The sequence below is a fragment of the Kitasatospora sp. NEAU-69 genome, assembly GCF_057158765.1.
Genome location: NZ_JBWXUE010000037.1, coordinates 1 through 57,671 on the forward strand (window position 1 = coordinate 1; position 57,671 = coordinate 57,671).

The 57,671-nt window shown below is 73.4% G+C and carries 46 protein-coding genes (1 of these 46 running past the window's edge); 21 read left to right on the forward strand and 25 right to left on the reverse strand.

From position 1 onward, the window contains the following. The 3 genes from AC060L_RS31065 to AC060L_RS31075 form a co-directional block, all read right to left on the reverse strand. Nucleotides 1–548 (reverse strand): AMP-binding enzyme (locus tag AC060L_RS31065; protein ID WP_483802296.1); only part of this gene is annotated, 548 nt, incomplete at its 3' end. Between the two features lie 106 nt (nt 549–654). After that, nucleotides 655–1,233, reverse strand: coding sequence for an N-acetyltransferase family protein (locus AC060L_RS31070; RefSeq protein ID WP_483802297.1), 579 nt, complete (start codon nt 1,231–1,233; stop codon nt 655–657). After that, on the reverse strand, nt 1,230–2,501 hold the full coding sequence (locus tag AC060L_RS31075) for an NsdA family TPR-like regulatory protein (RefSeq protein WP_483802298.1): 1,272 nt from the start codon (nt 2,499–2,501) through the stop codon (nt 1,230–1,232). Before AC060L_RS31075 ends, AC060L_RS31070 begins: the two co-directional genes overlap by 4 nt. Nucleotides 2,502–3,074: 573 nt before the next feature. Between AC060L_RS31075 and AC060L_RS31080 the strand changes: the two genes are divergently transcribed. Together AC060L_RS31080 and AC060L_RS31085 are read left to right on the forward strand one after the other, a co-directional pair. Further along, entirely contained in the window at nt 3,075–4,544 is a 1,470-nt protein-coding gene (locus tag AC060L_RS31080; RefSeq protein ID WP_483802299.1) for an MBL fold metallo-hydrolase, read from the forward strand. Then, nucleotides 4,541–5,425, forward strand: a complete 885-nt coding sequence (locus AC060L_RS31085; protein WP_483802300.1) for a hypothetical protein — start codon at nt 4,541–4,543, stop codon at nt 5,423–5,425. The genes AC060L_RS31080 and AC060L_RS31085 overlap by 4 nt, the downstream gene beginning before the upstream one ends. Before the next feature lie 80 nt (nt 5,426–5,505). Here AC060L_RS31085 and AC060L_RS31090 read toward each other — a convergent pair whose 3' ends face one another. Together AC060L_RS31090 and AC060L_RS31095 are read right to left on the reverse strand one after the other, a co-directional pair. Then, complete coding sequence (locus AC060L_RS31090) at nt 5,506–5,865, reverse strand: VOC family protein (protein WP_483802301.1); 360 nt, start codon at nt 5,863–5,865, stop codon at nt 5,506–5,508. A gap of 103 nt (nt 5,866–5,968) precedes the next feature. Further along, on the reverse strand, nt 5,969–15,739 hold the full coding sequence (locus AC060L_RS31095; protein ID WP_483802302.1) for a non-ribosomal peptide synthetase: 9,771 nt from the start codon (nt 15,737–15,739) through the stop codon (nt 5,969–5,971). Nucleotides 15,740–15,950: 211 nt separating this feature from the next. On the opposite strand from AC060L_RS31095, the gene AC060L_RS31100 reads away from it, so the two are divergent. The 3 genes from AC060L_RS31100 to sbnB are packed head-to-tail and all read left to right on the forward strand — an operon-like array spanning nt 15,951 to nt 18,352. After that, nucleotides 15,951–16,169, forward strand: coding sequence for an MbtH family protein (locus AC060L_RS31100; protein WP_483802303.1), 219 nt, complete (start codon nt 15,951–15,953; stop codon nt 16,167–16,169). A 6-nt stretch (nt 16,170–16,175) separates the two neighbouring features. Beyond that, entirely contained in the window at nt 16,176–17,321 is a 1,146-nt protein-coding gene (sbnA, locus tag AC060L_RS31105) for a 2,3-diaminopropionate biosynthesis protein SbnA (protein ID WP_483802304.1), read from the forward strand. Continuing rightward, a complete protein-coding gene (sbnB, locus tag AC060L_RS31110; RefSeq protein ID WP_483802305.1) occupies nt 17,315–18,352 on the forward strand; it encodes a 2,3-diaminopropionate biosynthesis protein SbnB in 1,038 nt (345 codons plus the stop codon). Before sbnA ends, sbnB begins: the two co-directional genes overlap by 7 nt. Before the next feature lie 7 nt (nt 18,353–18,359). Here sbnB and AC060L_RS31115 read toward each other — a convergent pair whose 3' ends face one another. Beyond that, nucleotides 18,360–18,806 carry an ArsR/SmtB family transcription factor gene (locus AC060L_RS31115; protein WP_483802306.1) on the reverse strand — a complete coding sequence of 149 codons (447 nt, stop codon included), beginning with the start codon at nt 18,804–18,806 and terminating at the stop codon, nt 18,360–18,362. 178 nt (nt 18,807–18,984) lie between these two features. On the opposite strand from AC060L_RS31115, the gene mutA reads away from it, so the two are divergent. The 5 genes from mutA (at nt 18,985) to AC060L_RS31140 (ending at nt 26,018) form a co-directional block, all read left to right on the forward strand. Further along, nucleotides 18,985–20,886, forward strand: coding sequence for a methylmalonyl-CoA mutase small subunit (gene mutA / locus AC060L_RS31120; protein ID WP_483802307.1), 1,902 nt, complete (start codon nt 18,985–18,987; stop codon nt 20,884–20,886). Further along, nucleotides 20,883–23,186 (forward strand): methylmalonyl-CoA mutase, encoded by a 2,304-nt coding sequence (scpA, locus tag AC060L_RS31125; RefSeq protein WP_483802308.1) that lies wholly within the window; start codon nt 20,883–20,885, stop codon nt 23,184–23,186. The genes mutA and scpA overlap by 4 nt, the downstream gene beginning before the upstream one ends. Nucleotides 23,187–23,198: 12 nt before the next feature. Continuing rightward, nucleotides 23,199–24,197 carry a methylmalonyl Co-A mutase-associated GTPase MeaB gene (meaB, locus tag AC060L_RS31130; RefSeq protein WP_483802309.1) on the forward strand — a complete coding sequence of 333 codons (999 nt, stop codon included), beginning with the start codon at nt 23,199–23,201 and terminating at the stop codon, nt 24,195–24,197. A 153-nt stretch (nt 24,198–24,350) separates the two neighbouring features. Next, nucleotides 24,351–25,175 (forward strand): hypothetical protein, encoded by an 825-nt coding sequence (locus AC060L_RS31135; protein ID WP_483802310.1) that lies wholly within the window; start codon nt 24,351–24,353, stop codon nt 25,173–25,175. A 93-nt stretch (nt 25,176–25,268) separates the two neighbouring features. Next, entirely contained in the window at nt 25,269–26,018 is a 750-nt protein-coding gene (locus tag AC060L_RS31140) for a YcnI family copper-binding membrane protein (RefSeq protein ID WP_483802311.1), read from the forward strand. Between the two features lie 142 nt (nt 26,019–26,160). Here AC060L_RS31140 and AC060L_RS31145 read toward each other — a convergent pair whose 3' ends face one another. Further along, nucleotides 26,161–26,667: a hypothetical protein gene (locus tag AC060L_RS31145; protein ID WP_483802312.1), complete on the reverse strand. Its 507-nt coding sequence runs from the start codon at nt 26,665–26,667 to the stop codon at nt 26,161–26,163. Nucleotides 26,668–26,807: 140 nt separating this feature from the next. Here AC060L_RS31145 and AC060L_RS31150 point away from each other — a divergent pair, with 140 nt between their 5' ends. Then, nucleotides 26,808–27,584: a PIG-L family deacetylase gene (locus AC060L_RS31150; RefSeq protein ID WP_483802313.1), complete on the forward strand. Its 777-nt coding sequence runs from the start codon at nt 26,808–26,810 to the stop codon at nt 27,582–27,584. A gap of 12 nt (nt 27,585–27,596) precedes the next feature. Here the strand turns inward: AC060L_RS31150 and AC060L_RS31155 are convergent, their stop codons facing one another. The 5 genes from AC060L_RS31155 to AC060L_RS31175 all read right to left on the reverse strand — a co-directional run bounded on the left by AC060L_RS31155 (nt 27,597) and on the right by AC060L_RS31175 (nt 31,649). Beyond that, nucleotides 27,597–27,836 (reverse strand): hypothetical protein, encoded by a 240-nt coding sequence (locus AC060L_RS31155; protein ID WP_483802314.1) that lies wholly within the window; start codon nt 27,834–27,836, stop codon nt 27,597–27,599. Between the two features lie 100 nt (nt 27,837–27,936). Next, complete coding sequence (locus tag AC060L_RS31160; RefSeq protein WP_483802315.1) at nt 27,937–28,800, reverse strand: metal ABC transporter permease; 864 nt, start codon at nt 28,798–28,800, stop codon at nt 27,937–27,939. Beyond that, complete coding sequence (locus tag AC060L_RS31165; protein WP_483802316.1) at nt 28,797–29,747, reverse strand: metal ABC transporter permease; 951 nt, start codon at nt 29,745–29,747, stop codon at nt 28,797–28,799. Before AC060L_RS31165 ends, AC060L_RS31160 begins: the two co-directional genes overlap by 4 nt. Further along, nucleotides 29,731–30,645, reverse strand: a complete 915-nt coding sequence (locus AC060L_RS31170) for a metal ABC transporter ATP-binding protein (protein WP_483802317.1) — start codon at nt 30,643–30,645, stop codon at nt 29,731–29,733. The genes AC060L_RS31165 and AC060L_RS31170 overlap by 17 nt, the downstream gene beginning before the upstream one ends. A 77-nt stretch (nt 30,646–30,722) precedes the next feature. After that, nucleotides 30,723–31,649: a metal ABC transporter solute-binding protein, Zn/Mn family gene (locus tag AC060L_RS31175; protein ID WP_483802318.1), complete on the reverse strand. Its 927-nt coding sequence runs from the start codon at nt 31,647–31,649 to the stop codon at nt 30,723–30,725. Nucleotides 31,650–32,052: 403 nt separating this feature from the next. Here AC060L_RS31175 and AC060L_RS31180 point away from each other — a divergent pair, with 403 nt between their 5' ends. Then, entirely contained in the window at nt 32,053–33,132 is a 1,080-nt protein-coding gene (locus tag AC060L_RS31180) for a sugar ABC transporter substrate-binding protein (RefSeq protein WP_483802319.1), read from the forward strand. Between the two features lie 61 nt (nt 33,133–33,193). Here the strand turns inward: AC060L_RS31180 and AC060L_RS31185 are convergent, their stop codons facing one another. The 4 genes from AC060L_RS31185 to AC060L_RS31200 all read right to left on the reverse strand — a co-directional run bounded on the left by AC060L_RS31185 (nt 33,194) and on the right by AC060L_RS31200 (nt 39,235). Then, the gene (locus AC060L_RS31185; RefSeq protein WP_483802320.1) at nt 33,194–34,480 is read right to left on the reverse strand and encodes a sensor histidine kinase; all 1,287 of its coding nucleotides are present in this window, start codon (nt 34,478–34,480) and stop codon (nt 33,194–33,196) included. A gap of 50 nt (nt 34,481–34,530) precedes the next feature. After that, a complete protein-coding gene (locus AC060L_RS31190) occupies nt 34,531–35,205 on the reverse strand; it encodes a winged helix-turn-helix domain-containing protein (protein ID WP_483802321.1) in 675 nt (224 codons plus the stop codon). A 71-nt stretch (nt 35,206–35,276) separates the two neighbouring features. Further along, nucleotides 35,277–37,856: a bifunctional lysylphosphatidylglycerol flippase/synthetase MprF gene (locus AC060L_RS31195; RefSeq protein ID WP_483802322.1), complete on the reverse strand. Its 2,580-nt coding sequence runs from the start codon at nt 37,854–37,856 to the stop codon at nt 35,277–35,279. Between the two features lie 8 nt (nt 37,857–37,864). Further along, nucleotides 37,865–39,235 (reverse strand): alpha/beta hydrolase, encoded by a 1,371-nt coding sequence (locus tag AC060L_RS31200; RefSeq protein ID WP_483802323.1) that lies wholly within the window; start codon nt 39,233–39,235, stop codon nt 37,865–37,867. A gap of 221 nt (nt 39,236–39,456) precedes the next feature. On the opposite strand from AC060L_RS31200, the gene AC060L_RS31205 reads away from it, so the two are divergent. The 5 genes from AC060L_RS31205 to AC060L_RS31225 all read left to right on the forward strand — a co-directional run bounded on the left by AC060L_RS31205 (nt 39,457) and on the right by AC060L_RS31225 (nt 44,135). Beyond that, a complete protein-coding gene (locus AC060L_RS31205; RefSeq protein ID WP_483802324.1) occupies nt 39,457–40,512 on the forward strand; it encodes a G1 family glutamic endopeptidase in 1,056 nt (351 codons plus the stop codon). 76 nt (nt 40,513–40,588) lie between these two features. Then, the gene (bla, locus tag AC060L_RS31210; RefSeq protein WP_483802325.1) at nt 40,589–41,515 is read left to right on the forward strand and encodes a class A beta-lactamase; all 927 of its coding nucleotides are present in this window, start codon (nt 40,589–40,591) and stop codon (nt 41,513–41,515) included. Between the two features lie 230 nt (nt 41,516–41,745). Beyond that, nucleotides 41,746–42,708, forward strand: coding sequence for a hypothetical protein (locus AC060L_RS31215; protein WP_483802326.1), 963 nt, complete (start codon nt 41,746–41,748; stop codon nt 42,706–42,708). Between the two features lie 165 nt (nt 42,709–42,873). Further along, the gene (locus tag AC060L_RS31220) at nt 42,874–43,800 is read left to right on the forward strand and encodes a YhjD/YihY/BrkB family envelope integrity protein (RefSeq protein ID WP_483802327.1); all 927 of its coding nucleotides are present in this window, start codon (nt 42,874–42,876) and stop codon (nt 43,798–43,800) included. A gap of 11 nt (nt 43,801–43,811) precedes the next feature. Beyond that, a complete protein-coding gene (locus AC060L_RS31225) occupies nt 43,812–44,135 on the forward strand; it encodes a hypothetical protein (RefSeq protein WP_483802328.1) in 324 nt (107 codons plus the stop codon). A 34-nt stretch (nt 44,136–44,169) separates the two neighbouring features. Here AC060L_RS31225 and AC060L_RS31230 read toward each other — a convergent pair whose 3' ends face one another. From AC060L_RS31230 to AC060L_RS31245, 4 genes are all read right to left on the reverse strand, one after another. After that, complete coding sequence (locus AC060L_RS31230) at nt 44,170–45,003, reverse strand: hypothetical protein (protein ID WP_483802329.1); 834 nt, start codon at nt 45,001–45,003, stop codon at nt 44,170–44,172. 62 nt (nt 45,004–45,065) lie between these two features. Continuing rightward, nucleotides 45,066–45,812, reverse strand: a complete 747-nt coding sequence (locus AC060L_RS31235; RefSeq protein WP_483802354.1) for a YoaK family protein — start codon at nt 45,810–45,812, stop codon at nt 45,066–45,068. A 132-nt stretch (nt 45,813–45,944) separates the two neighbouring features. After that, nucleotides 45,945–46,895: a LysR family transcriptional regulator gene (locus AC060L_RS31240; protein ID WP_483802330.1), complete on the reverse strand. Its 951-nt coding sequence runs from the start codon at nt 46,893–46,895 to the stop codon at nt 45,945–45,947. 85 nt (nt 46,896–46,980) lie between these two features. After that, nucleotides 46,981–47,463, reverse strand: coding sequence for an NADAR family protein (locus AC060L_RS31245; protein ID WP_483802331.1), 483 nt, complete (start codon nt 47,461–47,463; stop codon nt 46,981–46,983). A 241-nt stretch (nt 47,464–47,704) separates the two neighbouring features. On the opposite strand from AC060L_RS31245, the gene AC060L_RS31250 reads away from it, so the two are divergent. Continuing rightward, the gene (locus tag AC060L_RS31250) at nt 47,705–49,000 is read left to right on the forward strand and encodes a protein kinase domain-containing protein (RefSeq protein ID WP_483802332.1); all 1,296 of its coding nucleotides are present in this window, start codon (nt 47,705–47,707) and stop codon (nt 48,998–49,000) included. 38 nt (nt 49,001–49,038) lie between these two features. Here the strand turns inward: AC060L_RS31250 and AC060L_RS31255 are convergent, their stop codons facing one another. The 4 genes from AC060L_RS31255 to AC060L_RS31270 all read right to left on the reverse strand — a co-directional run bounded on the left by AC060L_RS31255 (nt 49,039) and on the right by AC060L_RS31270 (nt 53,757). After that, nucleotides 49,039–49,944 (reverse strand): hypothetical protein, encoded by a 906-nt coding sequence (locus AC060L_RS31255; protein WP_483802333.1) that lies wholly within the window; start codon nt 49,942–49,944, stop codon nt 49,039–49,041. A 183-nt stretch (nt 49,945–50,127) separates the two neighbouring features. After that, nucleotides 50,128–51,168 (reverse strand): non-homologous end-joining DNA ligase, encoded by a 1,041-nt coding sequence (gene ligD, locus AC060L_RS31260; RefSeq protein WP_483802334.1) that lies wholly within the window; start codon nt 51,166–51,168, stop codon nt 50,128–50,130. Continuing rightward, entirely contained in the window at nt 51,165–52,307 is a 1,143-nt protein-coding gene (locus AC060L_RS31265) for an AI-2E family transporter (protein WP_483802335.1), read from the reverse strand. Before AC060L_RS31265 ends, ligD begins: the two co-directional genes overlap by 4 nt. Before the next feature lie 304 nt (nt 52,308–52,611). Continuing rightward, entirely contained in the window at nt 52,612–53,757 is a 1,146-nt protein-coding gene (locus AC060L_RS31270; RefSeq protein ID WP_483802336.1) for a YeiH family protein, read from the reverse strand. 70 nt (nt 53,758–53,827) lie between these two features. On the opposite strand from AC060L_RS31270, the gene AC060L_RS31275 reads away from it, so the two are divergent. Next, complete coding sequence (locus tag AC060L_RS31275; protein WP_483802337.1) at nt 53,828–54,763, forward strand: LysR substrate-binding domain-containing protein; 936 nt, start codon at nt 53,828–53,830, stop codon at nt 54,761–54,763. Here the strand turns inward: AC060L_RS31275 and AC060L_RS31280 are convergent. Continuing rightward, nucleotides 54,757–56,181: an FAD-dependent oxidoreductase gene (locus tag AC060L_RS31280; protein ID WP_483802338.1), complete on the reverse strand. Its 1,425-nt coding sequence runs from the start codon at nt 56,179–56,181 to the stop codon at nt 54,757–54,759. The two genes, AC060L_RS31275 and AC060L_RS31280, sit on opposite strands and share 7 nt — an antisense overlap. A 91-nt stretch (nt 56,182–56,272) precedes the next feature. On the opposite strand from AC060L_RS31280, the gene AC060L_RS31285 reads away from it, so the two are divergent. Both AC060L_RS31285 and AC060L_RS31290 read left to right on the forward strand, forming a co-directional pair. After that, the gene (locus AC060L_RS31285) at nt 56,273–57,247 is read left to right on the forward strand and encodes a magnesium transporter CorA family protein (RefSeq protein WP_483802339.1); all 975 of its coding nucleotides are present in this window, start codon (nt 56,273–56,275) and stop codon (nt 57,245–57,247) included. A 134-nt stretch (nt 57,248–57,381) separates the two neighbouring features. Beyond that, nucleotides 57,382–57,671 carry the 5' end (the start) of a YhgE/Pip domain-containing protein gene (locus tag AC060L_RS31290; RefSeq protein WP_483802340.1) on the forward strand. Its footprint extends 1,078 nt past the window's final position, so only the first 290 of its 1,368 coding nucleotides appear in the window; its start codon is at nt 57,382–57,384; the stop codon falls past the right edge of the window.

Sequence of the window (57,671 nt, forward strand, 5' to 3'; positions counted from 1 at the left end):
GCGACCAGGCGGGCCAGCACCCGGGTGACCAGCAGCGAGTGCGCGCCGAGCAGGAAGACGTCGTCGTGCACGCCGATCCGCGCGATGCCCAGGATCTCGGCCCAGGCCTCGGCGATGAGTTGCTCGGTCGGATCGCTCGGCGCGGCGTACGGGGTCTCGTCGGCGAGGCGGTCGGCGACCGGGGCGGGCAGGGCCTTGCGGTCCACCTTCTTACTTGAGGTGAGCGGCAGTTCGGGGAGCGTGGACCAGAGCGATGGCACCATGTACTCGGGCAGCCGCGCGCCCGCGTACGCCCGCAGTTCGGCGACGTCCGGCGCCGCGTCGCCGTTCGGGACCAGGTAGGCGACCAGCCGGCGGTCCCCCGGCTGCACGTCCCGGGCCACCACCGCGACCGCGCGGATCCCCGGGTGCTGGGCCAACACCGCTTCGATCTCGCCGAGTTCGATCCGGAAGCCGCGCAGCTTGACCTGGTGGTCGATCCGGCCGAGGGCTTGGTGGAGCTGGCCAAGGCCGCGCGCCACCGGGTACGCCGTCGCAATGCTCTCCAACTTCTTCGGCCTGGACTCGTACGACCCCGATGCGGCGGGTACCGGGCATCGGCCTCGCGAACCTGCGCCGCGTGGGACGTTCACTGCTTGCGGCAGTGATAGGTGGTCAGCTGACGGCGCAGAGCAGCAGGTCGAGGACCGGCCCGGTGCTGGCCTGGTAGGGCCCGACGTAGGTGTAGCCGAGGCGGTCGTAAAGCCGCCGCGCCGCCTGATTGCCGGGCATGACGAGCAGCGAGACCCAATCGGGGGCGAGGACCCGCAGGAGCTCGGCGTGTAGGGCGGTGCCGATTCCGTGACCTTGCCAAGCGGGGCGGACGGCCAGCTCGCACACCCCGATCAACCTGGTGGTGGTACGAGCAGGTTCGGGAATGGAGGGGAGCAACTGCTCGCCATACCAGTAGGTCGGGGTAGCGGGGAAGGCGTAGCCGAACCCGACCAGCTCACCGTCACGGTAGCCGGCTATGAGGGTGAAGCCGTCGCGCTTGGCGTGGCCGGCGATCTGCCGGCGGAGGCTATCGGCGTCGAACCCGGCCTCGGCGGTCTCGCGGTTGCCCTGGTGCGCGTCGGTCCAGACCTCGGCGAGCGTGTCGAGGAGAGGTGGGATATCGCCCGGACCGTAGCGGCGCATGGTGGTCTCCAGGCGGGTCGGCTGCTCAGTCATGTTCTTCTCCTCGGTCGTGGTCATCCGGCGGTGGCGTCTTGGTAAGCGTCGAGCCAGTCGGCGCTTGCTCGGGTTCGGTGCGGGGTGATGGCGCTGACGAGGTCGCGCAGGGCTCGCTCCAGGCGCTGGGACTGGACATTGGGCAGGTAGGCGAGAGCGCGGTGGCCGGCGTCGGCTGCGGCCTCCGGATCGGGTCGCGTGCTGTTCAGGTGGTGCAGCGCGATGTCCACGGTGTAGAGGGACCGGTTGCGGGCGTGGCCGTCGCCGGTGAGGAGAACGGCCTGTTCGGCGCCTGCGGCAGCGCGGTCGTGCTGGCCGAGGTCGGCGCGGCAAAGCGATTCGAGGCCGGCCAGTTCGCCGGGTGAGTAGAAATCGATCCAGGCCGGGTCGCCTTCAGCCGGGCCCTCGGCATAGAGGTGGTGGGCACGGACCACGGCCCGATCAGTGGCGGCGCTGTCGCCCTGGCGGGCCCAGCCACGGGCCTCCCTCATATGCAGCAGAGACAGCCAGCGCGGGGAGCCGAGCGGACCGGTGGCTTGCTGGGCGGCTTGGGCGGCGGCGACGGCTTCGCGGGGATGGCCGGTGGCATGGGCGAGCAGGGACATGCAGCCAAAGGAGTGCGCCTCCAGGCCGAGATCGCGGGCCATACGGGCGCTGGCCAGCGCCTCGGTGTAAAACGAGCGGGCCTTGCCTGGCAAGCCGGAATCGTGAGCGAGCCAGCCTACCGCCACGCTCAGCTCGCCAGTGGCGATGTGGAGCTGACGACCGATCTCCTCGGTATAGCTGCCCGTCTGCAGCCAGGCGTGCGCGGCGTTCAGGGCGTGGGCGGCCTGGCTGCGCAGCTGCGCCGAACCGTGGCGCAGGTCGGCGTCGTAGAGCGTCTGCTCGGCGTCGTGGAGGCTGCGGACGTGGTCCGGGGTGATCCGGCCGGCTGGCAGGACGGTGGTGGCGAGCGCGCCAGCGCCGAGTAGGAGGAGGCTGCGGCGGTTCACGTCGTCCTCCTGTTCCTGGTGCGGTGGGTCCGGACGCCGCCTGGTGTCGGGCCGAACGAACCCGAGCTCCGTCAAGTCGATGCCGCCAAAGATGCTGCTCAAAACCCGTCTCGCGTCGCGGCGGGGCCAGCCGGGGCGGTCGGACTCCCAGCGCCGCACCTGGCGCACCGAGATGTCCGCAGCCTCGCTGATCGCCAGGGCGTGGGATCGGTAGGCGGCGGCGAAGTCCTCCTGGGTGTGCCAGCCGTGCCGGATCCGCGCGGTGACGAACAGCGTGTTCCCTGGCGTGGGCTCATCCATGCGGCACCTCCGGTCCGAGGGAGACGGTAGCGGTTCGGGAACACGTTGAGCGATGGCAATGTACCGCCGAGTGACAGATGACCGCTGACATGTCCTCAGATCTGACCTCGACTCAGTGGCGCTCTGGCGCTGAACTGGTGTGGCGGCTCGGCCCATATGCCGTGCCCGAGCTGTCCCCCGCGACGAGAAGGACGGAGTTCCGGTATGCCCGCTGGCTGCACCTGCCAGTGCGGCCCGGGCGGCTCACCGAGGCGGGCCTGCTCGCGGCGACGCTGGGACGGCCATCGTCCTGACCAACCGTCACCCGCGTCGCTCGACGCCCCTGAACGTCGGCAGCCCTGCCGACTGCACCACAACAAACACTCCCGTGAAGGAGGAGTTCGTCATGAAGAAGAACACCGTTGTGAAGCTCGACCCGAAGAAGCTGGTCGCCCTGCAGGCCAAGGTGACCCGACTGGTGGGCACCGGCGCGCTGACCGCCGCCCCACACACCTACCACCACTGAGCACCACCCGGGCGGGCCGGCCGCGATGGCCGGCCTGCCCGGGCCCACCCACAAAGGAGACAAGTGCCGTGAACACCGACACCCGCCTGGAGCTGACATTCCTGGGCCACCAGACCTGGCTTGTCCAGGGCGGCGGCCACCGCGTGCTGATCGACCCCGTCCTCAAGACGCACTTCGGGCTGCCCGGCCGGGCCGAGTGCCGGGTCTGGCCACCACGCGAGATCGACACCGGCCTCATGCCGACCCCGGACGCCATCGTGTTGACCCACGAGCATCTGGACCACTTCCACCTGCCCTCGCTCGACTTGCTGCCGCGCACTGTGCCTGTCTACAGCGGCCCGCTGCTGCCCGCAGCCGTCGAAGAGGTCATCACCCGGCTCGGGTTCACCGTGCACCGGATCGACCACACTGCCGCAGTCCTGCTCGGCCAGCTCCGCCTCACGCTATATCCGGCCGGCGCCAAGACCCTTTGGTGGGAGGACCGCGTCGTCCAGCCGTGCATGCAGGTCGCCGACGGCCCCTCGGTGTTCATCGCGGTCGACGCCGACCCCTCCGACCTGTACCTGCAGGCCATCGCCGAGGGCACCGAACCCACCCCGCGCATGGCGGTGGTCTCCAACAACTCCCAGATCGTGCCCCCCGGTATGCCCGCCAGCTCGGTGAACCTGCTGCCTGGCCTGGACGGCACCCGACACAAGACCGGCCTGGCCGTCCTGAACCAGTTGCTCCTGGAGGTCCTCGCCCCGCTGCCCGGCACAGCCGACGTCACGCTGTGCGGCAACGGGTTCCTGCCGCCCGGCAGCCCGCACGGCCCGTTCCTCTACTCCGACCACCCCGCCATGGCCGCGGCCGCCAACAGCCTGCAGCCGCTCTTCGACGTTCACGGACCGCGCCCGGGCGACCGTCTGACCGTTCCAGCATCGGCAGACGAGAAGGTCACCCGAGGTCAGGTCGGATGGCTGCGCATCGACGAGGACTTCGAGTACGAGGCCCTGGTCGCGCACGCCAGATTTCTCACGGACCCCGGCACGGCCGAGCTCGCGCCGCTGGCCGAGCCGCCCGCCGACTGGGACCGGGCGCTGGCCCTGGTCGAGGCCGAACTGCCCCGGCTTGGCAGAGAGCTGCTGGCAACCGGCACCGGCGCCGTGGCCACCAGCATCCACGAGTACCTGACCGGCCCGCTGGGTGCACACCGCATGGTCCTACGCCTCAAGGACGGCCCCGGCGGCGAACTCCTGCAGTTCGCCTGGGACCTGACCACCGCGAGCTTCGTGCGGGTCGAGGCCACCGACCGCGAGGACGCCATGACCGTCTACCCGTTCGGCGCCGAGGTGTTCTTCCAGGACTACACGGCGCTGCTCCAGGGCCGCCTGCAGGTCTGGGACGTGGCCGGCGGCGCGATGGAGTGCTGGAGCATCGGAGCCCCGCTGGACAGCCCCGTCTACGCTTTCTTCCGCATCTACGGCGAGCACCAGCGCCCCGACCTGGCCGCCCTGTCCTACCGCCACATCCTCCCGGCGCCGGCCGGTACCCGGTGACGGCAGCGCCGGCCACCGCCGCCGAGGCCCTGACGGGCCTGGCCCGCATCCGCCCCACCGGGTGGCTGGCCACCCCGATGCCCACCGACGAAGTGAGCCTGCTGGGCCGCGCCCAGCAGGCCCTGGACGCCGACCACCCCGGCATCGCGGGGACGCTACGCCTGGTGGCCGCCCGGTACACCGCCGCCGTGTTCACCGTGCACACCCCCACCGGCCCGCAGATCCTCAAGCTGCACGCCGACCCAGGCGCGTTCGCCGGCGAGAGCCTCGCCTACGACCTGCTCACCGGCACCGCCCCGGTCGCCCGCCTTCACGCAGAAGGCGAGGACACCCGGTCCCTGCTGCTGGAGTACCTCCCACAGGCAGCCGACTGGACCAGACCGGACACCGTCACCGCGCTCGCCGAGTGCGTCGCCGCAGTGCACACCGCCTCGCTGCGCCTGGGCGCGGTCGCCGCCGAGGCGATGGCTCCCTTCGGTGTCGGCCGCCAGCTCCTCGCCCCGGCTCCGTACTGGATCACCGACACCGCCGCGTGGAGCGAGGTCCTGGCGATGCAGCAGGACGCCTACGGGCCCGGCCTGGTGCCACTCGGACACCTCGACCTCAAGCCCGAGCACCTGCGCCGGCGCGATACCGGCGAACTGGTGCTGCTGGATGTGGAGACCGTCCGACCGGACGTAACCGGGCTGATCGACCTGGTCACCTTGCCCGCCGTCTACCGTCAGGCCGGGCACTCGATCCCCGCCAGCCGGGTCCGGGACCTCTACCTGGAGGCGGTCGCCGCGCATGGCGCGAGCTGGACCACCAGCAGCTTGAAGGAAGCGCTGCGCGCGTTCGCAACGGCCACCGGACTGCGCGGCCTGCACGGCCTGGACGAGTGATACCCCCAACACCGAGCGCCCCCGCCCGAACCCAAGACCAGACGGTTCGCAGCGGGGGCGCTCGGTCGTGCGGTCACGCCCTACGGGCCGTCGATCCCGATCACCGTGCCGAACGGGTCGCGCAGCTGGGCGATGCGCCGCCCCGGCTCGATCTCCAGCGGGCCGCGATGGTGCTCACAGCCGGCCGCCAGCAGCCACTCCCGCGCGCGGTCCACGTTATCCACCGACCAGTACACGACCGGGCTGCCACCCCTGGCGTTGCGCTCGTCGTCCACCGGGTGGAAGCCCAGCTCGACCCTGTCGTGCTCAACCCAGGCGTAGACCGCGCCCGACTCGCTGACCTCCGTCTTGACCGGCACGTCCAGCAGGTCGCCCCACCATCGGGCGGACGCCCCCGGATCCAGCGCGAACACCATCACCGTGCGGATGTTCTTGAACAACGCAGCCTCCCGCTCGTCATCGTAAGCGCGCTGGCCCCTTCGCGTGGGGCCGACACAGGAGCACTGGGCAACGGCCACACACAACGCATCCGGTGAGCGCAGGCTATCCCTCCTGGGCCAGGAGTTCGGCGACCTCCTCGTCGGTCAGCTCCGCGATGTCGGCCTCGACCGCCTCGCGGACCACCTCCGCCAGGGTCGCCACGGTGGTCGCCTCGAAGAGGCGGCGCAGCGGGATCGTCACGCCGAAGACGGCGACCAGGCGGGCCAGCACCCGGGTGACCAGCAGCGAGTGCGCGCCGAGCAGGAAGACGTCGTCGTGCACGCCGATCCGCGCGATGCCCAGGATCTCGGCCCAGGCCTCGGCGATGAGTTGCTCGGTCGGATCGCTCGGCGCGGCGTACGGGGTCTCGTCGGCGAGGCGGTCGGCGACCGGGGCGGGCAGGGCCTTGCGGTCCACCTTCTTACTTGAGGTGAGCGGCAGTTCGGGGAGCGTGGACCAGAGCGATGGCACCATGTACTCGGGCAGCCGCGCGCCCGCGTACGCCCGCAGTTCGGCGACGTCCGGCGCCGCGTCGCCGTTCGGGACCAGGTAGGCGACCAGCCGGCGGTCCCCCGGCTGCACGTCCCGGGCCACCACCGCGACCGCGCGGATCCCCGGGTGCTGGGCCAGCACGGCCTCGATCTCGCCGAGTTCGATCCGGAAGCCGCGCAGCTTGACCTGGTGGTCGATCCGGCCGAGGAACTCGATCGTGCCGTCCGGCAGGTAGCGGACCAGGTCGCCGGTGCGGTACAGCCGGCCCCCGGGCACGTCGCCGAACGGGTCCGGGATGAACTTCTCGGCCGTCAGCGCGCCCCTGCGGTGGTAGCCGCGGGCCAACCGGACGCCGGCCAGGTGCAGTTCACCGGCGACGCCGACCGGCACCGGGTCACCGTCCCGGTCCAGGACGTACGCGCGGGTGCCGGGCACCGGGCGGCCGATCGGCAGAGCCGCCTCGCCGCGGCCCGCCGGGGCGCCGGGGACGGGGTGCAGCACGCAGGTGACGGTCGCCTCGGTCGGCCCGTAGTTGCACAGGAACCGGCCGGGCAGCCCGGTCGCCGCCCAGCCGCGCGCGTCATCGACCGTGACGACGTCGCTGCCGACGTTCATCAGGCGCAGGCCGAGCAGCCGCGGGTCGCCGGGCTCGATGTGGCGCAGCACCTCGCGGTAGTAGGCGGGCGTGATCTCCATGATGGTGATCCGGTGCTCGGCGACCCGCTCGGGCAGCTCGGCCGGGCTCCAGAACAGCGGGTCGGCGACCACCACGGTCGCGCCGGCCAGCAGCGTCGCCGCGATCTGGTCCATCGCCACGTCGAAGGTGAGGGCCGAGAGCAGCACCACCCGGTCGTCCGGGCGGATGCCGTACGCCTCGGCGATCACCCGGCAGTGGTGGGCGTAGGAGCCGTGCTCGATCAGCACGCCCTTGGGCCGGCCGGTCGAGCCGGAGGTGAAGATCATGTACGCGAGCTCGTCCGGACCGGCCTGCGCCGGCGGGTTGTCGGCGGGGCACGAGGCGATCCGCGCCGCCTCGTCCGCGCCGTCGAGCAGGACCAGCGGGCAGCCGGCCCCGGCGAGCCGCTCGGCGTACCGCTCGGCCGTCAGGACCACCTTCGCCCCGGCGTCGGCGAGCATGAACGCGAGCCGCTCCGAGGGGTGTTCGGGATCGACGGGCACGTACACGCCGCCCGCCTTGAGCACCGCGAGCAGCGCGACGACCACCTCGGTGCCGCGCTCCAGGCAGACCGCGACCAGGCTCTCGGCACCCACGCCGAGCGCCATCAGGTGGTGGGCCAAGCGGTTCGCGCGCTCGTTGAGCTCGCGGTAGCTCAGGCCGTCCGCCCCGAACGCGACCGCCTCGGCGGTCGGCTGCGCGGCCGCTCGGCGCTCGAAGAGCGCGGGCACGCAGCCGACCGGATCGGGCTCGGCGGCAGCCTTCCAGGTATCGATCTGCCAGGTGTCCAGCAGCAGTTCGCGCTCGGGCTCGGTGAGCATCGCGAGCCGGCCGATCGGCGCCTCGGGGCTCTCGGTCGCGGCGCGCAGCAGCCGCAGGTAGTGCCCGGCCATCCGCTCCACGGTGGCCCGGTCGAAGAGCGCCGTGGCGTACTCGAAGAGACCGGTCAGGCTGCCGTCGGCGCGGTGGCCGAGCGAGAGCGTCAGGTCGAACTTCGCGGTCCGCCACGGCGACGGGACGCGTTCCACCGCGATCCCGTCCAGCCGCAGCGGCGTGCGCTGCGCGTGCTGGAGCTCGAACATCACCTGGAAGAGCGGGTTGCGGGAGAGGTCCCGCTCGGGCTGCAGCTCGTCCACCAGGCGTTCGAACGGCAGGTCCTGGTGGCTGTAGGCGCCGACCACGTCCTGGCGCACCTGGTCGAGCAGCGCGGTGAAGCTCGGGTCGCCGCCGAGGTCGGCGCGGAGCACCACGGTGTTGATGAAGGTCCCGACGACCTCCTCGACCTCCGGACGGGTGCGCCCGGCGACCGGCGTGCCGACCGAGATGTCGCTCTCCCCCGTGTACCGGGCGAGCAGCACGTCGAACGCGGCCAGCAGCACGACGAACGGCGTCACCGCGTGCCGCCGGGCCAGCGCGGTGACCGCCTCGGCGGTCTGCGCCGGCACGTCCACGCTCAGCAGCTCGCCGCGCGGGTCGCGCACGGCAGGTCGCGGCCGGTCGGTCGGCAGCTCGAGCGGGGTCAGGCCGGCCAGCCGCTCGCGCCAGTGCGCCAAGTGCCGCTCGGGCTCCGGGCTCTGCTCCCAGCGCTCCTGCCAGGCCGCGAAGTCGGCGTACTGCACGGGTGGTTCGGGCAGCGCCGGACCGCCGGTCAGCCGGGCGCGGTAGAGCTGCCCGAGGTCGCGGGTGAGCACGTCGATCGACCAGCCGTCCACCGCGATGTGGTGCGCGGTGAGCGCCAGCAGGTGCTCCTCGGGATCGACCCGGAGCAGCAGCACGTGCAGCGGCGCCTCCCGGTCCAGCGCGAACGGCCGGGCGGTCTCGGCCCGCAGCAGCTGCTCGGCGCGCTCGGCGGCCTGCCCGTGCGGCAGGCCGGAGAGGTCCACCGGGACGACGGCGAGCGGGGCCGGCGGGTCGATCAGCTGGACCGGGAAGCCGTCGGGCGCCGCGTACCGGGTGCGCAGCACCTCGTGACGGGCCACCAGGTCGTCCAGTGCGCCGGTGAGCGCGCCGGTGTCCAGCGGGCCGCGCAGGCGCAGCACGAGCGGCACCAGGTACTCGGCGCTGCCGGGTTCGAGCTGGTCGAGGAACCACATCCGGCGCTGCGCGGCGGACGGCGCCGGCGCGGCGCCGGTCCTGGGCACCGCCACGACCGGGCCGACGGTGTCGGCCGCGAGCGCGCCGGGTGTGGCGAGCAGCGCCGCCAGGCCCGCCACGGTGCGCCGGGCGAACACCTCGGCGACCGGCAGTTCGGCGCCGAGCGCCGCCCGCAGCCGGAAGACCAGCCGGGTGGCGAGCAGCGAGTGGCCGCCGAGCGCGAAGAAGTCGTCGTGCGCGCCGACCCGGTCCAGCGCCAGCACGTCGGCGAAGACCGCCGCGACCGTGCTCTCGACCGGTCCGCGCGGCGGCACGTACGCGTCGGCGACCAGGCCGTCGAGGCCGGGCAGCGCGTCCCGGTCGACCTTGCCGCTGGCGGTCAGCGGCAGCGCGTCGAGGATCCGCAGCACGGCGGGGACCATCGCCTCCGGCAGCCGTTCGGTCAGGTGGGCGCGCAGCTGGGCGGTGAACTCCGGCTCGGAGGAAACGAGTTCGCCGGCCGGCACCAGGTGCGCGACCAGCTGCTGGTCGCCGTAGACGCCGACGGCCGCGGCCGCAACCCCGGGGTGCTCGCAGAGGACCGCCTCGATCTCGCTCGGCTCGATCCGGATGCCGCGCAGCTTGACCTGCCGGTCCACCCGGCCGAGGTACTCCAGGCAGCCGTCCGCCCGGCGCCGGACCAGGTCACCGGTGCGGTAGAGCCGCTCGCCGGGCACCGCCGGGTACGGGTTCGGGGTGAACCGCTCGGCGGTCAGATCGCCCCGCCCGACGTAGCCACGCGCCAAGCCGACGCCCGCGACGCAGAGTTCGCCGCGCACGCCGACCGGCACGAGGCCGCCGTCGGCGTCCAGCACCAGGATCCTGGTGTTGTCCAGCGGCTCCCCGATCGGCGCCAACTCGCCCGGCTCGCCCGCGACGCAGCGCCAGGAGGTGACGTCGATCGCGCACTCGGTCGGGCCGTAGGTGTTGACCAGCGTGACCGGCAGCAGGCCGAAGAGCCGGTCGCAGAGCTCGGCGGGCAGCGGCTCACCGGCGCAGAAGACCAGCCGCAGGGTGGCGCAGTCGCGCAACTCGGGCTGCTGCACCAGCATCCGCAGCACCGAGGGGACGAGCTGCAGCACGGTGACCCGGTGCTCGATGACGGCCCGGACCATCGCGGCCGGGTCGCGCGGCACGCCGTCCTCGGCGACCACCACCGTGCCTCCGCCGACCAGCGGCGCGAGGAACTCCCAGACCGAGGCGTCGAAGCCGACGGTGGTCTTCTGCAGCACCCGGTCGCCGGCGCCCAGGCCGTGTTCGCGGACCGTCCACAACACCCGGTTGCGGATCGCCTCGTGGCTCACCGCGACGCCCTTGGGACGGCCGGTGGAGCCCGAGGTGTAGATGACGTACGCGGCGGCGGCCGGATCGGTGGCGGGCAGCGGCTCGGTGCCGCGGCGGGCGATGACCGCCGCGTCCTCGTCCAGCAGCACCAGCCGGACGCCGTCCAGCGCGTTGGTGCCCAGATCGTCGGTGCCCAGGCCGTCGGCGCCGAAGGGCCGCAGCGCTTCGTCGCGGATCCAGGACTGGCTGATCAGCACCTTCGCGCCGCTGTCGCGCAGCACGTACGCGCGGCGCTGGGCCGGGTGGCTCGGGTCGATCGGCACGTAGGTGCCGCCGGCCCGGTGCACCGCGAGCAGCGCGGTGACCAGGTCGGCGTCCCGCCGCAGCGACACCGCGACGGGCGTCTCCGCGCGGACCCCGAGCGCGTCCAGGTGCCGGGCCAACCTGGCTGCCCTGGCGTCGAGTTCGGCGTAGCTCAGGGTCTCGTCGCCGAACACGACCGCGGTGGCGTCCGGCGTCCGGGCGGCCTGCTCGGCGATCAGCTCGGGCAGGCACCGATCGGGCCGGGCGACGGCGGTGTCCCGCCGGCCGGCGACCAGCTCGTGGCGCTCGGCCGGGTCCAGCATGTCGACCCGGTCCAGTGGCAGCGCGGGGTCGCCGAGCACGGCGGCGAGCAGCCGGCCGTAGTGCCCGGCCAGCCGCTGCACGGTGGCCCGGTCGAAGAGCGCGGTCGCGTACTCGAAGCCGCAGCGCAGCACGCCGTCGGGCTGCCGCTGCACCGAGAGCATCAGGTCGAACTTCGCGATCGGCCAGGAGAGTCCGAGCTGCTCGACGTCGAGGCCGGCCAACTCGAAGCCGCCGTCCCGGACCTGGCCGAGCTCGAACATCACCTGGAAGAGCGGGTTGCGGGACGGGTCGCGCTCGGGCGCCAGCTGCTCGACGATCCGCTCGAACGGCACGTCGGCGTGCGAGTACGCGTCCAGTGCCATCGCCCGGACCCGGTCCAGCAGTTGTTCGAACGTCGGCTGCCCGGACAGATCGCCGCGCAGCACCAGCGTGTTCGCGAAGAACCCGAGCAGGCCCTCGGTCTCGGGCCGGGTCCGGCCGGAGACCGCGGTGCCGACCGCGAGGTCCTGCTGCCCGGTGTACCGGCCGAGCAGCGCGTAGAACCCGGCGAGCAGCACCATGAACGGCGTCGCGCCGTGCCGGCGGGCCAATTCGTCCACCCTCGAGCCGAGTTCGGCGGGCAGCTCGACCGCGAGCCGGTCGCCGCGCCAGTCCCGCACCCGGGGGCGGCGGCGGTCGGTCGGCAGCTCCAGCGGGGTCAGCCCGGCCAGCCGGGCGCACCAGTGGTCCAGCCGCTCGGCGAACGCCTCGGTCTCGGCCGCCGCGCGCTGCCACACCGCGTAGTCGGCGTACTGCACGGGCAGCGGCTCGACCGGCAGCCCGGCGTAGTGCCGGGTCAGCTCCTCGGCGAGCACCTCGACCGACCAGCCGTCCGAGGTGATGTGATGCAGCGTCAGCAGTAGGAGATGATCATGCCCGTGCTCGCCCAGCCGGACCAGCATCGCGCGGGCCGGGGTCTCGGTGGCGAGGTCGAACGGGCGCCGCAGATCGTCCTGGAGCAGCCGCAGCGCGGCCTCCTCGTCCGCCGCCTCGACGAGCTCGACCGGGATCCGTGCGGCCGGGTCGATCAACTGGTGCGGCACGCCGTCCTGTTCGACGAAGCGGGTGCGCAGCACCGCGTGCCGCTCGGTGAGCCGGTCCAGCGCCGCCAGCAGCGCGGGCCGATCGAGCGGGCCGCGCAGCCGCAGCGCGAACGGCACCAGGTAGTCGGTCGCACCGGGTGCCAACCGGTCCAGGAACCAGAGCCGTTGCTGGGCGAACGAGAGCGGCAGCGGGCGGTCGTGCGGCACGCTCGGGATCGGCTCGCCGTCCGAGGCACCCTCGGGCGCACCGCCGTCCGCCGCCGTGATCGCCTCGGCGAGCCGGGCCACCGTGCCGGCGCCGAAGACCGTGGCCAGCGGCACCTCGACGGCCAGTAGCTCGCGCAGCCGGAACGCGAGCCGGATCGCCAGCAGCGAGTTGCCGCCGAGTGCGAAGAAGTCGTCGTGCACGCCGACTTCGGGCAGTCGCAGTCCGAGCAGCTCGGCCCAGAGCTCCGCCACGGCCTGCTCGGTCGGCGTCCGCGGCGCCACCCTGGCGCCGTCCGCGCCGAGCCGGTGGACGGCCGGGTCGGGCAGCGCCCGGTGGTCCACCTTGCCGCTGGTGGTGTGCGGGATCGCGGGCAGCGCGACGTACTGCGCGGGCACCATGTGCGCGGGCAGCACCCGGCGCAGCCGGGCCCGCAGCTCCTCCGGGTCCGGCGCGGCGTCACCGGCCGGCACCAGGTAGGCGACCAGCCGGGCCGCGGCGCCGGTCCCGTGCGCCAGCACGGCCGCCTCGCGGACCGCCGGGTGCGCGAGCAGCGCCGCCTCCACCTCGGCCGGCTCGATCCGGAACCCGTGGATCTTGATCTGGGTGTCCACCCGGGCAACGAACTCCACACTCCCGTCGGCCCGGTGGCGCACCAGGTCGCCGCTGCGGTAGAGCCGCTCACCGGGCACCGTGGCGAACGGGTCGGGCACGAAGCGCTCGGCGGTCAGGTCGCTGCGCCCGTGGTAGCCACGGGCCAGCTGGGCGCCGCCGATGTACAGCTCGCCGACCGTGCCGGGCAGCACCGGGCGCAACTCGCCGTCCAGCACGTACATCCGGGTGTTGGCGATCGGGTCGCCGATTGCCAGCGGGCCCGGCGGCAACTCCGCCGCCCGGCGTACCAGCACCGAGCAGCCGACGGTCGTCTCGGTCGGCCCGTACTCGTTGAAGACCACGGTCTCGGGCGCGTGCTGCTGCCAGGGCGCGAGCATCGCTCCGGTCAGCAGCTCGCCGCCGACCACCAGGTGCGGCGCGGCGGTGCGCAGCGCCGAAGCGGGCAACTCGCGGCCCAGCACGCCGAGGTGGGTCGGGGTGAGCTTGAGCAGGTCGAAGCTCTCCCGGGAGAGCGCATCGACGAGCGCGTCGAGTCCGGGCGCGCCGTCGTCGGGCGTCAGCGTGACGGCCGCGCCGGTGAGCAGCGCGGGGAAGAGCGAGGTGACCGGCAGGTCGAAGGCGACCGGCGAGTACAGCGGCGTGCCGTTGCCCGCCGACAGGTACGTCCGGGCCGCCCAGAGCACGTAGTTGACCAGGTTGCGGTGCGTCACCATGACGCCCTTGGGTTGCCCGGTGGAGCCGGACGTGAAGATCACGTAGGCGAGATTGTCGGGCGCTACAGTCTCCGGCACGGCGCCCGGCTCCGGGGCCTGCGCCACCGGTTCGGATCCGACCGTGACCAAGTGGCCCCGCCAGTCGGCCGGCCGCAGGTCCTCGCTGGTCACCAGCACCCCGACGCCGGCCGAGGCGAGCAGCGCGGAGCGGCGCAGCTCCGGGTGCTCCGGCACCAGCGGCAGGTATGCGCCGCCCGCCTTGAGCACCGCGAGCAGCGCCACCACCAGCTCGGGCCGGCGCCGCAGGCAGACGCCGACCAGCGTCTCGGGACCGACGCCGGCCGCGCGCAGCCGGTGCGCGAGCGCGTTCGCCCGGCCGTCCAGCTCGCGGTACGTCAGCTGCGCCGCCGGTTCGCCGGACCCACCGCCCGGCATGCCGTCGGACACACCGCCGGAGACACTGCGCACGGCGATCGCGTCCGGCGTGCGCGCGGCCTGCGCCGCGAACAGCTCGTGCAGGCAGCTCTCCGGCATCGGCTCGGCGGTGTCGTTGTACTTCTCCAGCAGCGTGTGCCGGTCGTCGTCCGCGAGCAGCTCGATCCGGTGCACCGGCAGGTCCGGCTCGGCCAGCGCGCCGGCCAGCAGTCGGCGCAGCCCGTCCGCCAGGCGCTGGACGGTCGGCCGGTCGAAGAGCGCGGTCGCGTACTGGAGCCGGGCGTTCAGGCTGCCGTCGGGCATCACGTCCGCGTCGAGCGCGAGGTCGAACGGGGAGCCGACCAGCGGGGTCCGGACCAGCTCGGTCTCCAGGCCGGGCAGCGTGATCGGCGCGGTGGGCGCGTTGTTCAGCGAGAAGGAGACCTGGAACAGCGGGTTGCGCGACAGGTCGCGCTCGGGCGCGAGCTCGTCCACGATCAGCTCGAACGGCGCCTCGGCGTGCGTCAGCGCGCCGAGCGTATCCGCGCGGGCCCGGTCCAGCAGCGCGCCGAAGGTCGGCTGCCCCGAGAGGTCGCCGCGCAGCACGACGGTGTTGACGAAGAGCCCGATCAGGCCCTCGGCCTCGGTCCGGGTGCGGCCCGCGACCGGGGTGCCCACCGCGATGTCCTGCTGTCCGCTCCAGCGGCCCAGCAGCGCCTGGAACGCCGCGAGCAGCACCATGAAGCGGGTCGCCCGGCGGCCCCGGGCGAACCGGTCCACCTCGGCGACCACCTCGGCGGGCAGCTCGAACCGGATCACGTCACCGGCGCCGTCCCAGACCGGCGGCCGGGGGCGGTCGGTCGGCAGCGCGGGCGCCGCGAGGTCGGCCAACCGGGTGCGCCAGTAGTCGAGTTGGCGGTCCAGCCGGGCGCCGGTCAGCCGCTCGCGCTGCCACTGGGCGAAGTCGGCGTACTGGATCGGCAGCGGCGCCGGGGCTGCCGAGGCCGCCAGGGCCGCCGGTGTGGCAGCGCCGTCAGCGGTGCGTGCGCGGTAGCCGGCGGCCAGCTCGGCGCCGAAGACGCTCCAGGAGAGCCCGTCGAACGCGATGTGGTGCACCACCACGAGCAGCAGGTGGTCGTCCTCGGCCAGCCGCGCCAGCAGCAGCCGCAGCGGCGGCTCCTCGGCGAGGTCCAGCGGGCGGCGCAGCTCCCGCTCGACCAGCTCGGCCACCCGCGCGTCGCGCGCCGCGGCGCCGTCGGTACTCGCACCACCCCCGAGCTCGCGCCGCTCCAGCGCGACCCCCGCGTGGTCGGCGAGCTGGCGCACGGTGCCGTCGCCGGCCGGCAGGTACCGGGTCCGCAGCACCTCGTGCCGCTCGACGATCGCGGCGAGCGCGCCGGCCAGCGCCTCGCCGTCGAGGCCGCCGCGGATCCGCAGCGCGAGCGGGAGCAGGTAGTCCGGCGAGCCGGGCCGCAGCCGGTCCAGGAACCAGAGCCGCTGCTGCGCGAACGACGCCGCCCTGCCGCTCGCCCCGGTCACGCGCGTCACACCGGTCACGCGCGCCGCACCCCCGAGGCTGTCGTCGCTCTCCACCCGGCCACCTCCATGGATTCCACGAACACGAAACGGACGCACAGCGCGTCCGCTGCGAAGCCTGCTGCCCGGCGCCGACCGGCACCAGGGACGGAGCGGCAGCGGTCGGTTGCCGGTCCTGCTGCACGTTTGTCTCTGGTCGGCGCGCCGGCGGACGGGCACGCTCACCCCGTACCGATTCGCCCCCGTCTTCCGTCGAGGAGAGCCGTTCATGGCCGAGGAACACGCCGACACACGCCCCTACCTCGTCGTGGTCAACGACGAGGAGCAGTACTCGATCTGGCTCGCGGACCGGGAGCTGCCGCTCGGCTGGCACGCCGAGGGCACCCGGGGCAGCCGCGAGGAGTGCCTCGCCCACATCGGCACGGTCTGGACCGACATGCGCCCGCTGAGCCTGCGGCAGCGCATGGAGCAGCCGGCGCTCGGATAGCCGGCGATGACCACACTTGCCGTGCCGTCCGAACCGGACGTGCAGCACTCACCCCTGCCCTCGGCACCACCGACCACCGCGCACACGTCCGGGCACACGTCCGGGCACACGTCCGGGCACACGTCCGGGCACACAGCCGGGCACCCCACCCTGCACCGCGGCGTGCTCGGCACCATCGGGGCGACGCCACTCGTCGAGCTGACCAGGCTCGACCCGGCGAGCCACTTCCGCAGCTACGCGAAGCTGGAGGCCCACAACCCCGGCGGCAGCATCAAGGACCGCTCCGCGCTGGAGATGCTGCGCGCCGCGATCCGCGCCGGGCAGGTCGTCCCCGGCCGCTCGACCGTCGTCGAGTCGAGCTCGGGCAACCTCGGCATCGGCCTCGCGCAGGTCTGCGGCTACTACGGGATCCGCTTCATCTGCGTGGTGGACCCGCGGACGAACCGGCAGAACCTCGCGATCATGCGGGCGCTGGGCGCCGAGGTCGAGGTCGTCACGACCACCGACCCGGCGACCGGCGAGTACCTGCCGGTGCGGATCCGGCGGGTGCGGGAGCTGGTCGCGGGCATGGAGCACGCGTACTGCCCCGACCAGTACTCCAACGTGCTCAACCCGCAGGCGCACCACACCACCATGCGGGAGATCTGGGAGGCGGTGCCCGGCGGGCTCGACTACCTGTTCTGCGCGACCAGCTCGTGCGGCACGCTGCGCGGCTGCGCGGAGTACGTGCGGGCCAACCGGCTACCGGTCACCATCGTGGCGGTGGACGCCGAAGGAAGCGTCATCTTCGGCAACGCGCCGGGCCCCCGGCTGATCCCCGGTCACGGTGCGGCCGTGCGGCCGAAGCTGTACCAGGACCGGCTGGCGGACGAGGTGGTGCACGTGGCCGATCTCGACTGCGTCGTGCACTGCCGCCGGCTCGCCGCGCGGGAGTCGATCCTGGCCGGCGGCTCGGCCGGGGCCGTGCTCGCCGCGATGCACGGCATGCGCGAGCGGATCCCCGCGGGTGCGAGCTGCGCGGTGATCCTGCCCGACCGCGGCGAGCGCTACCTCGACACGATCTACGACGACGACTGGGTCACCGGGCACTTCGGTGACGTCTCGCACCTCTGGAAGGACAAGAACAGCGTGACGGGAGTGGCAGCATGCTGATCCTCGGGGCCGGTGACGTCCGGCAGGTTCTCGACGGCGCGGAGCAGGAGGTGGTCGGCGCGGTGAGCCGGGCGTACCGGCTGCACGCGCGCGGGCGCACGGCCGTCCCGCACTCGGTGTTCCTGCGCTTCCCGCAGGACGCCCGCAACCGGATCATCGGACTGCCCGCGTACCTGGGCGACGACGCTGACGCGGACTCAGGCGACGGCAACGAAGACGCGGGCGCGGCGGTGGCCGGGATGAAGTGGATCTCGTCCTTCCCGGGCAACGTCGCCGCCGGGCTGGAGCGGGCCTCCGCCGCGCTGATCCTCAACTCGATGAGCACCGGGCACCCCGAGGCGTTCCTGGAGGGCTCGCTGATCTCCGCCCGGCGCACCGCCGCGAGCGCCGCGCTGGCGGCCGCCACCCTGGCGCCCCGGGAGCCGCAGACCGGTGTCACGCTGGTCGGCTGCGGGGTGATCAACTTCCAGGTGCTGGTCTTCCTGCGGACGCTGCTGCCCGAGCTGGACACCGTCACGCTGTTCGACCTCGCCCAGAACCGGGCGCAGGAGTTCGCGCAGCGCTGCACGGCGCGCTGGCCGGAGCTGAAGGTCACCGTCGCCGACGGGATCGACGACGCGCTCGCCGCGCACCGGCTCGTCGCGCTGGCGACCACGGCGTCCGTCCCGCACCTGGACGTCACGGCCTGCCGCCCCGGCACGCTGCTGCTTCACCTCTCGCTGCGCGACCTGACGCCGCAGACCATCCTGTCCAGCGTCAACATCGTCGATGACGCCGACCACGTCTGCCGCGAGGCCACCTCGCTGCACCTGGCGGAGCAGCAGGTCGGCCACCGCGACTTCATCACCGGCTCGCTGGGCGAGCTGCTGGAGCGCGGCGAGCCGTTCGAGCGGGACGAGGCCGCGCTGACCGTCTTCTCCCCGTTCGGCCTGGGCATCCTGGACCTGGCCGTGGCCGACCTCGTGCACCGCACGGCGGACCGGCTGGGCCTCGGCACCCGGCTGACGGGATTCCTGCCCGGCGCCGAGTGACCTCGGCTCAGCCCGCGGAAGGGGCGCCCTCGGCGGTGGGCGCCCCTTCCGCTTTCGCGTCCACTTCCGCACGATCCGGACAAACCGTCAGATGTCCGGACTCGCCACCCGGAACGGAGTCGAGCAGCGCCGCCGTCTCGGTGTCGAGCAGCCGGTACCGGACCACCCGGCCGTCCTTCGTGGCGGCAACCGTGCCGGAGACCCGCAGCAGGCGCAGCGTCTGGGAGACCGCGGTCTCGCTGATCCCGGTCGCCAGCGCGAGGTCGGAGACCGCGATCGGGCCGGCCCGGTGGATCGCGAGCAGCAGCGCGAGGCGGCCCGGTTCGGCGAGCAGCGAGAAGCGCGCGGCCCAGCCGCGCACCGTCTCCAGGTCGCCGATGCCGGCGATCGCGTCGCAGACGGTGTGCTCGTCGATCGCGCGCCGGTGCGCGCGGTCCTCCGGAACCAGATGCATGGGGGCCATTCTCCACCACGTCCCGGCACCGCCCGGCACCGCTCCGCGGCCGGTCACCGGCGGGCCCAGCCCCTCGTGCCCCGCGCCGCGGCACTCTGAGCAACGTCGGGTGCAGCGAGGTCAAGGTCACACCCCGGGGACCTGCTGCGACGCTGCTGACGGGCATTAACCTTCCGTTATGACGGTCCTGCCCGAAGGGCTCCCTCTGGCCGCCGAGTTCCCGGATCCAACCCGTGAGCAGTGGCAGCATCTGGTCGAAGCAGTCCTGCGCAAGTCCGGCGCGCAGGACATCTCTGGTGTCCAGGCCGAGGACGCGCTCTCCACCGAACTCCAGGACGGACTGCGCGTCCGTCCGCTGTACACCGCCGAGGACAGCTCGGCCGAGGCCGGCTACCCGGGCTTCCCCCCGTTCGTCCGGGGTGGCAAGCCGCAGGGCTCCGCGCCGTCCGGCTGGGACGTACGCCAGCGCCACGCCGATCCGGACCCCCGGCGGGCGAACGAGGCCGTGCTCGCCGACCTGGAGCACGGGGTGACCTCGCTCTGGCTGGAGCTCGGCGGCACCGGCCTCGCGCCGGACGCGCTGCCGGACGTGCTCCAGGGCGTCTACCTCGACCTGGCCGCCGTCGCGCTCGACGCGGGCGCCGAGTTCGGCCCGGCGGCCGAGCGGCTGCTGCGGCTGTACGAGGAGCGCGGTGTGTCCGCCGAGGCCGCCACCGGCAACCTCGGCGCGGACCCGCTCGGCCTGCTCGCCCGGACCGGCCGGGCCGCCGAGACCGACGCGCTGCTGCGCGAGGCCGCCGCGCTCGCCGCCCGCTGCGCCGACGGCTACCCGGGCCTGCGCGCGCTGACCGTGGACGCGCTCGCCTACCACGACGCGGGCGCCTCGCCGGCCCAGGAGCTCGGCTGCTCGCTCGCCACCGGCGTCGCCTACCTGCGCGAGCTCACCGCCGCCGGGCTGACGGTCGATGCCGCCTGCGCGCAGCTGGAGTTCCGCTACGCCGCCGACGGCGACCAGTTCCTGACGATCGCGAAGTTCCGCGCCGCCCGCCGCCTGTGGGCCCGGGTGGCACAGGTCTCCGGTGCCTCGCCGCAGGCCGCCGCGCAGCGCCAGCACGCCGTCACGTCCAGCGTGATGATGACCGAGCGCGACCCGTGGGTGAACATGCTGCGCACCACGGTCGCCTGCCTGGCCGCCGGGGTCGGCGGCGCCGACGCGGTGAGCGTGCTGCCGTTCGACAGCGCGGCCGGGCTCCCCGACGCGTTCGCCCGCCGGGTCGCCCGCAACACCCAGTCGATCCTGCTGGAGGAGTCGAACCTGGCCCGGGTGATCGACCCGGCCGGCGGCTCCTGGTACGTCGAGCAGCTGACCGACACCCTGGCGCACGCCGCCTGGGCCTGGTTCCAGGAGATCGAGCGGACCGGCGGTCAGCGCGCGGCGCTCGACTCCGGGCTGGTCGGCGAGCGGATCGCGGCCACCTGGGCGAAGCGCGCCGGCGCGCTCGCCCGCCGGCGCGAACCGGTCACCGGCGTCAGCGAGTTCCCGAACCTGGACGAGCAGCCGCTGGTCCGCCCGGCGGCGCCCGCGCCGCTCGGCGGCGGACTGCCGCGGGTGCGGCGGTCCGGCGCGTTCGAGGCGCTGCGCTCCCGCTCGGACGCGCGGCTCGCCGCGACCGGCGCCCGGCCGCGGCTGTTCTTGGCCGCGCTCGGCCCGGCCGCCGCGCACACCGCGCGCTCCTCCTTCGCCGCCAACCTGTTCCAGGCCGGCGGCATCGCGACCGCCATCGCCGAGGGCACCGAACCCGCCGCGCTGGCCGAGGCGTTCGCCGCCAGTGGCGCGAGCGTGGCCTGCCTGTGCTCCAGCGACAAGCTGTACGCGGCGCACGCCGAGGCGGTCGCGGCCGCCCTCAAGGCCGCCGGCGCCCGACGGGTGCTGCTGGCGGGTCGCCCGGGTGAGCTGGGCGAGGCGTTCCAGCGCGCCGGAGTGGACGAGTTCGTCTTCGCGGGCGGCGACGCCGTCGCGCTGCTGACCTCGCTCCTCGACGAGATCGATGAGATCGACGAGATCGGAGTGGCCCAGTGATTCCCGACTTCTCGGAGATCGGACTCGACCCGGCGGGCGAGCAGCCCGCAGCCGCCGCGACCGCCGACACGGCGACCGGCGAGCACTGGCAGGCCGCCTGGCAGCAGGCCGTCGGCAAGGACGTCCAGGAGCTGGTCTGGGAGACCCCGGAGGGCATCGGCGTCAAGCCGCTGTACACCGCCGAGGACCTGGCCGGCCTGGACTTCCTCGGCACCTACCCGGGTGTCGCGCCGTTCCTGCGCGGCCCGTACCCGACCATGTACGTCAACCAGCCGTGGACGGTCCGTCAGTACGCCGGCTTCTCCACCGCTGAGGAGTCCAACGCGTTCTACCGCCGCAACCTGGCGGCCGGCCAGAAGGGCCTGTCGGTCGCCTTCGACCTGCCGACCCACCGCGGCTACGACAGCGACCACCCCCGGGTGACCGGCGACGTCGGCATGGCGGGCGTGGCGATCGACTCCATCTACGACATGCGCCAGCTCTTCGACGGCATCCCGCTGGACAAGATGTCGGTGTCGATGACCATGAACGGCGCGGTGCTGCCGATCCTGGCGCTGTACATCGTCGCGGCCGAGGAGCAGGGGGTGGCGCCGGAGCAGCTGGCCGGGACCATCCAGAACGACATCCTCAAGGAGTTCATGGTCCGCAACACGTACATCTACCCGCCGCAGCCGTCGATGCGGATCATCTCGGACATCTTCGCGTACACCTCGCAGAAGATGCCGCGCTACAACTCGATCTCCATCTCCGGCTACCACATCCAGGAGGCCGGTGCGACGGCCGACCTGGAGCTCGCCTACACGCTGGCCGACGGTGTGGAGTACCTGCGGGCGGGCCTCGCGGCCGGGCTCGACGTGGACGCGTTCGCGCCCCGGCTGTCGTTCTTCTGGGCGATCGGCATGAACTTCTTCATGGAGATCGCCAAGCTGCGCGCGGCCCGGCTGCTCTGGGCCAAGCTGGTCAAGCAGTTCGACCCGAAGAGCCCCAAGTCGCTCTCGCTGCGCACGCATTCGCAGACCTCCGGCTGGTCGCTGACCGCCCAGGACGTCTTCAACAACGTCACCCGCACCTGCGTGGAGGCGATGGCCGCGACCCAGGGCCACACCCAGTCGCTGCACACCAACGCGCTGGACGAGGCGCTCGCGCTGCCCACCGACTTCTCGGCCCGGATCGCCCGCAACACCCAGCTGATGCTCCAGCAGGAGTCGGGCACCTGCCGGGTGATCGACCCGTGGGGCGGCAGCGCGTACGTCGAGCGGCTCACCCACGACCTCGCCGAGCGCGCCTGGCAGCACATCCAGGAGGTCGAGGCGGCCGGCGGGATGGCCAAGGCGATCGACGCGGGCATCCCGAAGCTGCGCGTCGAGGAGGCCGCGGCCCGCACCCAGGCCCGGATCGACTCCGGCCGCCAGCCGGTGATCGGCGTCAACAAGTACCGGGTCGCCAACGACGAGCAGATCGACGTGCTCAAGGTCGACAACTCCTCGGTGCGCACCCAGCAGATCGAGAAGCTGCGCCGGCTGCGCGCCGAGCGCGACGAGGCGGCCTGCCAGGCCGCGCTGCGCGCGCTGACCGCCTCCGCCGAGGCGGGCGCGAAGGGCGGCGGCTCGCTGGAGGGCAACCTGCTGGCGCTCGCCGTGGACGCGGCCCGCGCGAAGGCGACGGTCGGCGAGATCTCCGACGCGCTGGAGAAGGTCTACGGCCGGCACTCGGGCCAGATCCGTACCATCTCCGGTGTGTACCGCGAGGAGGCCGGCCCGTCCACCGCCGTCCGGCGCACCCGCGACCTGGTCGAGCGCTTCGCGCAGGCGGAGGGCCGCCGGCCGCGCATCCTGGTCGCCAAGATGGGCCAGGACGGGCACGACCGCGGCCAGAAGGTGATCGCCACCGCCTTCGCCGACCTCGGCTTCACGGTGGACGTCGGCCCGCTCTTCCAGACCCCGGCCGAGGTGGCCCGGCAGGCGGTCGAGGCGGACGTGCACATCGTCGGCGTCTCCTCGCTCGCCGCCGGGCACCTGACGCTGGTTCCGGCGCTGCGCGCCGAGCTCGCCGCGGCCGGTCGCGAGGACATCACGATCGTGGTCGGCGGGGTGATCCCGCCGCAGGACTTCGACGCGCTGTACGAGGCCGGCGCCGCCGCGGTCTTCCCGCCCGGCACGGTGATCCCGGACGCCGCGTTCGACCTGCTGACGGCGCTGGCCGCCGACCTCGGTCTCGAACTCCCCGACGCCGAGCCGGCCGGCTCCGAGCTCAGCGCGTCCGAGCTCAGCGCCTCCGAGCTCATCGACCGCGAGCTGTGAGCCGCTGAACCGATGGCCCGCACGATCGATCTCGACCAGTACGTCACCGGCGTGCTCGACGGCTCGCGCGCGTACATCGCGCGGGCCATCACGCTGGTGGAGTCCACCCGCCCCGACCACCGCCCGCTCGCCCAGCAGCTGCTCACCCGGCTGCTGCCGCACACCGGGAAGGCGGTCCGGGTCGGCATCACCGGCGTGCCCGGCGTGGGCAAGTCCACGTTCATCGAGGCGCTGGGCACCATGCTCACCGCGCTCGGCCACCGTGTCGCGGTGCTCGCGGTGGATCCGACGTCCAGCCTGACCGGCGGCTCCATCCTGGGCGACAAGACCAGGATGGAGAAGCTCGCGGTCGACCCGAACGCGTTCGTCCGCCCGTCCCCCACCTCGGGCACGCTCGGTGGCGTCGCCCGTGCCACCCGCGAGTCGATGGTCGTGATGGAGGCCGCCGGCTACGACGTCGTGCTGATCGAGACGGTCGGCGTCGGGCAGTCGGAGACCACCGTCGCCGACATGGTGGACTCGTTCCTGCTGCTGACGCTGGCCCGCACCGGCGACCAGCTGCAGGGCATCAAGAAGGGCGTGCTCGAACTCGCCGACGTGGTCGCGGTCAACAAGGCCGACGGCCCGCACGAGACCGACGCCCGTGCGGCCGCCCGTGAACTGGCCGGCGCGCTGCGACTGCTGCAGAGCGCCGACGCCGCCTGGACGCCGCCGGTGCTGACCTGCAGCGGCCGGGACGGCAGCGGGCTCGACACGCTCTGGGACCGCCTCCAGCAGCACCGCCGGACCCTCGAGGCGACCGGCGCACTGGCCGCCAAACGCCGCGCCCAGCAGGTCGACTGGACCTGGGCGATGGTGCACGACCAGCTGCTCACCCAGCTCCACGAGCACCCGGAGGTGCGGCGGCTCACCCCGGAGCTGGAACGGCGGGTCCGGGACGGGACGCTGACGGCGACGACGGCGGCCGACCTGATCCTGGCGGGCTTCCGCACGCCCGTCGCCGGGCGCTGACGGCAACAGCGCGGACCGTAGCGGCAACCGGCCGGGGGCGGGCACAGGAGGAGGTACTCCTTCTTTGCCCGCCCTCTGCTCTTTACCCGCCCTCTGCTTCTTTGCCCGCCCTCTGGCCGTGCACCGGGGTAGGGGTGCAATGATGAGCCCGCCATGCCTGCCCCCGGACCCCGAGCCGTGCCCGCACCGGCACGCGCCGCCGCCGCACTCGACCTTCGCGTCGTACGGGCCCTCCCGTTCGCGACGGTCTGCGTCGTGCTGGCCGCCGCCGGGCACACCCTGGCCTCGGGCGGAGCGGTGCCGCTGCCCGCGCTGCTGCTCGGCTGGCTGCTCGGCTGCGCCGCCGCGACCGCCGGGGCCCGCCGGGAGCGCTCGCTACCGACCATCACCGGCGCGCTGGGCGCCGGCCAGCTGGGGCTCCACGTCCTCTTCCACGCGGCGCAGTCCGGCATGCGATCACCGACCGCGAGCGGCATGAGCGGCATGCCGGGGATGCCCGGGATGTCGAACATGCCGGGCATGACTGACATGCCCGGCATGCCCGGCATGCCCGGCATGCCCGGCATGCCGTCAGCCGCCCCGCCCACCAGGCTCTCCGCCCCCGGCGCCGCTCACCACCTGCTCTTCTGGTCCCACCTCTGGCTGCACGCGGCCTTCCTCGGCCTGAGCCCGGCGATGCTGGCCGGGCACCTCACCGCGACCCTCCTGGCCGGCTGGTGGCTACGCCGGGGCGAGCGGGCCGTGTGGCGGCTCGTGCGGGTCGCCGCCGCGACCGCACACGCCTGCGCCACGCCGCTGCACACCTGCCTCGCGCTCTTCACCGCGCTGCGGGACGGCCTGCAGGCCGCGCGCGCCCGCATACCCGGGCGCCGGACGCACCCGGACGACTCCCCGCCCCTCCCGTCCTCCACACTGCTGCGGCACTGCGTGATCAGACGCGGACCACCGGCGATCGCGGCCGCCGGGCCCCGCCCCTGATCATCCGCACGCCCCCGCCGTGCCCGCGTACAGCCGTACGCCGGGGCACCCGCGCGGCGTGCCCACTCACGCCTCCTCGGAGAACACACAGCCATGACAAGCACCCTGAAGACCCGTTCACGCCGCGCCCTGGCCGCCTCCGCGCTCGCCGCGGCCACCCTGCTGGCGGTCGCCGGCCCCGCCTCGGCGCACGTCACCATCAAGCCGTCCAGCGTGCCCAAGGACGCGACCGACCAGACCTTCGCGTTCCGCGTGCCGAACGAGGAGGACAACGCGAGCACGGTGAAGGTCGAGGTCGACTTCCCCACCGACCACCCGATCCCGTCCGCCCTGGTCGCCCCGATCCCGGGCTGGACCGACCAGATCCAGACCACCAAGCTCGCCACCCCGATCCACACCGACGACGGCGACATCACCGACGTCGTCTCGCAGATCGTCTGGACCGGCGGCCAGATCGCGCCGAACCACTTCCAGGACTTCACCGTCGACTTCGGCGCGCTGCCCGACGGTACCGACCAGGTCGTCTTCAAGGCACTGCAGACCTACAGCGACGGCACCATCGTCCGCTGGATCGACGAGCAGAAGACCGGCCAGCCCGAGCCCGCCCACCCGGCCCCGGTCCTCACCCTGACCGCCGCCGCCGGCACCGACCAGGACGCCACCGCGGCCACCGGCAAGAGCGCCACCGGCACCACCAGCACCACCGCCGCCGCGAAGTCCGGCAGCGACAGCGACTCCACGGCCCGCGCCCTCGGCATCGCCGGCCTCGTCGTCGGCGCCGCCGGCATCGCCGTCGGCCTGCTCGGCTGGCGCCGCCGCACTCCGGACAACTCGGCCCGCTGACCCACCCCTGGTGTGGGGGGACACCAGGCGTTTCCCCCCAAGAGTGACCACCGTCAGCGAGCCTCTACCGGGAAACCTCGTCCCGCTAACCCCCTTTTTTGGGGGGACTCCCCTGGGCCCCCCACACCAGGGGTACCAATCGTCAGCGACCGTCAGCGGCGTCGAGCGCGCGGAGCACGGTCAGGCACTGCAGCAAGTAGTAGACGCAGAGCGCGCCGTGCTCGTTGTCCTGCCAGAGCTCGGCGATCTCCGCGGCGCGCGGGGTCTCGTCCTCACCGGCAGCGAGCCGTTCCAGGATCCGGCGGATCAGTTCCTGCCCCTCAAGGGTGGCCTTGAGAGCCTTGGCCACGGCAGTGCCGGCCACCTGCGGTCCGCGGTTGTCCAGCTGGGAGACGACCAGCCCCCGGTTCGCGCAGCCCTCGGCCACCCGCAGCGAGACGTACACGGTGAGCAGGGTCGCTCCCGGCATCACCGTCTCCTGCACCCAGTTGGCGAGCAGGGCAACGGCTTTGGCGTGTTTCTCCTTCGCCAGCAGTCCGCACAGGCGGTCGGCGAGCTCTTCGACCTCCCCGAACGAGACGGGCTGCCCGATGAGTTCGCCGCGCACGCTGCCCGCCACCAGGCCCGACCGCTTTCTGCCCCACCTCATGACCTACCCCTCCCGGATCTCCCTGCCCCCGCGTCCTTCGATCATTGCACTCCGGCTCCCACGCCGCGGCATCCGAGGCTCCAACTGCGCCCCGCCCTATGATCGGGGCCGGAGCATCCGCACCGGAAGGTGAGCCGACCATGACCCTGCCGAACCTGCTCGCGGTGTTCGCGCACCCGGACGACGAGTCCCTCGCCTCGGGCGGCGTGCTCGCCCGGCACGCGGCCGCGGGTGCCCGGACCGCCGTCGTCACGGCGACCTGGGCCCCCGGTACCCACCGCGCCGCCGAACTGGCCGAGGCGCTGCGGGCTCTCGGCGCCGGCGCGCCGCGCCTGCTCGGCTACGCCGACGCGAAGGTGCCCGAGTCGGCCCCCGGGCGGGAGCGGTTCTGCGATGCGCCGATCGACCGGCCGGTGCGGGAACTGGTGCGACACATCAGGGAGTTCCGGCCGGATGTGGTGGTCACCCATGACGCGTACGGCGGACTGACCGGCCATCCGGACCATCGGCACACCCACCGGGTGACCGTGCTCGCCGTCCAGGCCGCCGGGCTGGAACGGCTCTACCCGGAGGCCGGCGACCCCTGGCAGCCGAGCGCGCTCTACCTGGCCACCCACCCGCACTCGGCGGCACGGGAGTTGGGCGGGCAGCTGCTCCGGGCCGACCGCCCCGCCGACCGTCCGATGTTCAGCGTGCCGGACGCCTGGGTCACCGCGACGGTCGACGTCAAACCGTGGTTCGAGCAGAAGTGGGCCGCCGTCTCGGCACACCGCAGCGAAGTCGAGCGCGGCGCGCTGCCGGGCCGGCTGGCGGCCCAGCCGCCGGCCGTCCGCGAGCGGCTGCTGGGCACCGAGTGGTACGTCCGGCACGGCGTCGGCCCCGATGTCACCGGCACACAGCAGCAGTTGACGGCCTGACCCCTGCGGCCGTCAGGGACGGCGCGGCCTGATCATGCTGCCGACCAACAGCACGACGGCGGCCACGGCCATACCGATCGCGATCCCGGTATGGCGGACGTACATCACATCCGGACAGATCTGAACGGGTTGCCCCGGCCCGGTCTCGATCCTTGCGAGGCAGTGCATGCCCGGGACCGGCTCGGGCAGATGGACGAGCGCGACCACGGCCGCGCCCAGGAGGAGAAGGATCCCCAGACCGAAGAGGAACACACGGAGGACTCTCATGCGGCTTGGACGGCCGATACGCGCCAACCGTTCCCGCCCCCGCTCCCCCACCCCACCCGCCCGGTCCGGGGGCGTCCCCCTTCGATCAGGTCGGCAGCGGGACCGCTGCCGACCGGCGTGCCGGGCGGATCACGAACGTCAGTGCGTACACCGCGCTCGCGGTGGCCATGATGGTGAAGCTCGGTGGCAGCTTCGGCAGTTCGGCGCTGAGCGCGAGGCCCACCCACATCTCGCCCACCGCGAGGCCGGCGGAGAGCGCCAGCGCCCGGAACGGACGGTCGGTGAGCCGGATCGCCGCCCCCGCGGGCGCCGCCAGCAGGCCGAGCAGCAGCAGCGAGCCGACCGCCTGGGTGGCCTCCCCCGCGCACGCGCCGACCAGTGCCAGGAAGCCGAAGCCGAGCAGCCGCACCGGCACCCCGCGCGCCGCGGCGACCGCCTCGTCCAGCGTCGCGAAGAGCAGCGGCCGGGCGATCAGCAGCAGCAACACGCAGATCGCTCCCGCGATGGCAACGGCGACCGTCGTCTCACTGCCGTGCAGGCCGAAGATGGAGCCGAACAGCACGGTGGTGCCGGCGCCGCCCTGGTCCGAGCCGCTGCGCGAGGTGGTGTAGAGCGTGAGGAAGAACGCGCCCAGGCCCAGGATCCAGGCGAAGACGCTGCCGATCACGACGTCGTCGGGACGGCCCCGGCGGCCAAGCCCGCCGAGCAGCAGGCCGACCCCGATGGTCGCGGCGAACAGGCCGAGCCGCAGGTCGTAGCCGCCGGCCAGGGCCGCCATCGCGCCGGTGAACGCGACGTGGCTCAGCGCGTCGCCGGTGAAGATCTGCGCGCGCAGCACCAGGAAGTAGCCGACCAGGCCCGAGGCGAGCGCGATCGCGGTGCCGGCCAGCAGGGCGTGCTGGAAGAAGCTCTGGGACCACACGCTGGTGGCCGCGAGTGCGATGGTCATGCGGTGCCTCCGATCGACGCCGGCCCGACGGACCCCGACCCGACGGACCCCGCCCCGGCCTGCCGCGCCCGGTCGAGCGCCCCGCGGGCCAGCCGCACCAGGTGGGCCAGCACGTAGCCGGCGAACGAGAACCCGGTCACGAAGAAGCCGAGCGGGTACGGCTGGTAGTACGCCGCGATCAGCCCGGCCCAGCACGCCGCGAGGCCGAGCAGCACCGCGAGCAGCAGGCTGAACCCCGGCCGGGAGGTGAGCTGCTGGGCGGTGGCCGCCGGTATCACCATCAGCGCGAAGACGAGCAGCGTGCCGGTGATCTGGCTCGCCTCGGCGGTCGCCGCGCCGAGCAGCACCAGGAAGACCGTCGCCAGCAGCCGCACCGGGACCCCGCGCCCGGCCGCGACCTCGGGGTCGACCGAGGCGAAGAGCAGCGGGCGCCCGATCACCGCCAGCACGGCGAGCACGGCGAGCGCGACGGCCGCCAGCACCGCGACCTGGCCGGTGGTGATGCCGAGGAAGCTGCCGAAGAGCAGCGCCTCCGGCCCCTCCAGCAGGCCCTTGTACAGCGTGATGAAGAGGAACCCGCAGGCGAGCGCGAACGCCTGGACGGTCCCCGTGACGGCGGACTCCTCCGCCCCGCTGTCCCGGCCCCGGCGCTGGAGCGCGGCGATCACCAGTGCGGCGGCCACGCAGAAGCCGAAGTAGCCGAGCGAGAGGCTGAAGCCCGCGAGCGTCGCGAGCGCGGCGCCCGGGAACGCGACCACCGAGAGCGTGTGCCCGGCGAAGGTCTGCCGGCGCAGCACCATGAACCAGCCGACCACCCCGCAGACCACGGCCACGACCAGGCCGGCCCGGAACGCGTTCACCATGAACGCGTAGGACCACATCTGCTGGAAGTCGGCGATCAGGTTGAAGGAGAACGCGGGCAGAGCGGCGTCAGAAGCCAGCGGCATGGACGTCCGCCTCCTTCTGGTCCGGATTCGCAGCCTGGTCCTGGTGCCGGTCGCCGTGCAGCGCCGGTGCCTCGGGCCCGCCGACCACCACCAGCCGCCCGTCCCGGGTGCGCAGCACCTCGACGGGGGTCCGGTAGAGCCGGGTCAGCGTCTCACTGGTGATCACCTCGGCGGGGGTGCCGCTGACGGCGCCGCCCTGCGCGATGTACACGACCCGGTCCAGGTGGTGCAGGATCGGGTTGACGTCGTGCGCGACCATCACGACCGCCACCTGCTCCTGGTGGCAGATCCGGCCGAGCAGCGCGGCGACCGCGCTCTGGTTCGGCAGGTCGAGGCTGTCCAGCGGCTCGTCCAGCAGCAGCACCTGCGGGCGCCGGATCAGCGCCTGGGCGATCAGCAGCCGCTGCTGCTCACCACCCGAGCACTGACCGATCGGCCGGTGCGCGTACGCGGACGCGCCGACCAGGTCGATCACCGCCTCGACCCTCCCCCGGACTCCGTCCGGGGGGACCCCCATCTGCGCGGCCCGCCGGCGCGCGCCGCCGAGGAACGGCAGCGGGATCCCCCAGCGGTCGCCGTCCAGGCCGAGCCGCACCACGTCGGTGCCGCGGATCCGTACGCTCGCGTCGAAGCTGCGCCGCTGCGGCAGGTAGCCGACCGCGGAGTTGCGCGCGCCGGGCGATCCGCCGAGCACCCGCACCTCACCGGTCGCGGCCGGCAGCACGCCGAGCAGCACCTTGATCAGGGTGGACTTGCCGACGCCGTTGGGGCCGAGGACGGCGGTGAACTCGCCGGCCCCGACGGTCAGATCGACGCCGGACCAGAGGGTCCGGCCGCCCACCCGGACGGCGGCATCGCGCAGCGACAGCACCGGCTCGACGCCGGGCTTGCGCTCCACGCGGGGTTCTTCCGTGCCGGCTTCGGCGCGGGATGCGGTACGGGATTCGGTACGGGCCGCTTCGGCCGGGTTCGCGCTCACTTGCTGGCCGCCAGCTTCAGCGCGGCCTCGATGCCCTGCAACTGCTTGGTCTGCCAGTCCTGGAACGTGGCGTTCGCCGGGGCGAGCGTCTCGGTGACCTGGGCGACCGGGATCCCCTTGGCCTTCGCCGCGTTCACCTGGGCCACCACGTCGGGGTCCGAGTTCTGGGTGTTGAAGACGTAGACCGCGATCTGCTTGCCGGCGATCTGCTGGTCGATGGTGGCCTTGTCGGCGGCGGTCGGGTCGCTGCCCTCGCTCTCCGCGTCCAGGAACGTCTCCGGGGTCATCATCTTCAGCCCGAGGCTCTCGGCGAGCGGCGTCACGATCGACTCGGAGGCGCCGATCGGGGTGCCGGCGTACTTCGCCTTGATGTCCGACTCCAGCTGGTCGTACTGCGCCAGCGTCTTGGTGGTGAAGGTGGTCTTCTGGGCGTCGAAGTACGCGGAGTCGGCGGGGTCGATCTTCTGGTAGTCGGCGGTTATCTTGTCGATCACCTGGTGCAGGCTCTGGGACGAGTACCACTGGTGCGGGTTGTCGCCCTCCTTCTTGCCCAGCAGGTTGCCGACCTTCAGCGCGGTCCGGCCGGGGGCCGGGTTGGCGGCCAGCAGCTTGTCCGACCAGCCGTCGTAGCCGATGCCGTTGTTGATCACGTAGTCGGCGCTCGCGACCGTACGGGCGTCGCCGGCGGTCGGCTCGTAGGCGTGCGGGTCGGTGTCCGGGTTCGTGATGATGCTCGTCACCTTCACGTGGTCACCACCGAGTTGGCCGGCTATGGATCCCCAGAAGTTCTCCGCCGCGGTCACCTGGATCACCTTCGAGCCACCGGCCGCCGAGCCGGTCGCCGACGTCGTCTTCGAAGCGGTCGAGCACGCGGTGGCAAGCATCAGGGTGGCCACGGCGGCAGCGCCAAGCACGATTCTCACGGGACGACGGCTGACCTGGTCGAACAAGGCGGCGCTCATGGCGGAAGTACTCCCCTAAACCTGCCGGGTCTGCCGCCTGGGCAGCGTCCGGCTCCGTTGGACAGCACCAACCCTAGTTGGAAACGGTTTTCACAACCAGCCCCACCTACGATGAGATGACAATCATTGCCAAAGCTTGACCCTGCGCGCGGGCGCGCCGGCCTCACCCCCAACCCCCGGCCACCGGCTCGCGTCAGACGCGGATGACATGGAAGAGGGGGGGCGATACGAGGCCCCCCCAGATCACAGAATGCTGTGAATTCTCCCGCCCCGGCCTCAATTGTTGACGATCAGCCCACAAAGCGGATTAACTCCCCTTGTTTTGCCGCGATGACGCGGCGCCGTCTGAGAGGTACCACCCGTCATGAGCACGTTGCTGCGCCGCGGCGCCGCCACCACCGTCGTCGTTTCCATGGCTCTGACCCTGGCAGCCTGCGGTGGCGGGAGCACCGGCAAGGCAAGTTCGCTGGCCGGGGCCCCGATCGGCCTGCTGCTGCCGGACACCACGGCGCCGCGGTACGAGTCCTTCGACCGCCCGCTGATGCAGGCCGAAATCACCGGACTGTGCGGTCAGTGCACGGTGCGGTACCAGAATGCCGGCGGTAATGCGCAGACCCAGCAGCAGCAGTTCGAGGACATGGTCGCCCAGGGCGTCAAGGTGATCATCCTGGACGCCGTGAATGCCAAGGACGCGGCGAGTTACGTCAACAGCGCGGCGCAGAAGGGCGTCAAGGTCGTCGCCTACGACCGCCTCTCGGCCGGCAATGTCGCCGCCTACGTCTCCTTCGACAACGAGCAGATCGGCGAACTCCAGGGCCAGGCGCTGCTGGACGCGCTGGGCGGCAAGGCCGCCAACGCCAACGTGGTGATGATCGACGGCGACGAGAGCGACCCGAACGCCGCCCAGTTCAAGGCCGGCGCGCACAAGGTGCTGGACGGCAAGGTCAAGATCGCTTACGAGAAGTCCGGTCAGTGGCAGCCCACGGTCGCCGCCCAGGAGGCCGGCGACGCGATCAGCCAGCTGGGCAAGAACGGCATCCAGGCCGTCTACTCGGCCAACGACGGCATGGCCACCACGATCATCTCCACGCTCCAGGCGGCCGGCATCTCGGTGCCGGTCGGCGGTCAGGACGCCTCGCTCGACGCCGTCCAGCGGATCGTCGCCGGCCAGCAGGCGTACACCATCTACAAGCCGTACAAGCCGGAGGCCGTGGGCGCGGCCGACATCGCCGTCGACCTGGTGCACGGGATCGGCACCCCCGGCGCCGACACGATCACCGACGACGGCGGCGTCCAGGTGCCCACGCTGCTGCTCACGCCGATCGTCGTCACGAAGTCGACGGTCGCCAACGCCGTGATCGGCGGCGGCCTGTACAAGGCGTCCGACATCTGCACCTCGCAGTACGCGCAGGCCTGTCAGGCAGCCGGCATCCCGCTCCAGTAGCCGGGCCACCGGGTACGGGCTGCGCCTCAGCCCGTACCCACCTCAGCCCGTACCCGCCGCCTCAGCCGGTACCCCGCTCGGCGCGTACCGGCTCGGGCAGCAGCAGTTCCGCCAGCAGCCCGCCGCCGGGCGCCGCCGAGAGCCGGGCGGCGCCGCCGTGCAGGTCCGCCACCCAGCGGACGATCGCCAGGCCGGTCCCGGTGCCGGTGCTCGCGGCGCCGGTGACCCGGCGTTCGAAGACCCGGGTGCGGTCCGCGGCGGGCACGCCGGGGCCGTGGTCCCGGACGGCGACCCGGCCGGCGCCGACCGTCACCTCGACCGGGCCGCCACCGCCGTGCCGCAGCGCGTTCTCCACCAGGTTGCGCACGGCCTGGGCGAGCAGCTCCGGATCGCCGCTGACGATCGCGGCCTCGGTGTCGAGCACGACGCCGGTGCGGTCCGGCAGTTCCTCGACCGTCTGCTCGACCAGCTGGTCCAGCCGCAGCCGGGTCAGCTCGATCTTCTGCGTGCCGGCGTCGATCCGGGCCCGGGCCAGCAGCCCGGTGACCAGCCGGCCGAGCCGGTCGACCAGCCGGACCGCTTCGTCCAGCGCTGCCGGTGCCCGGGCGGGCGAGCCGCTGCCGTTCTCCACCACCAGGCGCAGCGTGGCCAGCGGTGTCCGCAGCTCGTGGGCGGCCTCGGCGAGGAACTGCTCCTGCCGTTCGAGTCCGCGCAGCGCCGGCCGCATCGCCCGGCCGGACAGCAGGTGACCGACCGCCGCGGCGGCCAGCACGAGCGCCGCGCAGCCCAGGGCCAGCCGGCGGAGCAGCTGATCGTGGGCCGCCAGGCTCTGCGTGGGGTCTGCGCCGACCAGGACGGCGGCGCCGATCCGGTCGCCGTCCCAGACCGGGGCCGCGGCCCAGTGGTACTGGCGGCCGCCCTGGGCCGGGGCGGTGACCAGGACGGTCTGCTGCTCCTGCTGGACCTGCTGCCAGATCGCGTCGAGCGTGGCCGGGCCCGGCAGCGTGGCCGGGGAGGTGTACGCGTGGCTGACCTGCGCGGGCCGGTCGCCGGGCGCCTGGAGGACGCCGAGCGCCTCGGCGCCGCGCGCCAGGTCGTCGTCCGGCAGCGCGTCGAGGTAGAGCGTGTCTCCGACGTCGAAGGAGACGACCCGGGCGAGCCCGTCGGCCCGGTGGGCGACGTCGTTGTCGAGGTCCTTCGCGCGGGAGTGGCTGTCGGTGTGCGCGGCGATGGTGGCGAGCACCAGCAGGCAGGCGGCGGTGCTGGCGGCGAAGAGCAGCGTCATCGCCCACCGGGCACGGTGCAGCCGGACGACGGCCGGGGTCCGCCGTGCCGTAGTCCGCCGCATCGCGGTGCGGCGTGCCGCGGTACGCCGCACCCAGGCAGGCCGGATCCGGCTCACCGCTCGGCGGCCGGGTCGGCGACGCAGTAGCCGGCGCCGCGCACCGTCACGATCAGCTCCGGCGGGCCGAGCTTGCGGCGCAGCTGGCCGACCAGCACGTCCACCACGTTGGAGAGCGGCTCGGCCTGCTCGTCCCAGCAGCGTTCGATCAGCTCGCTGCGGCTGACCACCTCGCCGGCCCGCAGCATCAGCACCTCCAGCACGGCGAACTCCTTGGCGGTCAGCGTGAGCAGCACGCCGTCGCGCCGCACCCGGCGGCGCGGCAGGTCGAGCTCCAGGTCGCCGACCCGCAGTTCGGGCAGCCGGGTGGGCTGGCCACGCCAGCACAGCGCGCGGACCCGGGCGCTCAGCTCGGCGAACGCGAACGGCTTGACGAGGTAGTCGTCGGCGCCGTGCTCGAAGCCGGCCACCCGGTCGGTGACGGCGTCGAGCGCGGTGAGCAGCAGGACCGGCAGGGTGGATCCGGCACGCCGCTGGGCCGCGAGCAGGGTCAGCGCGTCACCGTCGGGCAGCGTGCGGTCCGCGATCAGGCAGTCGTAGGTGTTGACCGCGAGCTTGAAGTCGGCGTCCGCGAGATCGCCGGCGAAGTCCACCGCGAAGCCGGCCTCACGCAGGCCCGTGACGATCGCGGGGCCGAGCTCGGGGTCGTCCTCCAGGACAAGTACGCGCATGGGTGAATATCGTACGTGACCGAAAACGTCATGAAATGACCGCTCCTGACCCGTTCGTATGACCTCCCGGCTCATCCGGAGAGCCTGCGCATCAGCCGGACGCCCTGGGCCGGGGTCAGGTGTGGCAGGTAGGCCCTGCCGACCGCCCGGGTGATGCTGGCCAGCGCGGCCGGGTCCGGGTAGGTCATGTACAGCGGCCGGTAGTCGGGCTGGAACTTCGCCTTGAACGCGAGCAGCGAGCGGAATCCGTAGACCGGTTCCAGCACCTCGCCGAGCCGGTCCAGCGTCCGTTGCAGCGCGCCCGGCAGCTCGCCGCCGTCACCACCACGGTCGGCGCGGGCCAGCGGGGCGCCGGAGAGGCTGACGAAGCGGGCACCCTCCTCCTTGAAGCGCAGCGCGGCCGTCGCGATCAGGAACTCCATCACGCCGCGGAAGCCGCCGTCGGCCCGGCGCCGCATGAAGTCCAGCGTCCAGCCGACCGGCACGCCGTCCTCGTACACCGGCAGCCAGCTGGTGACCCCCTGCACCGTCCGGTCGCCGTCCACCGCGATCAGCAGCCGCACCTCCGGGTCGGCCAGCTCCTCCAGGCCGCCGAGCGTGAAGCCCATCTCGGGCAGGCCCTTGTCAAGGACCCACTCCTCGGACATCGAGCGGATCTGGTCGCGGACGGCCGCCGGGGCGTCGGCGTAGCGCAGCCACTGCGCGCTGACGCCCTCCCGCTGCGCCTTGTTCAGCGCGGTGCGGATGTCCTGCCACTTGCGGCCGGTGAACGCGAGCGTGGGCAGCGGGATCACGGTGTCCTCCGCGACCTGGAGCGAGCGCCAGCCGAGCGCCTCGGCGGCGCCCCGGACGGCGGGCGTGACGCTGTAGAAGCACGGCGTCCAGCCCCGGGCGTCGCAGAACCGCGCGAAGCCGGCCACCGCCGCCTCCCGCGCGCCGGCTTCGCCGAACGGGTCCCCGCAGGTCAGCGCGACGGTCGCGATCACCCGGTAGGGGACCGCCGCCCGGCCCTGCTCGTCGAACCAGTAGTGGTTGCCACTCCAGGTGCTGAGGAACGAGAGCGTGGAGCCGCCGTGCGCGGTGAGCAGCGCGCGGGCGCGGGCGGCGTCCTGTGCGCCGGTCTTGACCCGGGGCCGGCGGAACGCGACCAGCAGCGCGGTCAGCGTCACCGCCCAGAACAGCAGTCCGCAGTAGTCGGTCAGCAGCTGGGCGGTGCCACCGAGCGGGATCGGCGGCGGCGCGATCAGACCGCTGTACGCGGGTGGCAGGAACTCCGAGACCAGCCCGGCGCCCAGACTGCTCCAGCCGGCCGTGACGGCGAACTGGTCGCGCACCGCCCAGCCGAGGCCGAGGTAGCAGCCGGCGGCGAGCAGCAGCGCCGTCCCGGTCACCACGGCGAGCCGGCGCAGGTCGGTGCGGGGCAGCCGCAGGCGGAATCGCTGACGGGTGACCAACAGCAGCACCAGGCTCAGCAGCGGCAGCGCCATGGACTCGGCGAAGACCTGCACGGCGACGGGATCGCCCCCGGCGGCGGCCGATGGCTTGACCAGCGCGTCGGTCAGTGCCCAGCCGACCAGCGCCAGCCAGAACAGCTGAGCGAGCACGGTGATCCACCAGGACAGCCGCAGGCCGCGGCGCAGGCCCTCGGCGAGGACCAGCAGCAGCACCGGCACCAGCAGAGCCATCAGCCGCCCCGGGGAGTCGAAGAACTGCTGGGCGGCGTGGAGTTGGGCACAGTCCGCGGCGGAGCCCGCGCACGCCGCCGCGACCTCCTCGGCGGACGGCACGGTGGAGTAGTACAGCTCCGCGAAGGTGCTGAACGGTCCCGGAGCGTCGTTGTACAGCGAGGCCACCAGCGGGCCGATCGCCGAGCCGGCCAGGCAGGTGGCGACCAGTACCCGGGCCTCGTGCTGCGAGGACGGGCGCAACCGGCGCAGCCCGGGCCAGCGGTGGCCGCGGCCGCGGTGGATCAGCGCGCCGACCGCCAGCCCGGCCAGCGCGCCGGCGAGGCTCAGCAGGCTCTGCAGGTGGCCGACGTACAACACCAGCACGCCCGGCACCAGCAGCACCAGCAGCCGCAGCCGGCGCCGCCACAGCGCGGTCAGCCGATAGCTCAGCGCGGCGGCGAGCGCGAGCAGGCCGCCGAGCGGGCCGACCGCGAGCTGCTCGCCGAGCGTCTGGGTCCAGCTCTCCCCCACCCGGATGCCCGCCCACGCGACGCCGGTGCCGAGCAACGCGCCGAGCGCCTGGCCGCCGATCAGCACGGCGACGGCGGTGGGCCGGCCCAACCGTCGCTCGGCAACCGGGCAGAGCAGCAGGACGACCACGGAGGTGCCCAGGTACGAGACGAGATCGGGGCACCAGAACAGCGAGCTGACCGGCGCCCACCAGTGGCCGGCCGCCACGGCGGGCAGGCCCGCGCCGACCTGGGCCAGCAGCGCCCGGCCGGGGCCCGCGCCGAGGCTGCCGGTGACCGCGCCGGTGCCCCACAGCACCGCGAGCAGCACCAGGGTGAGCGGCGCGCTGCGCAGCCGGCGGAAACGGCCTCGCCCGGACGGCGGTGCGACCGGTCCGGCCGGCACCGGGCCGTCCGTGGCGGTGCCGATGTCGGTGACAGCGGCAGTATCGGTCACGGTGGTGGTCGTGGTCACGGTCACAGTCACGGGATCAGCCCCGTCCGTCGGCCCAGCCAGTCGAGGTTGCTGCCAAGACCGGCCCGGAACACCGTCCAGTCGTGAGCGCCGGGAAACGCGTCGAAGTGTGCCGCCACCCCGGCCCGCACGGCCGCCTGGTACATCAGCTCCTGCTGCGGGCGGAACTCCCCGTCGTCCGCGCCGACCGCGAAGGCCACCGCGGTGTCGGGGAATCCGCGCCGCGCCAGCAGGTGCCGCGGGTCCACCGCGTCGAACGCGGCCTCGTCGCCGCCGAAGGCCTCGTCCACCGTCCTGCCGTGGCTGCCGAGCGTGGGCTCGTCCTGGCCCGAGATGTCGAGCACCGAGCCGTACACCTCGGGGGCGTTGAGCCCGAGCTGGATCGCGCAGGTCCCACCGTAGGAGAGCCCGCCGATCGCCCGGGCCCGCCGGTCGGTGGCGGCCTGCAGATGGCCGCTCACCCAGTCCGGCACGTCCTGGGCGAGGTAGGTCTGGGCCTGGGCGATCCTGGAGTTCATGCACAAGGTGCTGCCCCAGGTCGAGCCTGCGGCGTCGACCGACAGCACGATCGGGGCCAGGCCCTGGTGCGCGGCCGCGAAGGCGTCCAGCAGCTCCGGCACCTGACCGGTGCTCATCCAGTCGCCGGGCGAGCCCGGCTGCCCCGGCATCAGGACCAGCACCGGCAGCAGCGGCCGTGGATCGGCCTGGTAAGCGGGCGGCAGGTAGACGTACGCCTCCCGGGCCCTGAAGCCCGACTTCGTGCCCGGGATCTCGGCCGTGGCGACCGTCCCCTTGGCAGGCAGCCCGGCCGGCGGTGTCCACGCCTCGGCGAGCGCCTTGCCGGCCGGGGCCGCCACCGTGCGGTGCGCGGCGCCGGGCACGGCGCCGGTCCGCTGCAGCCACGGCGCGAGCAGCACCCGCGCGGTCGGGTACTGGTCGAACTGCCGGTTCACCTGTGATCCCGACATCAGCAGCACCAGCAGCCCGCCGAGCAGCACGGCCGACCGACCACGCCAGCGCAGCCGGCGCGGCCCGTGCGCGTGCCAGAGCCGGGAGGCCGCCAGCAGCAGGCCGAGCAGCGCGATGCCGACCCAGAGCGTGACCCGGTGCGGCAGCTTGTCCGGGAACGGCTGCCACCAGTCATCGACGGTGACCTGCACCAGCACGGTGAGCGCACCGGCCAGCACCACCGCCCCGGCGAACCACCTGCTCCACCAGCGCTCGCCCCGGCACAGCGCCAGCCCGAGCAGCGCGCCGGCCCCCAGCAGCAGCACCAGAACCGGAACCGCGCCATGCGTCAGCGGCCAGTCCAACGGACCGGCGGCCCGGAGCACCTGGTGCCACACCGCGGCGGTCCCGTGGTCGTCGTGCTGTGTCATCGCAGGGGACTCTCCAGATCGGTGCATCAGTGCTTCGGTGCTTCGGTATCCGGTCCGGATCCTGCCCGGCGGAACATGAGGTTGTGATGAGCCCCTGTCGACACCGGCGGCGGTCACCGACATACTCGACCCCAACGGCCGTACTACGCACCGAAGTTCAGCAAAGCCAAGGGCGCAGGCGGCCGCTCTCCATGCCCGGACGTAAACGAGGAGATCAACGCATGCGTCGAGTACTCACGAGCTTCGCGATGGCCGCGGCGCTCTTAGGCACCGCCGCGGTGGCCGGCGCCCAGGCCCCCGTGGCATCCGCCTCCGCCACGCCGTCCGTCACCATCCACAGCACCACGGGCTGCGCCGGCGCCCTGGTGCGCACCCCGCAGGCCGGGCAGCCGCTGACCGCCGCGGCGGCCGGGGCCCCGGCCGCGCTGAACGGCTTCTTCGAGCAGGCCGCGCAGCACCATGTCACCTGGCTGCCCACGATGACCTGCAAGGCCTCGCCGGTGAACCACCGGCTGCGGCCCGCGCCCGGCGCCCCCACCGCACCCGCCGCACCCGCCGCACCCGGCGCCGTGAACTCGCAGTACCAGAGCGGCAACTGGTCCGGTTACCAGATCACCCAGCCCGGCGTCCAGGTCGCCCAGGGCGGCTGGACCGTCCCGGCGGTCTCCGCGCCGAACCCGGGCTTCTCCCCGACCGGCGCGTACTACTCGGCCACCTGGTCCGGCATCGGCGGAGGGTTCAACAGCAGCGCCGGGGCCCTCGTGCAGGCCGGCTTCTCAGGGGACGTGCAGCCCAGCGGCGCCACCTCCTACTACCCGTGGTGGGAGATCGTCGGCGGCACCGGCGACACCGGCAGCGAGGTCCGGGTCACCAACCTCACCTTCCGCCCCGGCGACACCGTCTCGACCACCCCGTACTGGGCGCCGATCAACGGCGGCCTGGCGCAGTGGGCACTCTGCAACATGACGCAGAACGTCTGCGTCGACTTCGCCCACGCCTCCTCGGCACCGGGCGACACCGCGGAGTGGATCCAGGAGGCACCGACGGTCGGCGGCAGCATCGCGCCGCTGGCGAACTTCGGCGCGGTGACCTTCAGCACCGCCTGCTGGGTCCAGACCTGGCCGGGCAGCTGCGTCCCCGCGGCCACCGGCGCGGGCCTGTCCTCGATCAGCCTCTACGAACCCGCGTTCAACAAGGAGCAACTCGTCGCCACACCGGGCGCGGTCAGCGCGAGCGGCTCCCAGTTCACCGACTACTTCGAGCAGCCGAGGCCCTGACCTACCTCATCGGTTCGGGAACGGCCCCGCGCACAGCCGCGTCCTCATAGGGGCGAATGATGCTCACAAACAGAGGATGACGCTCATGAATGTGCGCCCGAGTCGGCGTGGGGTCCTGGCCGGTGCCGCCGCGACAGCTCTCACCGTCGTGCTTCCCACCGGAGAGAAGGCCTTCGCGCAGGACACGAACAGCGAGGACCGCACCGACATCGCCAGGCAGTTGCGTGCCCTTGAACAGGCGCATTCCGCGCGGCTCGGGATCTTCGCGCAGGACACCGTCACCGGTCGGACGGTGCGGTACCGAGCGGACGAGCTGTTCCCGATCTGTTCGGCGTCCAAGACGATCGCCGTTGCGGCGGTGCTGCGCGACCTCGACCGCAACGGCGATTTCCTCGCCAAAGTGATCCGGTACACCGAGCAGGACGTCACGGAGTCGGGCTACGCGCCGATCACCGGCCGGCCGGCCAACCTCGCGGGCGGCATGACGGTCGCGGATCTGTGCGCGGCCGCCCTCGACTACAGCGACAACACGGCGGCGAACCTGCTGCTGCGTCAACTCGGCGGCCCGAGCGCGGTCACCCGCTTCTGCCGTTCGATCGGAGACCGGGTCACCCGACTCGACCGATGGGAACCCGCCCTGAACTCAGCAGAGCCGGGGCGGCTGACCGACACCACCAGCCCGCTCGCCATCGGCCGGACCTACCGCCGGCTCACGCTCGGCGACGCCCTCGACGCGGGAGACCGACAGCGCCTGACCGGCTGGCTGCTGAACAACACGACCAGCGCCAACCGCTTCCGCGCCGGGCTGCCCAAGGACTGGAGGGTCGCGGACAAGACCGGCAGCGGCGGCTACGGCACCACCAACGACGTCGGCATCGCCTGGCCCCCCGGCCGGGGCCCGATCGTGCTGGCGGTCCTGTCCACCAAGCACGACGCCACCGCACCGGGCGACGAGCCACTGGTCGCCGACACGGCCGCACTCCTGGCGGCAGCCCTCGCCTGACCGACCCGGCCACCACGGCCGGTAGCCCGTCGCGGCGGGTGGATCCTGAAACGTCGGCCCGGCCGACGTTCAGGACCCACCCGCCGCGACCCGTTGTACCGCCGACTGGCCGGGCAAGCGACAGCTTCGGCGCCGTGCAGCCCGGGCGGCCCGGCCTGAAGCAGGCCCATCCGGGCGAGTCGACCGCTCGGAGGCGGCGTGCGCGGTGCAAAGACGGGTACTCGCCTCCCATGGAGATCTTTCGCCGGCGACGGTCCCGCAGCAGCTCCGCCGAGCCCGGCCCATCGGACGCCACCGACACGGGCGAGGCGCAGCAGCTGGCCGACGAGCTCACGGCCGAGCTCACCGGCTGGGACACCGCCGACGCCGCCGAGCTGCCCGCCCGGGAGGCCCAGGCCCGGCTCGGCCTGCGCCGGCTGAGCCGCACCCTGGCACGCAGCCGCACGGGCGTGCAGCCCATCGATGCAGGGCCCGGCGGCGCACGGCCCGGCGGCGCGCTGCCCGGCGATGTGCTGCCCGGCAGTGCGCTGCGCGGTCGCATGCTGCGCGGCGGCGTCGGCGTGGCCCGGCGGACGGCGCGCGGCTCCGTCGCCAGGGGCCATCGGCTGGCCGACCGGCTGCTCGCCACCGCGCCACGGATCCCCATCCGCGACCTCGCCACGCTGCGCCGCCAGCACCCGAGCGCCGCCACCCCCGAGGAGCTGGCCGACCGCCTGGTCACCGGCGCCTGCCGGGCCAGCGCCGCGATCGGCGCGAGCGTCGGCGCGGCGGCCGTCGTGCCGACCGCGGCGGTCACCGCCGAACTGGCCGCCGAGCTGCTGGCCGTCGCGGCGGTCGAGGTGAAGCTGATCGCCGAGCTGCACGAGGTGTACGGCCATCCGGCCACCGGCAGCCGGGCGGAGCGCGCCACCGCCTACGTCAGCGCCTGGGCCGAGCGCCGCGGCATCGACAGCGTCAGCCTGCTCCGGCCGAGCAGCGTCCTCGCGATGGGCGCGGGCGCCCGGGTCCGCAAGCAGGTCAGCCGCCGGCTGGCCCGTGGCTCGCTGCGCAAGCTGCCCTCCCTCACGCCGCTGCTGATCGGCTCCGCGGTCGGCGCCGAGCTGAACCGCCGCGACACCCGCCGCCTGGCCAATCAGGTCCGCGCCGACCTGCGCCACCGCGCGGACCGCCCCGAGTACTCCTGGGACCTGTAGCGCCAGGAGCTCCGCAGCTCCTGGGACCGCCCGGCCGAGCGGCGTACTGCGATCTGATGGCATCGGGCGTTAGCTGGTATCACCCCGGGCTCCCGTGGGGGACGCCCCGCGTGGGAGCCGCCCCGCAGGCACTGTGGCCTGCCCCGGGAAGGAGGATGTCGCTCCATGGACGGAAACCCGCTCGGTGCACGCGCGACGACGCTGGGCCGCAGAGCCTCGACGCTGGGCCGCAGGGCCTCGACGCTCGGCGGCCGAGCCGCGAGCGCGGTCGCGGGCACGGCCGCGCGGGCCTGGCGCGGCGGCCAGGAGCTCGAACTGCTGCACCGCGCGATGGCCTTCGCGGCGATCTTCTTCGTCACGCTCGTTCCGCTGCTGGTCGTCATCACGGCGGCGCTGCCGGCCCGCGGCAACGGCATCGCCGACTGGGTCATCGACGGCCTGGGCGTGTCCGGCAGCTCGGCCCGTTCGGTCAGCGAGCTGTTCGCCTCCCGCCACCAGGTGCTGAGCACCACCACCGCACTGAGCCTGGCCGCGCTGGCCGTCTTCGGAATATCCCTGATGGCCGCCGTGCAGAAGGGGTACGAACGGGTCTGGCACCTCTCCCCCGCGGCCTGGCACACGCTCTGGCGCCAGGTGCTCGGCCTGGCCGGACTGATCGCGCTGATCCTGCTCAGCACCTGGCGCGGACTGCCCTGGGACGGCGCGTCGTCCCCGGCCGGGCCGCGCATCACGCTCGACGTGGTCACCGGCGTCCTGTACTTCTGGTGGCTGCAGCACCTGCTGCTCGGCTCCCGGGTCGGCTGGCGGCCGCTGCTGCCGGGTGCGGTCGCGACCGTGGCCGCCTTCGCCGGTCTGCGGCTCTTCTCCGAGCTGGTCTTCGCCCCGCTGATCGTCTCCAACGCCGTCTCGTACGGAACGGTCGGCATCGTCCTGATCGTGCAGTCATGGCTGATCGGCGTCGGCTACACCGTCTACGGCGGCGCCCTGGTCGGCCAGGCCGCCACCCGAGGCAACCGGCCCACCCCGGAGGACCCGCCGAACGACCCCCCGGCGGGGAGCAACCTCCCCGACCTCACCGGCCGCAACAGCTAGGGACTGCCTGCATGACCGAGAACGAGATCAAGCTGAAGGCCATCGCCGCGCTCACCGGCCTGCGCAGCGGTGTCGGGACGGACTACGTGTCCGAACTGCTCGGCGAGGTGGTCCCCGAGTACTTCATGGTCCCGGTGGACGCGGACGCCAAGCAGGTCGGCCTCGCCCTGCTGCGGCAGCTCTCCGAGCCGCTCAGCGCGCTGATCACCGGCTTCGTCCTGGCCTTCGACGCGGTGGCCGACGCCTACGACGAGACCGCGCCCGCCGTCCGGACCGAGGAGATCCTCCAGGCACTGGCACTCCAACTCGCCGGCAACCCCGACTCCGACGGCTGAGGCTGAGGCTGGGGCCGAGGCTGAGGCCGAGGCCTCACTTCACCGGCACCCCGTGCAGAACGGCGTCGAAGAGCGGGGTGAGGCGGTCTTCGAGGCCCTGGTAGTCACCGGTGTGGCCGTCGGACCACTGGGCCATCCCGACCACCAGCGCGTTCCCGGCCATCCCGAAGGACTGCACCAGGCCGCTGTCCCCCGCCAGTTCACGCAGACCGGACCCCTTCGGCGGCAGCTGGACGGCGACCTCGAAGTCCGTCGGCGCGGCGCTCAGGTTGGTCACCAGGTCCATCGCGTCGAGCGGGTCCTTCATGGTGAACAGCGCCACGCTGTACTCGTTGTTGTCCGCATCCTTGTACAGCGCCAGAGCCACCCCGAGGCACCCGTGCCCCTGGGCGATCATCCCGGCCAGCCGCGCCCCGACGGTGTCGGCGCCCGTGCAACTCGGCACTCCGCTCTGGGCGACCTGGGTGAACCCCTGGACCTGCGTCGGCAGCACGCTCGGCGGGTAGGCCGCCGTCACCGGCGCGGAGGCCACCCGCGCAGCCGAGGGCGAGACGGCGACCGACGGCGATGCCGCAGGCGACACCGAGCCCCCCGCAGTCGCGCCGGCAGCCGCCCCCGCGGCCGGGCGCGGCGCACGGGTGAGCCACGGCCCGAGCAGACCGACCGCCGCCACCGCGACCATCACGCCGAGCAGCACCGCCAGCACCGGCCGGCGCCAGTCGCGCCGCCGCCGCGCCTCGGTCCGAGGTGCCCCGGTGACCTGGCCGCGGGCCCGTTCAGCCGCGCTCGGCTCGTGGATCGCCGTGCTCTTCTCGAACTCCCTGACGAACTCGTCCCACAGTCTGTCCCCACTCTGATGTTCGGCCACGGCGGAACCTTAGTGATCATCGCGGCACCTTGGAAAGCACCGGCCTTCCCTAACGGGCACCCTCACACTGGAGTGCTCCAGGCCGCCCGCGAGCGGGTGAGCGGCAACGCGGCGATGGTCACCGCCGCGAGCAGCACGGCGGCCGGCAGCAGCGCCAGCGCCGGATGCCCGTGCAGCACGGCGACGGCGCCGGCGAGTGCGCCGACGAGCATCGCCGCCGCCGAGAGCAGCCGGCGCCCGGCCCGCGCGCCGGGGCCGCCGGCCAACCGGCTGTCTGCGGCGACCCCGGTGATGGTCAGCGTCAGCACCGTCGTGGTGAGGTCGGGGACCGCCAGGATCCGCGCGGCGCAGTTCTGCACCCCCATCGCGAGGCCGAGCAGGGCGATCAGCAGGTAACGGCCGCCGTCGCCGTACGAGTGACCGGACGAGTCACCGGCCAGCAGCGCGGTCACCAGGGCGCCCGCGACCAGCACGGTCTCGGCGGTCAGCGCCCGGAGCAGCACCCGGGCGCGATGAGCACGGACGGGGTGGACGAGGCGCCCGCCGAGCAGCGCGCCGCAGGCGAAGGCCGCCAGCGCCGCGACCGAGGCCACCAGCGAGAATCCACTGGCACCGGCGACCGCGAACCCGGAGAAGACCACGTTGCCGGTCATGTTGGCGACGAAGACGCGGCCGAGGGCCAGATAGCTGAAGGCGTCGATCAGGCCGGTGACCACCGTGAGGGCGATCATCAGCGGCGGCAGCGGGCCGTGCCGGTCCCGCATGTCCGGCACCAGAGTGGTCCACGCCTCGCGCAGGGCGGCAGACACGGCAGACACGGCAGCTCCGATCGAACGGGCCCACCGCGATCGGCGGGCCGGGCAGCTCCAGCCTGCGACCCGCCGGGCGTTCTGTCCAAGAGATGGAACCGGACGCAGCGATCGCTCCTACCGATCAATGAGTCACCCCTCCTCCGGCTCCTCCTCCGGCCTGCCGCTGTGCCGCTCGACGGTGGCGAGGAAGGCGGTCGCGGCAGCGGACAGCCGGCTCCCGTCGTAGACGACCGCGACCCGGTGCCGCGCAGCCTCGTCCGCCAGCCGCAGCACCCGTGCACCGGCGGGCGCACCGGCCACACCGTCCGCCCCCTCACCCGCCGGGAGCAGCATGGCGGCAGCCGAGCGCGGCACCACCGTGACACCCAGGCCACGCGCGGCCAGCCTGACCATGTCGCTGACCAGCCCCACCTCGAACCGCTGGTCGGGCCGGACACCCGCCCGCTCGAACGCCGACTCGACCTGACGGCGCAGCCCGGTGCCACGGGTTAACTGGATCAGCCGGTCGTCGGCGAGTTCGCTCAGACCGACGGACTCCCGTTCGGCGAGCGCGTGGTCCGGCGGGACGACCGCGACCAGCGGGTCGCTGTCCAGCACGCGGCACTCGACCCCCTGCGGCAGCGCTCCCGGGCCCACGCCGATCACGGCCAGGTCCAGCGCCCCGGCGGTCACGGCGGCGACCATGTCCTCGCTGGTGGCGTAACTGACGTGCAGGTCGATGCCGGGGTGGCGGTGCTGGTAGTCCGCGAGCACGTCGGCCAGGTCGAGCGCGCTGCCGAGGGTCTGGATCAGACCGAGGGCCAGCCGGCCACGGCGCAGCCCGGCCAGCGCGTCGAGCTCGGCCTGCGCGCCGTCCACATCCGAGAGGATCCGCCGGGCCCAGGGCAGCAGCGTCTCACCGGCGGCCGTCAGCCGCACCGAACGGCTGGTGCGGCTGAACAGACTCGCGCCGACCTCCTTCTCCAGGCGGGCGATCTGCTGGCTGAGCGCGGACTGCGCGACATAGCAATGCGCCGCCGCCTGAGTGAAGTTGCTGGTCTCGGCGACGGCGACGAAGTACTTGAGGTGGCGCAGTTCCATCTGCTCTGCCGATCGGTTCGGGCTGGATCATGCCGTGGACCGATCCATCCTCGCGCACCCGCCTCCCCGGCCACGGCATGAGCGATCACCCCACCAGGCGCCGTCCGGAGTGACCATGACTGCCCTGCACCTCGGCGCGGAGTTGACTGCGCGTGCGCATCAGGATCCGACCGAGCATGTTCTTGCCGGTGCCGGTCCTGCCGCGACCCCAGTAGTGGTCCGTGCTGGTGTCCTCGACGATCTCCTCATCGGCGGTGGACAACAGGATGCCGCGGATGTCCGCATGCGCCTGGAACTTGGCCACCACGGCACGACGCATCACACCGTCCTTGACGCGGTCCCAGTCCCGCCGCAGCGGTTTGGCCGGGTCACGGCCCAACTCGGCGGCACGCAACGGCGTGCGGGCCCGGCGGATGAGATCGGCATGGCGGGTGCCGACGAACTTCTGTGCCTGGAAGTAGTGCTCCGAGGTCGGCCACAGGTGCCCGTCGAGGTCCAGACAGTGCGCTGAGAAGTTGGAGAAGCAGCCGTAGGGGACGTCGTCGGCACCGTAGAAGTAGATCGTCATCCGAACCTCGTGGCAGTTGCGGGAACCCGCACGGTCTCAGGCACCGGGCTGCGCCCGCAACCGGTTTGCCCGACCGGTCCTCTGCCGCCCGGCAGTCGTGGGCGGCTCGGCCCCCGTGCGTTCCACAGGGTTTTCACAAGACCGCGCGCTACCGTCCAGCGCTTCCGGCCGCCCGGCCGGAGTCGGGCCCGGTGGACCGGTGCCCTGCCGGAGCGCCCCGGAGAGACAGGGAAGAAGCCGCATGGATCAGCAGGCACCGTTGGGCGGCCGTTACGTGCTGGGCGAGTTGCTGGGCCGCGGCGGGATGGCCCAGGTGTACCGGGCACAGGACCTGCGGCTGAACCGGACCGTCGCGATCAAGGTGCTGCGGCCGGAGTTCACGACCGATCCGTCCTGGCGCCTGCGGTTCGCCCGGGAGGCGCGGTCGGTGGCGGCGCTGAACCACCCGGGCATCGTGGCGGTCTTCGACTCCGGCGAGGACGAGGACGGCGCCACCGGCACCCCGGTGCCGTACATCGTGATGGAGCACGTCCGCGGCGCGGCGCTGTCCGAGCTGCTCGGCCGGGGCGAACTCCTCAGCCCGGCAAGGGCCGTGCGCATCACCGCCGACATCCTGGACGCACTGGCGCATGCCCACGCGCACGGCTTCGTGCACCGCGACGTCAAACCGGCGAACGTGATGGTCACCCCCGGCGACGGCGACACCGCCGACACCGTCAAGGTGATGGACTTCGGCATCGCCCATGCCCTCGGGCCCGCCGCCGGCGCGGCGCTGACGCAGGCCGGCATGGTCGTCGGCACCGCCGAGTACCTCTCGCCGGAGCAGGCCCGCGGCGAGCCGGTCGACGCGCGCAGCGACCTCTACTCCACCGGCTGTCTGCTCTACGAACTCCTCACCGGTCAGCCGCCGTTCAGCGAGCCGACCCCGCTGGCCACCGCCTGGCGCCATCTCGACGAAGAGCCCGCCCCGCCGTCGCTGCACGGGCCGGGCCTGCCGCCCGCGCTCGACGACGTGGTGCTGACCGCGCTCGCGAAGTCCCGTGAACACCGCTTCCAGGACGCACCCGAGATGCGCGCCGCACTCGCCGCGGCGCTCCCCCGGCCCACCGGCCGGCTCACCGCCGCCGTCCCGGGCCCAGAGGAAGGCCCAAGCTCAAGCCCACGTTCGACCGAGCACCCGGCCACCGCCCCGGCCCGGCCGCGCCGCCGGGCCGGCCGGCTGACCGCGGTGCTGGCGGCCGGCACCGCGGTGGCAGCCGTGGCCGCCGGTTATGCGATCGTGCACACCGGCGCGCACAGCACACCGGCGCCCTCGGTCAAGGCGCCCGACCTGGCCGGCGCGACCGTGCTCCAGGCCCGCAAGGACGCCCGCGACGCGGGCCTGCGGATCGGCGACATCGCGTACGGCGGCTGCCCGGATCCGGCCCGCGCGACGGTCGGCACGGTCTGCGAGCAGCGGCCGCCGGCGGGCGCCCCGCTCGCCCAGGGCGGCACGCTCACCGTCCGGCTCCCGGAGCCACGCCGCACCGACCACTGACGACCGGCCGCACGGCGGTTCGTCAGCACGGCGGTTCGTCAACGCAGCGCCTTCGCCTGCCAGTAGCCGAACTGCTGCAACGGGTCTCCGTCCAGCTGCCACGGCCACGGCGTCACCGTCTGGCCGATCAGCTGGAAGGTCTCCGTCGCGTCGCGCAGTCGCCCCGACTGGACCAGGGCGTACCCGAGCAGGTTGAGGTCGGCGAGCGCGGCGGCGTGCTGCAGGGCCCCGGGCGGGGTCCAGTCGGCCAGCGCGCGTTCCAGCGCGGTGGTCGCCCGGCCGTGCGTCCACTGCCCGCGGGCCAGCAGGGCATCGACGCCACCGCGGTCGGTGGTGCGCTTGTGCTCCTCGACCAGCGCGGTCAGCTCCACGCCCGCGGCCGGTGCCGTCGACGGAACCCCGGCGCGGACGGCGTCCACGAAGTCCAGCTGGCGGCTGCGCGAGCCGCACTCCTCCGGCGACAGGTAGTGCAGCATCTCCAGGTGGGCCTCGCGGTGCCAGGGATCGCGGGCGGTCACCTCGTGCCAGACCTCGAACAGGTCGCGCGAATCGGCCCGGAGCAGGCGCAGGATCCCGAGCAGGACCACCCAGGGCGTCGGGTCGTCCGGGCTCGCGTCGGCGGCGCGGTAACAGCCGTCGGCAGTGGTGCGGGCATCCGCCATCTCCCCGGCGCGGCGGCCGCGCACCAGCTCGACCCACGCCTCGAACACCAGCGCGTCGGCATTGCGCGGCTGCCGCAGTCGCCAGGAGCGCGCGAGGTTGGAGTGCGCGGCGGCCTCGGCGAGTACGGAGTAGCGGTGCGAGCGGCGGTCCCAGTCCGTGCCGGCGTCCTGGATCAGCCGCTCCACCTGATCCATCTGGATCTCGTTCAGGCCGGGCATCGCGGGGGAATCGAGTTGCCTGCGGACCCGCCCGAGTTTGACGTCATCGAGTTCTGGCAGCATGCGGGGGCCGGAGCCCCGAAGTCTTCGAAAGATCGACACGCGCGCAGCCTAGGGCCGGCACGGAAGCCCAGACAGCCCCCGGGGAGTCACAGGGAGACAATCGTTACTTCTCGTTTCAATCTGGTGATATTACCGGCTCGTACGGCGATCGTCAGTCGTCCGAACGCTCACGGACCAGCACGCTCATGAACCAGCGCGCTCACGGACCACCTCGGCTGCCGGCCGGTCGTCGCGCATGCCGAGGAACCGGGGGTGCCGCAGCCGGCCGTCGCGGGTCCACTCGGTGAAACCGACCTGCGCCACCAGCACCGGGCGCACCCAGCGCGCGGTCCGCTCCCGGACCTCCTCCTCGAACGGGCAACGGTCCTGCGCCAGCCGGTCGAGGTACTGGCGCAGCACCCGCAGCGTCACGGTGTCGAAGCCGGTGCCGACCTTACCGGCGTAGCGCAGCCGGCCGCCCTCGTGGTAGCCGAGCAGCAGCGCGCCGAAACCGCTCCGGCTGCCGGCCGGCGCGGTGAAGCCGCCGACCACGAACTCCTGGGCGCGGCCGCACTTGAGCTTGAGCCACTCGCCCGAGCGGCCGTGCGCGTACCCGGCGGAGGCCCGTTTGGCGATCAGCCCCTCCCAGCCCTCCGCACACGCCCGCGCCAGCAACTCCGCGCCGCCCGCACCTCCCGCGCCCTGCTCGCGGTGCTCGGTGAAGCGCAGCGGCGTGCGGAACTCGATCACCTCGCGCAGCAGCGCCTTGCGCACCCTCAGCGGCAGCCGGGTGGTGTCCTGACCTGCCAGCCGCAGCAGGTCGAAGAGGAAGTACGTGACGGCCACCGACCCGGCCCGCGCGAGGGCCGGGTCGGTGATCTGCATCCGCTGCTGGAGCAGCGCGAAGTCGGTGCGGCCCTCGTTGAGGGCGACGATCTCGCCGTCCACCGCGAAGTCGGCGCACGGCTGCGCGGCCAGCGCGTCGACGACCTCCGGGTAGGTGTCCGCCGCCCGCTTCCCGGTGCGTGAGAGCAGCAGCACCCCGCCCGCCGAGCGCGAGGCGAGTGCGCGCACGCCGTCCAGCTTGCGCTCGAAGAGCCAGTCGGCGCCGAACGAGCGCCGTTCGCTGGGCCGCGCCAGCATCGGCGAGCCGAGTGCGGCGGCCGGGTCGTCGGGCGCCGGGCGCAGCAGGCGGCGGTACTCGTCCGGCAGCCGCGTCAGCAGCTCCTCGCCGCTCGCGCTCACGGCCGGCGCCCTGAGACCGGCTCCGGCTCCGGCGCGGGCCCGCGCAGCTCGCAGTACACCGCCCAGGCCACCGAGACCAGCGGCACCGCGACCACCGCGCCGATCACCCCCGCCAGCAGCGTGCCGATCGCCACCGAGAGGGCCACCACGAGCGGATGGATCCGCACCGCCCAGCTGAGCACCAGCGGGTGCAGCACGTGCCCCTCGATCTGCCCGATCACCACGATCAGGCCGAGCAGGACCACCGCGGTCACCGGCCCCTTGGTCGCGAGCGCGACGACCGAGGCGACGGCGAGCGCGATCGGCGAGCCGATCAGCGGCACGAAGGTGGCCAGGAACTCCAGCAGCATCAACGGCACCACCAGCGGCACCCCGAGCAGGAACAGCGCGATGCCGACCAGCACCGCGTTGCTCGCCGAAACGATCACGATGCCCCGGGTGTAGCCGGCGAAGGTCCGCCACGCGGCCCGCCCGCCCCGGTCGACGCGCGGCCGGGCCGCGGCCGGCAGCTGGCCGCCCAGCCAGCGCCACATCCGGTCGCCCGAGTGGATGAAGAACAGGCTGCAGAACAGCGCCAGCGCACCGCCGGTGATCGCCTCCACCACCCGGCCCGCGCTGTTCACCGCCGTGCTGATCAGCGCCGAGCGGTGGGCGGAGACGAAGCTGCCGACCTTGCTGCGCAGCCCGGAGACCGCGCTGGCCCGCAGGTGCAGCGGCGGCCCCTGCAGCCACTGCTCGATCCGGTTGAGGCCGCCGTGCACCTCGGTGCGCAGCCGGCTTTCGTCCTGCGCCACCAGCTCGCCGGTCAGCGCGAGCAGGCCGAGCAGCAGCAGCACCGCGGCCAGCACGGTGATGACGACCGCGAGCGTGCGCGGCATCACCCGGGCGAGCAGGTCGGTCACCGGCCGCAGGATCGACGTGATGACCAGGCCGAGGAAGACCGCGATCGCGACCAGCTGCAACCGCTGCAGGATCGTGTAGACGGCGTATCCGGCCAGGCCGACGAGCAGCAACCGCCACGCGTACCCGGCCGCCAGCACCAGACCGGGCGCCACCGCGCCGGGCGGCCGCGAGCGGTCCCGCCGGGGGCGGACGGACGGCCGCGGGCGCGGGCGCTCGTCTGCGCGCCGAGGCGTCACCGCGGGACGACCGGGCCGCCGGGCCCGGCCACCCCACCGCTCGAAGCCCCGCTGGCCGAAGCCCCACCGCCCGAAGCCCCACCGCTCGAAGCCCCACTGGCCGACCGCTGCGACCGAGGTTCCCTCACCTGCCGACGCTCCCTCACCTGCCGCCAACGCCCGGAGTGCCGACCCGCCGCAACCCGGCGGCTTGCGAGCACTCCTCATCAACCGACACCACCCCGGACTTGTCCAGCCTCCGCGCCGCCGCCCGCACAGGTTCACCTCGAACGGCCGGACCGGTCTGAACGTCTCGCAGGGAGCGTCAGGTGGTCGCCAGCACTCCGGCGTACGAGACCGCCGCGATCAGCAGCCAGGAGGCGAGCCCGGCGAGCAGCGCGCGCCGGCCGGTGCGCAGCAGGGCGCGGATGTTCACCGTCGTCCCCAGCGCGAACAGGGCGGCGGACAGCAGCAGTTCATCGACCTGCTCGGCCGCGGCGACCACCGGGGCGGGCACGGCTCCGGTGCTGCGCAGCGCTGCGAGCGCCAGGAAGCCGGCGATGAACAGCGGCACCAGCGGCGGGCGTCTGCCGGCGGCCTCGGCGCCCGCCGCCACACCGCCCGCACGGCGGCGGGCCACCGCGACGCCGGTCACGATCGGCGCGAGCAGCGCCACCCGCATGAGCTTGACCACCACCGCCTGGCCCAGCGCGACGGGCCCCGCCGTCTGGGCCACCGCCACCACCTGGCCGACGTCGTGCACACTGGCCCCGGCCCAGCGGCCGAACTGGACGTCGCTCAGACCCAGCAGGTCGTGCAGCGACGGCAGCACCGCGATGGCGAGTGACCCGCAGAGCGTGACCAGGGCGACCGCCGTGACGACGTCCTCCTCCTCGCTGTCGGTGACGCCGTTCATCGCCGCGACAGCCGAGGCGCCACAGATCGAGAAGCCGGTGGCGATCAGCAGCGGCTGGTCCCCGGGCAGTCCCAGCCGGCGGGCCAGCCACTGCGTCCCGGTGAAGGTGGCCGTCACGACGACCAGGACGAGCACGAGCGTGGGCCAGCCGAGTGCGAGGACGTCGCCGAGCGCGAGCTTGAGACCCAGCAGGGCGATACCCAGGCGCATCAGCCGCTTGCCGGCGAAGCCGAGCCCCGGGCGAGTGGCGGCGGGCAGCAGGCGCGTGTTCCCGGCCAGTACCCCGAGGCCGACCGCGGCGGTGAGCGGGGCCACCGTCGGCAGCACCGAGTTCACCGACCAGGCCACCGCCACCGCGGCCGCCACCGCACCGAGCCCGGGCCCGAGCGACCGCAGGTGCGCGACAGCGCTGACAGCACTGGCAGCGCCGGCCCGCCCGGCCGTCCGTCCGTCGGCAGCGCTGTCGGCGGCGGCGTCCGGACGGTCGGTGTGCTCGACGCTGCCGGCGCTGTCGGCGCGGTCGGCCGGCAAGGTGCGGGGCGGGGAAATGGTCATGCTCCGACCCTGTCGCGGCCCGCGCAGCACCGGTAGCCAGCAGTTCTTTGCCATGCCATAGGGTTTTCCTATGGCGAATTCCCCCCACGGCCCCCGCACCGCCCGCGCCGCGCTGCGGCCGTTCAACCTGCACGCCCTCGAACTCCTGGTGGCCGTCGCGGAGACCGGGAGCATCAGCCAGGCCGCCGCGGAACTCTCCATCAGCCAGCCCACCGCCAGCTCACGGATGCGGACCCTGGAGCGCCAGCTCGGCCTCCAACTGGTGGAGCGCTCGACCACCGGGTCCCGGCTCACTCCCGCCGGCCTGACGTTCACCGCCTGGGCCGGCGACGTCCTCGCCCAGGCGCAGACGCTGGCGGACAGCCTGGCCGCCATGCAGGTGCAACAGGGAAACCTCAGGGTCGCCGCCAGCCTCACCCTCGCCGAGTACCTGCTGCCGCACTGGCTGGTCACCCTGCGCCGGCTCCACCCCGCCACCCACGTCGAGCTGAAGGTCGCCAACAGCCACCAGGTCATCGAGGCCCTGCTGCACTCCGAGGCCGACATCGGCTTCACCGAGAGCCCGTTCGTCCCCAGGGACTTCCGCTCGGCCCTGGTCGGCCGCGACCGGCTGGTGGTCGTCACCGCCCCCGGCCACCCCTGGACCCGCCGGACCACTCCCCTGACGGGCGCCGAGCTCGCCGAGACCCCGCTGCTGCTGCGCGAGAGCGGCTCCGGCACCCGCGAGACCCTCGAACGCGCCCTGCGCCCCTGGCACGGCCCGTCCGTGCCGCTGCTCGAACTCGGCTCCACCGCCCCGCTGCGCAGCGCCGCGGCCCAGGGCGCCGCGCCGGCCGTCCTCTCCGAGCTCGCCGTGGTCGACGACCTCGCCGCCGGACGGCTCGTCGAGATCCCGATCACCGACGATCTCCCGCTCGCCCGCCAGCTGCGCGCGATCTGGCCCAGCCGGCTGGACCTGTGCGAGTCGGCGCGCCACCTGCTGGACGTGGCTCGCCGCTCTCAGTGAGGTTCTGAGGCACCCCCGCGGCCGCCGGCGCTGTAGAGCGCGTCCCAGCCGCTCAGCTTCACCCGGTCGCCGCGGCCCAGGGCGACCGCGATCTCGTGCTCGCGCTCCTCGATGCCCAGCCAGTCCGCGTAGCTCACCGGCCGCACGCCGCGCGCGGCGAGCAGTTCGGGCAGCGGCGGCGCTCCGGGCGCCGCCCGGTGCGCGGGCCGGCCGGCGAGCTGGTCCGCGAGCAGCGCGCGGGCGGTCTGCGCCGCGTCGGACTTGTTGCTCCCGATCACGCCGGTCGGGCCGCGCTTGAGCCAGCCGGCGACGTACTCGCCCGGCAGCGGAGCGCCGTCGGGGCCCAGGACCCGCCCCTCGGCGTTGGGCACGACGCCCCGCTCCCGGTCGAACGGCACGCCGGGCAGCGGCACCGACCGGTAGCCGACCGACCGCAGCACCAGCTGCACCGCGAGCTCCTGGTACTCCCCGGTGCCGACGACCCGGCCCGCACCGTCCAGCCTGGTCCGCTCGACCCGCAGCGCGGTCACCCGGTCGGTGCCGAGGATCTCCACCGGCCGCAACCAGAACCGCACCGACACCCGCCGCGGCCGCCCCCGCGACGGCCGGCCGGCCCAATCCCGCAGCACCGCCAGGTTGCCCCGCACCCGCCGCTCCACCGGCTCCCCGCCCGGATCGCCCCCGTCGAGCTCGCGCCGCGCCCCCGCGACCGCGATGTCGGCGCCCGGCAGCTCGCCGAGCTCGCGCAGCTCCTTGGTGGTGAACCGGGCCTGGGCCGGCCCGCGCCGCGCGATGATGTGCACCTGCTCGACCCTGCTGGCGGCCAGCGCGGCGAGCACCGGCTCCGGCACGTCGGTCGCGCTCAGCTCGGCCGCGGGCATGGCCAGGATCCGGGCCACGTCGAGCGCGACGTTCCCGGCACCGATCACCGCGACCGACTCCGCGTCGAGGTGGAACAGCGCGGGGTCGGCGTCCGGGTGCCCGCAGTACCAGCGGACGAACTCCGCGGCCGCCGCACTGCCCGGCAGCTCCTCGCCGGGCACCCCCAGGTGCCGGTCCTCCGGCGCGCCGGTCGCGTACACCACGGCGTCGTAGCAGCGCAGCAGCGTCTCGCGGGAGACGTCCCGGCCGACGCAGAGGCCGCCGAGGAACCGCACCCGGGGGTGTTCGAGCACCCGCCGCAGGTAGTCCGCGATCGAGCGGATCGACGGGTGGTCGGGCGCGACGCCGTAGCGCACCAGGCCGTACGGCGTGGGCAGCCGGTCCAGCACGTCCACCGAGACGTCGGCCGGGCCGACTTCCAGGCCGCCCGCACCGGCACCGGCACCAGCGGCCGCTTCGGACTGCCTGACCAGTGCCTCGGCCGTGTACAGGCCGGCCGGCCCCGAGCCGATCACCGCCACCCGCACCGCCGTCATCGGCCCTCCTTCCGCGCACACCCTCGAAGCCAATCGTTGCACCTCACGCCCGCCCACAGGCCTCCAGCAGTGCCCGGCTAGGGTGTCCGCCATGATGCGCACCCGGCTGTACCGAAACGGCACCCTGAAGCTGGAGGACTTCCCCGCGGAGGACATCTCCGAGTACGTCGGGGACCCCGAGTGCACGGTGTGGCTGGACGTGCACGACCCCGAGTCCGCCGACTTCGAGACGATCATCGAGGAGTTCGGCCTGCACGAGCTCGCCGTCGAGGACGCCCGGCACGAGCACCAGCGCCCCAAGCTCGACCGCTACCGCACCCATCTCTTCCTCTCCGCGTACGCGGTCCGCCTCGACCCCGAGACCGCCGCGTTCGACGTCGGCGAGGTCGCCGCGTTCATCACCTCCAACGCGCTGATCACCATCCGCAAGGGCCGGCACTGCGACATGGAGCACGTCGTCCAGCGCTGGGACGACAATCCGGACCTGGCCGAGCACGGCGTCGGCTTCCTGGTGCACGGACTGCTCGACTACCTGGTGGACACCCACTTCAAGGCCGTCCAGGCCCTCGACGAGCGGATCGAGGACCTCGAAGACCTGCTCTTCGAGGACAGCGCGCAGCAGATCCAGGAGGTCCAGCGCACCTCCTACGAGCTGCGCAAGAGCCTGGTCAAGCTGCGCCGCGTGGTGCTGCCGATGCGCGAGGTCGTCAACTCGCTGCTGCGGCGCGACGTGCAGGTGGTGAACGAGCACCTGATGCCGTACTACCAGGACGTCTACGACCACGTCCTGCGGGCCACCGAGTGGACCGAGTCGCTGCGCGACCTGGTGACCACCGTGATGGAGACCAATCTGACGGTCCAGGGCAACCGGATGAACATGATCATGAAGAAGGTCACCAGCTGGGCCGCGATCATCGCCGTGCCCACCGCCGTGACCGGCTTCTACGGCCAGAACGTGCCGTACCCCGGCTTCGGCACCCACACCGGCTTCTGGGCCTCGACCGTGATCATGATCGTGCTGTCCGTCGTGCTCTACGGTGCCTTCCGGCGCCGCGACTGGATCTGACGCCCCGGCCGGCGCGACGGCACCAGTCGCGACGGCGGCACTCGGGTGTCGCCCGGCCGGCACCGGCGAGGCGCCGGGGGCGGCCGGGAGGGCGCGGTTATCTTCGGAGCCCGGTTACTGCCCCGAGGAGACCCATGCCTTCGACCCAGGCCCCGGCGAGCACCACGGCGGGGCAGGTGCTGCGGACCTGGCGGATCTGGCTGTTGCCCGCAGTGATCACCAGTGTGGTCGCACTGCTGCTCTCGCTGGTCTACATGGGCGGCATCCTCAATCCGCGCGGCGACCTGCACCGGCTGCCGATCGGCCTGGTCAACGCCGACCAGGGCACCGTCGTCTCGGGGCAGCAGGTGAACCTCGGCGCCCAGGTCACCGCGGGGATCGCCGGTGCGCCGGATCCGCAGCACCAGATCTCCTGGCGGGTGCT

What these genes read in the sequence shown, in the direction of transcription:
- AC060L_RS31145 (WP_483802312.1), bottom strand. Translation starts at nt 26,667, where the DNA reads ATGAGGTGGGGCAGAAAGCGGTCGGGCCTGGTGGCGGGCAGCGTGCGC.
- AC060L_RS31165 (WP_483802316.1), bottom strand. Translation starts at nt 29,747, where the DNA reads ATGCCGCTGGCTTCTGACGCCGCTCTGCCCGCGTTCTCCTTCAACCTG.
- AC060L_RS31100 (WP_483802303.1), top strand. Translation starts at nt 15,951, where the DNA reads ATGGCCGAGGAACACGCCGACACACGCCCCTACCTCGTCGTGGTCAAC.
- AC060L_RS31280 (WP_483802338.1), bottom strand. Translation starts at nt 56,181, where the DNA reads ATGACGGCGGTGCGGGTGGCGGTGATCGGCTCGGGGCCGGCCGGCCTG.
- AC060L_RS31255 (WP_483802333.1), bottom strand. Translation starts at nt 49,944, where the DNA reads ATGCTGCCAGAACTCGATGACGTCAAACTCGGGCGGGTCCGCAGGCAA.
- AC060L_RS31160 (WP_483802315.1), bottom strand. Translation starts at nt 28,800, where the DNA reads ATGACCATCGCACTCGCGGCCACCAGCGTGTGGTCCCAGAGCTTCTTC.
- AC060L_RS31220 (WP_483802327.1), top strand. Translation starts at nt 42,874, where the DNA reads ATGGACGGAAACCCGCTCGGTGCACGCGCGACGACGCTGGGCCGCAGA.
- AC060L_RS31245 (WP_483802331.1), bottom strand. Translation starts at nt 47,463, where the DNA reads ATGACGATCTACTTCTACGGTGCCGACGACGTCCCCTACGGCTGCTTC.
- AC060L_RS31200 (WP_483802323.1), bottom strand. Translation starts at nt 39,235, where the DNA reads ATGACACAGCACGACGACCACGGGACCGCCGCGGTGTGGCACCAGGTG.
- AC060L_RS31250 (WP_483802332.1), top strand. Translation starts at nt 47,705, where the DNA reads ATGGATCAGCAGGCACCGTTGGGCGGCCGTTACGTGCTGGGCGAGTTG.
- AC060L_RS31070 (WP_483802297.1), bottom strand. Translation starts at nt 1,233, where the DNA reads ATGACCACGACCGAGGAGAAGAACATGACTGAGCAGCCGACCCGCCTG.
- AC060L_RS31225 (WP_483802328.1), top strand. Translation starts at nt 43,812, where the DNA reads ATGACCGAGAACGAGATCAAGCTGAAGGCCATCGCCGCGCTCACCGGC.
- AC060L_RS31270 (WP_483802336.1), bottom strand. Translation starts at nt 53,757, where the DNA reads ATGACCATTTCCCCGCCCCGCACCTTGCCGGCCGACCGCGCCGACAGC.
- AC060L_RS31115 (WP_483802306.1), bottom strand. Translation starts at nt 18,806, where the DNA reads ATGCATCTGGTTCCGGAGGACCGCGCGCACCGGCGCGCGATCGACGAG.
- AC060L_RS31135 (WP_483802310.1), top strand. Translation starts at nt 24,351, where the DNA reads ATGCCTGCCCCCGGACCCCGAGCCGTGCCCGCACCGGCACGCGCCGCC.
- AC060L_RS31205 (WP_483802324.1), top strand. Translation starts at nt 39,457, where the DNA reads ATGCGTCGAGTACTCACGAGCTTCGCGATGGCCGCGGCGCTCTTAGGC.
- sbnA (WP_483802304.1), top strand. Translation starts at nt 16,176, where the DNA reads ATGACCACACTTGCCGTGCCGTCCGAACCGGACGTGCAGCACTCACCC.
- AC060L_RS31190 (WP_483802321.1), bottom strand. Translation starts at nt 35,205, where the DNA reads ATGCGCGTACTTGTCCTGGAGGACGACCCCGAGCTCGGCCCCGCGATC.
- AC060L_RS31140 (WP_483802311.1), top strand. Translation starts at nt 25,269, where the DNA reads ATGACAAGCACCCTGAAGACCCGTTCACGCCGCGCCCTGGCCGCCTCC.
- sbnB (WP_483802305.1), top strand. Translation starts at nt 17,315, where the DNA reads ATGCTGATCCTCGGGGCCGGTGACGTCCGGCAGGTTCTCGACGGCGCG.
- AC060L_RS31150 (WP_483802313.1), top strand. Translation starts at nt 26,808, where the DNA reads ATGACCCTGCCGAACCTGCTCGCGGTGTTCGCGCACCCGGACGACGAG.
- bla (WP_483802325.1), top strand. Translation starts at nt 40,589, where the DNA reads ATGACGCTCATGAATGTGCGCCCGAGTCGGCGTGGGGTCCTGGCCGGT.
- mutA (WP_483802307.1), top strand. Translation starts at nt 18,985, where the DNA reads ATGACGGTCCTGCCCGAAGGGCTCCCTCTGGCCGCCGAGTTCCCGGAT.
- meaB (WP_483802309.1), top strand. Translation starts at nt 23,199, where the DNA reads ATGGCCCGCACGATCGATCTCGACCAGTACGTCACCGGCGTGCTCGAC.
- AC060L_RS31240 (WP_483802330.1), bottom strand. Translation starts at nt 46,895, where the DNA reads ATGGAACTGCGCCACCTCAAGTACTTCGTCGCCGTCGCCGAGACCAGC.
- AC060L_RS31075 (WP_483802298.1), bottom strand. Translation starts at nt 2,501, where the DNA reads ATGGATGAGCCCACGCCAGGGAACACGCTGTTCGTCACCGCGCGGATC.
- AC060L_RS31285 (WP_483802339.1), top strand. Translation starts at nt 56,273, where the DNA reads ATGATGCGCACCCGGCTGTACCGAAACGGCACCCTGAAGCTGGAGGAC.
- AC060L_RS31215 (WP_483802326.1), top strand. Translation starts at nt 41,746, where the DNA reads ATGGAGATCTTTCGCCGGCGACGGTCCCGCAGCAGCTCCGCCGAGCCC.
- AC060L_RS31275 (WP_483802337.1), top strand. Translation starts at nt 53,828, where the DNA reads ATGGCGAATTCCCCCCACGGCCCCCGCACCGCCCGCGCCGCGCTGCGG.
- AC060L_RS31180 (WP_483802319.1), top strand. Translation starts at nt 32,053, where the DNA reads ATGAGCACGTTGCTGCGCCGCGGCGCCGCCACCACCGTCGTCGTTTCC.
- AC060L_RS31185 (WP_483802320.1), bottom strand. Translation starts at nt 34,480, where the DNA reads ATGCGGCGGACTACGGCACGGCGGACCCCGGCCGTCGTCCGGCTGCAC.